The following is a 56253-nucleotide window of genomic DNA, read 5'->3' as shown; positions in this document are numbered from 1 at the left end:
ACGCCGACACCGAATTCTCGCTGCATCCCGACGCGCTGCTCGACGAATTCGACCGCGCCATGGCGCGCGATATCGAATTGCGTCCGGTGGTGCTCGGCCCGCTGTCGCTGCTGCTGCTGTCCAAGGCCGGTCACCTGCCGGGCCAGACGGAATTCGACACACTCACGCTGCTCGACCGGCTGCTCCCGGTGTACGAGCAACTGTTCGAGATCCTTGCCAAACGCGGCGCGACCTGTGTGCAGTTGGACGAGCCGGCCTTCACCAGCGAGCGCAGCCCCGCCGAACTGGCCGCGTTCGAGGCCGCCTACCAGCGACTATCCAAAGCCCCGCTGCGCCCGCGCATCCTGGTGACGGGTCAGTACGGCGATTTCGGTGAGGCGCTGACGATCCTGGCCCGTACCAACGTCGAGGCCATCGGCCTGGACCTGGCGGGCCACCGGATCAGCCCGGACGATCTCGCCGAGATCCCCGGAATCCGGCGCAAACGCCTGTACGCGGGCGTGATCAACGGTCGCAATGTGTGGCGCGCGGATCGTTACGTGACGCTGGAATACCTGAACGCGCTCGCGAAGGTGTGCCCGGATCTCGTGGTGTCCACCGGAACCACACTGCTGCACGTGCCCTACGACGTGCTCGCCGAATACGATATCGACGGAAATGTCGCCGACCGCCTCGCCTTCGCGAAACAAAAGGTGGGCGAAGTGGTTTCGCTCGCCAAGGCGTTGACCGACGGGCCGTCGGACACCTGGCGCAAACGGCCGACCGAAGTGCATTTCAAGCAGAAGCACGCGGTGCGGCAGCGGGTGTACGCGGTCACGCGGGAGATGCGCGAACGCGAACCGTACGAGGTCCGCAGGGCGGCGCAACAGGAACGGCTGAATCTGCCGCTGGTGCCCACGACGACACTCGGCTCCTTCCCGCAGACCGGCCGCAGCCGCCAGGCACGCCACGAACTCGGCGAAGGGCGACTGTCCTACGACGACTACCGCAAGCAGATCGAGGCCGAGATCGAGGCCACCATCCGGTTGCAGGAAGACATCGGCCTCGACGTGCTCGTCCACGGCGAACACGAGCGCAACGACATGATCCAGTACTTCGCCGAACTGCTCGACGGATTCGCGACCACACGTTTCGGCTGGGTCCAGGTCTACGGATCCCGTTGTGTGCGACCGCCGATCATCTACGGCGACGTCTCGCGTCCCGCGCCGATGTCGGTGGAATGGAGCACCTACGCCCAGTCGCTGACCGACAAGCCGGTCAAGGGCATGGTCACCGGTCCGGTCACCATGATCGCGCGGTCCTTCGTGCGACAGGACCTGCCGTTGCACGAGACCGCCGACCAGGTGGCGCTGGCGATTCGCGACGAGGTCGTCGATCTGGAGAAGGCGGGAATCGCCATCATCCAGGTCGACGAACCCGCCATCCGCGAACTGCTGCCCGCCCGTCCACTCGGACGTGCCGAATATCTGCGCTGGGCGGTCGACGCCTTCCGGCTGGCGACCTCCGGAGTCGGCCCGGCCACCCAGATCCACACCCACATCGGCTATTCCGGCCGTGCCGAGGTCGTGGGGGCGATCGAGGAACTCGACGCCGACGTCACCGCGATCGTGGCGACCAGGTCCATCGAATGGGTGCTCAAAGCGCTGGCCGAGGACAACGCCTCCGGCCACGGACTCAGCCACGGCGTCGGCCCCGGCGTGTACGAGAGCCGCTCGGCACGGATACCCGATATCGACGAACTCGATGAATTGCTCACCGCGGCAGCCGAAGCCGAAACCCCGCAGCGGCTGTGGGCGAACCCGGACGGCGGACTCAAGACCCGCCACTACTGGCAGCTGGAACCGTCACTGCGCAACCTGGTCGCAGCGGCCCGCCGCCTGCGCAGAAGGTAATCAGCTGTGATTTTGGCGGCCGGGGCCGCGGGTTCGCGGCCCCCTTTGTCTCGCGTCCGAGCGGTCGAGACTCGCGCCTTCGGCGCATGCGCTTCGACCGCTCGGACGCGAGACGGGCCGCGAACAGGGCGCTCGTAAGACTCGCGCCTGTGGTGGGGGCGTTCGACTGGTCGGACGTGGGATGGGCTGTGGACGGGGCGTGTGTAAGACTCGCGCCTGTGGTGGGGGCGTTCGACTGATCGGACGCGAGGTGGGCTGTGGACGGGGCGTGTGTATGGCTCGCGTCTGTGGTGGGGGTGTGGGTCCATGATGGGGGGATGGGTATCGCGGATGACGGCTGGCCTGCCTCTTTGCCTGTCGTGCAGGTGCGGATCGCGCGGCCTACCGATCGGCTCGATGACGTCGTTCGGTTCTATGTGGATGGGGTCGGGTTGCGGGAGTTGTCGCGGTTCGAGAATCACGCGGGGTATGACGGGGTGATGATCGGGCTGCCAGGGAGCGGGTATCACCTGGAGTTCATTACGCATGTCGATGGCAGTCCCGGTGACGCGCCGAGCAACGAGAATCTGCTGGTGTTGTATTTCGATGGTGAGGCGGCCGTGGATGTCGTGGTCGCCCGGCTCGGCGAAATGGGTGTCGAGTCGGTGGTTCCGGAGAATCCGTTCTGGGAAGCCAACGGCGGCAAGGCTTTTCCCGATCCGGATGGGTGGATCGTGATGCTCGTGCCGCAGCCGGTCTTCTGATCCCAGCACTGCCCGCAGTGGCGCCGCTGGTGCGGGCGCCCGGCGACTCGACACTCCAGGTGCCCGTGGTTCTCGTGTGCTGGGAAACCGTGTACCGGGTCGATGTTTCGGGCGGGATGGGAGATCGTCGGAGACCGCGGCAGTCGGGCGCCCGATCAGTCGGTGGTGTCCGGGCGGGAGCCGGTGAGGCGCGTGGTCAGTCGGCGGGGCCAGTTTCCGCCGCGTTTCTTCGGCGGATCGGGGGTGGTGCTGTCGGGGTCCACCTCGTAGCGGCGGATGTACGCACCGGCGAAGGCTTGTACGGTCGCGGTGACGGGGATGGCGAGTATCGCTCCGGTCGCGCCGAGTAGGGCGGCGCCGGCGATGACGGCGCCGAAGGCCACGGCCGGATGCATGTCGAGGGTGGTCGCGGTGATGCGCGGTTGCAGGACGTAGTTCTCGAATTGCTGGTAGAGCACGATGAATCCGAGAATCCACAGTGCGGTCGCCGGGCTGTCGACCAAGGCGACGATCACCGGAAGCGCACCGGCCAGATAGGTGCCGACGGTGGGGATGAACTGGGACACCACGCCGACCCACAGCGCGAGCGCGAAGGCCGACGGCACATCGAGTACGCGCAGCGCGACGTAGTGCGCGACCGTCGAGCACAGTGCGAGCAGTCCGCGCGAGTAGATGTAGCCGCCGGTCTTCTCCACCGCGATATCCCACGCGCGCAACACATGCCGCTGTTTGGTCGGCGGTAGCAGCGAGCAGACGGCATTGCGGAACCGGGGTCCGTCGGCGGCGAAATAGTAGGTGAACAGCACTACGCCGAGCGCTTGGAACAGCGCGCCGATCGCGGCGGTGCCGATGCCCCAGGCGTTTTCGGCCAAGCCGACCAGATAGCCCTCGAGTTTGTCGCTCCACTCGGTGGCGTACTTCTGGATATCGGTTCCCGAAATATCCTGGTTGAAGGTCTGATTGAACCAGTCGACGACTTGATCGGCGTATTCCGGCGCGTTCTGCACCAGCGTGGTCACCTGGTTCACCAGCAGCGCGCCGAGCGTCCACGCGAACGCCACCATGATCAGCAACAGGCCGAGGAAGACCACGCCGGTGGCCAATCCGCGTTTGATGCCGCGCGCGGCCAGCCAGTTCACGGCGGGTTCGATCGCGAAGGCGAGGAACAGCGAGACCAGCAGGACGGTCAGCAGACCCTGTAACCGTTGCAGGATCCAGAAACCCGCGACGAGACCGGCGATCGTGGCCGCCGCGAGCAGGAACGCGCGCAGCAACCACGGGGGCGGACCCGACGTCAGGTCGGCGCCAGGGGATCGCCCCGAGGCGGATGGTGAGACAGCGGGCGGTGGGACGGCTTCTTCCGCGGGCACACGGCCAAACGTACCCACTCCCCGACCCGATCGCCCCGAGGCGTCGGTGCGGAACTCAGATCGTCGCGGCGTCGATGACGAAGCGGTACCTGACGTCGCTGGCGACGACCCGGTCGTAGGCGTTGTCGATCTCGTCGGCCGAGATCAATTCGATTTCCGCGCCGATCTCGTACTGGGCGCAGAAATCGAGCATCTCCTGGGTCTGGGCGATACCGCCGATCATCGAACCCGACAGCGAGCGCCGGTAACTCGCGAGCGTGTAGGGGCGGATGTCGATCGGTTTCTCGGGCATGCCGAGCACGACCAAGGTGCCGTCGAGATTCAGCAGGCGCATGTAGTTGTCGATCGGCAGATCGGCCGACACCGTATTGATGATCAGGTCGAAACGACCGCGCAGTTCGCGGAAGGTCTGCTTGTCGCCGGTCGCGAAATAGTGGTCGGCGCCGAAACGTCTGCCGTCCTCCTGTTTGCTCAGCGAATGGCTCAGGACGGTGACCTCCGCGCCCATCGCCGAGGCGATCTTCACCGCGACGTGCCCGAGTCCGCCCATGCCGATGATCGCGACCTTCTTGCCCGGCCCGGTGTTCCAGTGCCGCAGCGGGGAGAACACCGTGACGCCCGCGCACAGCAGCGGCGCGGCGATATCGAGCCCGATCGCGTCCGGGATCGACACCACGAAATTCTCGGTCACCACGATCTGCGTCGAATAGCCGCCCATGGTGTGGCCCTCCGGCTGCGTCGACGCGTCGACCGCCGTGTTGTAGGTCATGACGGCGCCCTTGACGCAGTACTGCTCCTCGTCGGCCAGACATGGCGCGCACACGCCGCAGGAATCGACCATGCAGCCGACCCCGACCCGATCTCCCACCCGGTGCCGTGACACCGCGGCGCCGACGGCGGCGACATGTCCGGTGATCTCGTGCCCGGGCACGCACGGGTATTTCGTGCCACCCCATTCGTCACGGGCGGCGTGGATATCCGAATGGCAGATGCCCGCGTACGCGATGTCGATCAGCACGTCGCGCGGGCCGAGCTCCCTGCGTTCGATGGTGACCTTCTCGAAGGCGCCATCGGGTGCGGATACGGCGTACGCGGCGGCATTACTCATGGGTAATGCCTACCTGCGCACGAGCGGGTTTGCCAATCGGCCCGCCCGAGCCCGACCGAAATGATCGAGCTCCGGCCACAATGGGAAGGGCAGGCCAGTCGACGGCGGGAGTGCGATGGACGACGAACGGCGCGAAGCGACCCGCCACGTTCCCCCCGGCGACCCCGGCGGCGGCGGACGCGTACTGGCCCTGATCGTGGCCGCGGTCCTGGTGGCGGCGGGTTTCTTCGGTTATCGCGGCGAATTGCCCGGCTGGTCGACCTTCGCGGGACAGGACGACGCCGTCGTCTCGATGACGCGGGAACGGCTGCCGCTGGATCCGGCCGCCGTCGCGGGGGCGGTCCAGCCCGCACTGGTGAATATCAGCACGTCCTCGCGGCCGATGGGGGTCGGCGCGGCGGGATCGGGCATCGTGCTGAGCGCGGAAGGTCAGGTGCTGACCAGCCACCACGTGGTGAAGGGCGCGGATACGGTGACGGTCACCGATGTGGGCAACGGCAAGGTGTACAACGCCACGGTCCTCGGTTACGACTCGAACGCCGATATCGCGCTGCTTGCGCTGGAAGGCGCCGCGGGTCTCGCGGTGGCGCGGATCGGGAGTTCCGCCGCGGTGCGCATTCGTGACGAGGTGATGGCCATCGGCAACGCGGGCGGTATCGGCGGCACGCCGACCGCCATCGCGGGGGCCGTCACCGACGTCGACAGCACCATCGTCGCTCTCAACGCGGCGGATATGTCACGCAAATCGCTGACCGGCATGCTCGAGGTGGCCGCCGCGGTGAGTTCGGGGCAGTCCGGCGGCGCGGTGGCGGATCGGTGGGGTGCGGTGATCGGTGTGGTCACCGCGGCGTCGGGCGAATCGAGGCCGGGCGAGGACACCCAGCCCAACGGTTACGCGGTGCCCATCGATACCGCGATGCGGGTGGTCGAGCAGATCCGGTCGGGGACGCCGACCGACTCGGTGCACATCGGGCCGACGGCGACCCTCGGCGTGCTGATCTCGGATGCGAAACCGAGCGGTGCGCGCGTCGACATGGCGATCTACGGCCTGCCCGCCCGGGCCGTCGGGCTGACCGAGGGCGAGGTCATCACCTCGATCGACGGCAGCGCCATCACCACGGCGAGGGATCTGCGGGCCGCGATCAATCTGCGCAGACCCGACGATACGGTGCGTCTCGGAGTGGTCGGCGTCGGCGGGGAACCGCGCACGGTCGACGTGACGCTGACGCTCGGTACACCGAATTAGCGCCGAGTCGCCACGAGATCAGAACAGCGACAGCCAGTAGTCCTGGAACCGCAGGAACACCAGCAGCAACACCACGGCGTAGAACACCGCGACGATGGTCCAGCGCCATTCCGCCAGAATGCCGAGCGGCCCGCCCCGGCCACCCCACAGCTGTTCGGTGCATACCGCGAGCAGCGGTGTGATGATGGCCCAGACCACCATGCAGTACGGGCACAGCGCGTCGATCCGGTACAGGCTCTGGAAGACCAGCCAGCAGATGAACACGGTGCCCAGCAGCGTGCCCAGCCAGAGGCCGCCCCAGATCCAGCGTGGGAACTGCACCCCGGCGACACCGAGCACGCCAACGGTGACGACCACCGAGAAGCCGACGACGCCGATGAGCGGATTGGGGAATCCGAAGACCGCGGCCTGATCGGTCACCATCACCGACCCGCAGGACAGGATCGGGTTGATACTGCACGAGGGCCGGTAGCCGGGGTCGGTGAACAGTTTGAAGCGCTCGACGGTCAGCGCCACCGACGCCAGCCAGCCTGCCAGACCGGTGAGTAGTACCAGCCAGGCCGAACGCGGGGGTGTGGGGATCATTGCGCGGCGGCGGCGATCGCCTGGGCCAGACCGCTCGGGTTGACCTGCTGACCGTTGACGAAGACCGACGGCGTCGACTGGATGCCGCCGTCGAAGGCTTCCTGGGTCTTGGCCTTCACGAATTTGTCGTAGGTGCGGTCCCTGATGCATCCGGACACGTCATCGGTGTAACCGACCGACTTCGCGATCTCGATCAGCTGATCGTCGGTCAGTCCGGAGGTGCCCTCGGCGGGCTGCTGTTCGTACATGGTCGACAGCCACGTCTGATATTTGGCGGGATCGGCCTGGGCGACGCAGTAGGAGGCGTTCGCGGCGCGGCTCGAGTATTCGGCGCCGCCGGAGGCGCGATCGAGGAAGGAGATGATGTTGTACTCGACCGCGGCGGTTCCGCTGTTCACCGCGTCCTCGAGCACCTGGCCGTTGGCGGCCTCGAAGGCCTTGCAGGCCGGGCACTGGAGGTCGGCGACGACGCGCACGGTGACCTTGGCGTCGGGTTTGCCGATGCGGATCGAGCCGTTGTCGGTGATGCTTCCGGTGATGTCGTTCGGGGCTGCGGCGGCCGCGATACTCGGCGTCGGACCCTGATCCGCGGCCGCCTCGTCCTTGTCGGACTTCTTCACCGCGATGCCGATACCGATGGCGGCGATGAGCCCGATCAGGACCACTGCCACGACCGCCTGGATGAGGATGTTGCGGTTGCGGTCGGTGCGCTTGGCCTGGGCCAGCGCACTCGAGGTCTTCCGTCCAGCCGGGTTCTTGCTCACCGTGCGTTCACCACGCCTTTCGTTCGCCTGCCGGTTTCCCCTACCGCCCCGATCGTAGTTCCGGACCTCCCGGGCACGGTCGGGCACGACCCACATCATCCTGGGTGAACCTGAGAGATTCCGTAACGCCCGCGGTCACGGCCCGGTCATGGTGTCGAGGCGGGGTCGATGGGTGACGTTTCGCCGATCCCGTGCACGGGTGGTGGTGACGTCGTCGTCGAGTTCACGCCGTGGATCTGCTCCGCCGGTCACGGCCGCGCGGGTCGCCGAAGTGCTGTCGTGTGGCCCGTACCTGCCGTGCGTTCACCGGCGTCGGCCGGGTACGCCGACGACCTCGGGCAACACACGGACTCGGCGTCGCGGGAATTCACGAATCCGATCGATCGGGGCCGGGTGGCGGCTGCGCGCCGAGTTCGACCATCGCGCGCAGGATCGACGGGGCCATGGCGAGTTCGAATTCGACTCCGCCGCTTTCGAATATGTAGGTGAGGTAGTCCTCTCGGCGCAGCGGGGCGCGCCGGACCGAGCAGTGCTCGCCGATGATCACCCAGCTTCCGAGTGTCAAATGGTCGAATCCCGCATGATCGAACACCGCGCCTCCCACCCTCCGGCCTGCGTCATCCCCGATGAAGTGGACTATGCCACTTGGCGTGAATGCTGTCAATGGAGACCCGCGCGTCCGAGTCGGCGCGGACGGGTCAGGAACCGAGCGAGTACTCCTGCTGAAATGTCCAGTGCCCCGGGGGATATACGAGTTCGTCGAATTGCAGGGGGCTGTTGTCGGCCGCGTGCAGCGTGAGGTGGTAGACGAGTACCGCCGCGGGACGCGGCACGTCGAGTAGTCGCCGTTCCTGTGTCGAGGCCAGTCGCGCGCTGACCCGGTCGCGCGCGTACGCGACCTCGAATCCGGTCGTTCGCGCGACATACTCGGCGACGCCGCCGGGGATCGGTTCGGTGTGTAGCAGGAGTTCGGCGGCGGTCGCGAATTCGCCGGGAAACCAGGATGTCGCGATCCGCGCGGCCCCGGACTCGGTGGTGACCAGACGTTTTCGCTCGATCACCGACGTGCCGCCCGGCAGTTCGAGCGCGGCGATGACTTCCTCGGGTCCGCTGACGATCTCCGCCGACACGATGGTCGCCGATTCGTGTTCGGCGTAGCGCGTCCCGTACCTCGGCGGCTCGCGCAATCGGGCGGACGCGCTCGTGTCGGTGACATAGGTGCCCGAACCTCGGCGTGATTGCACCAAACCCTGCTGTCGCAACGTATTCAACGCCTTGGCCGCGGTCGGCCTGGCGACTTTCCAGCTCGCCGCCAATTCTCGTTCCGACGGCACCTCCGCGCCCGGCGCCAGTTCGCCGCGGTGGATGAGGTCGCGGATGTAGCCCGATATCTGCAGGTATTTCGGTAGTACCTCTTCGATTTCGGGCACCGAGGGCCTTCCGTTCGCGCGACCGCCATAGACCACTGGCCAGTGTAGCAATCGGCCCGCATTCAGAAACCCGCGCTGTTCGGCGGGATCCGAACCTCTTTGCGCGAGTTTGCGAATCCAATCGTGCGCCACATCACAGCGATGTGCGGAGGTGAAGCAGGACCGAATCGACATTACTTACCGGTAGAGTGCCGTCCAGTATGGCGGCGGGCGGACCGAGCAGAGGGGATGTCCCAGATGGCGGTACCCGATACCGGGCAGGGGATGGCTCGCGGTCTGTACGCGGCGGCCACCGGGACGGGCGATACGCGGTTCGAACTCGCCGAGGACGTCGCGCGAAAACTCGCCGCGGCCTGTGATCGGCTGGTCGCGGATCTGCAAAAGGCCGTCGCCGCTGGATATCTCGTCACCGACGTGTCCGGTTTCCCCGCACTGCCGTCGGGGCAGGGGCTCGCGGAGGGTTTCACCGCGAAGGGGCAGCAGTATCTCGACACCCTGACGGCATTCCAGGAGACCGCGCTGCTGTTCAAAGCGGCGTATCTGGCAGCGGGCCAGCGGCTTTCGGACGCCGAGGCGGCCAATCACGCGGCGCTGCGGCTGATCGCGGACTATCTGGAGCCTCGATGAGCGTCCCCGGCGATTCCCGGCGGTGACGACGATGGATTTCCCGCACGGCACCGACGACACCCTCCCCTGCTCGACCGCCTCGACCGGCGGGAGCGACGCACGGTGAGATGGGTTTTCACCCCCGACGAGTTCACGCATGTCTGGGAGAGCGAGACGAGCCTGGACCGACGGCCGTATCCGATCAATATGGCGCCCGCCGCGACCGCGCGCACCGAAACCGAGTACGCGGCACTGCGTCTGCCGCAGCGTTTCGCCAAACAGGCCGATCCCGACCTGTCCGCCGCGCTCATGCTCTGCGCCCGGGGCGACGCCACCACCATCACGATCTCCGGCGAGCGGGCCAAGCCGGAAGGGACGCCCCCCGGTGCGAAGGAGGATCGGATCCTCGCGTTCGCGGCCGTGGTGCACCATCACGCGGGCATCCTCGTCGCCACCGCCGACCGGGTGGTCGTGCAGATGTGTCACGCCCGTGGAGTGGGTCAGCGGCTGGTCCAGATCATCGGACCCGGCAGGCCGGGCACGCTGGGCGCGATGCGCGAACCCCACACCCAGGTGTTGACTCCGGATACCGACGCCGCCTCCGCCAACGGACAGCTCGGTGCGACCCGCTTCCGGAACACGCTGCGCAAGCCGGTCGACTGCCGGGGTTTCATCACCGTCACGGTGGAACCGGACAACCCGATGTCCCCGCCGACCAGGCATCGGACCTGGCTGGATTTCACCGGCGACGGCCGCTACCTGCTCACCACCTCGCACGACCTGATCCTCACCCCGATCTCCGACGACGAATTCGCCGCCCAGTTGCTCCGCCTCGCCCAGATCCGCTGAAAACCGTGGTAGGCATGGGTATGGCGAAGCACTGGTCCCTCCCGGCGGTCGATGCTCTGAGATCCGACGGTCTGCGGATCGCCGATCTCGACACCTCGGGCACCCCCGGATTCGACGGAGCCAAGGCCGAGGGCCTCACCTGCCTGGCCGAACGCGCCACCGTGCTCTCGGGGCTCCAGGAAAAGCTGTACGCCAACGGGCGATCCGGTGACAAACGCAGCGTGCTGCTGGTGTTGCAGGGAATGGACACCGCGGGCAAGGGCGGCATCGTCCGGCATGTGATCGGCTCGGTCGACCCGCAGGGCGTCGACCACGCGGCCTTCGGCGTGCCGACCGAGAAGGAGAAGCACCACCACTTCCTGTGGCGTATCCGCAAGGAATTGCCCGGCGGCGGCCAGCTCGGCGTCTTCGATCGCTCCCACTACGAGGACGTACTGGTGGTGCGGGTGCACGATCTCGTTCCCCCCGAGGTGTGGCAACCGCGCTACGACGAGATCAACGCCTTCGAGAAGGAACTGGTCGACGAGGGCACGACCCTGGTGAAGGTCGCGATGTTCGTCTCGCTCGACGAGCAGAAGAAACGGCTCAGCGAACGTCTGGAACGGCCGGACAAGTACTGGAAATTCAATCCCTCCGATATCGACGAGCGCGCGTTCTGGCCCGCCTACCAGCAGGCGTACCAGGTCATGCTGGATCGCACCTCCACCGAATACGCGCCGTGGCACGTGATTCCGGCCGACCGCAAATGGTTCGCGCGACTGGCGGTCACCGAATTGCTCATCGCCGCGCTGGAGACACTCGAACTGGACTGGCCCGCGGCGAAATTCGATATCGAGGAGCAGAAGCGCAGACTGGCCGAGGTCTGAGTCCCCTCACGCGGGCCTGGCGGCGCTGACGTATTGCAGGACGCGGTGCACCCGCTGGTCGATGTCGACCAGCCCCAATTCGGTGAACAGCGCGGGGAAGGTGTCGTTGTCGAAAACCCGCAGGCCACTCCAGCCGCCGACGATACGACTGGCGTGACCGAACGGGGTGTCACCGCGATGACTGGTGGTGATGGCGATCCGCCCGCCCGGCGCGAGCACGCGCACCATCTCCCTGGTGGCGGCGAGCGGATCGGGAATCAGGTAGAGCGCGCCGAAACAGCACACGGCGTCGAAGGTTCCGTCGGCGAAAGGCAGGCGCCTCGCGTCGCCACGGACATAGCCCACGCGCGGGCCCGCGTTGTCGACCACCGCGCGGGCCAGCATCGGCTCGGAATAGTCCACCCCGACCACGCGGCCCGAACCGGTGAGCCGGTCACTCAGGTATCGCGTGAAATTGCCCGGCCCGCAGGCGATGTCGAGTACCTTCTGCTCACCGCCGAGCCGTAGCGCGGTGACCGCGTCGCGGCGGTCGGTCGAGGTGGTGCGTCCGCTGGCGAGGTAGAACAGCGTCGGGCGCCAGGCCCGTTCGTACACCGCGGCGAGTGCGGGGGCGTTCATGGTGCGTCGAGCCAGATTCACGGGTGACCTCAGCCTCGTTCGACGCCGATGGTCATGCCCGCCGCGCGCAGGCGGGCGGTGAGCGCGTCGCCCATGGCCGAGGCGGGGGTGAGGATGCCCGCGAGTTCGGGCTGTTCGGCGGTGTCGAAGGCCAGCGAGAGCCCGCTCTCGCCGAGCAGTACCGCCGTGGCCTGGTAGCCGGGATCACCCTGGGCGGCGAAGGTCGCGACATATTTCGCGCCGGAAGTCGTACTCGCGTAAGTCTTCATGGTGAACCACCCGCTTTCCCTTGCCTCCTCGCTGGGGCCGGTGCCGGGTTTGGGCAGCACCCGGTCGAGCAGTTTGCGTCCGGCCGAGACCCGCGACAGCAGCGCGCCCGTGGCCATCGCGGCCACCACGCCGCCCGCGATCCCCGCGGCGACCAGTGGCGCGGCGGCGGATCTGCCCGCGTTCATGACCTCGCGGTAGCGGAAGTTCTTGCCGTAGACCCAGCCGAGCAGGCCGTTGGTGCGGCGCACGATCTTGGTGTTGTGCGAGGCCATCACGAAGGTGCTCACCCAGCCGTTCAGGCTCGGGTCGATATCGCTCGCCCGCTGCCACGCCTGATCGGATTGGCGGCCCACATCGGGATCCATCGATTTGTCCGGGCTCAGCGAATACGGGTGTGCCAGCACCTTGCCCTTGGACGAGTCGGCCGCGACCGCCTCCATCATGGCCCGCCCGGAATCGATCGTGCCGCCGCTGACCCCGCCCTTGAACGCCGCGATCAACGTGGTGTCGGTGAGTTCGCCGGTGTTGTCCTCGACCGAGCGGCGGTACAGCTGGTAGACGCTCAGATCGGACGGAACCGAGTCGAAACCGCAGGAATTCACGATCTTCGCACCGGTTTCCACCGCGCGGTCGTGATAGCCGTCGATGGCTTCACGGATGAACAGCGGCTCACCGGTGAGGTCGGCGTAGTGGGTGCCCGCCTCGGCGCACGCCGCGACGAGGGGCAGTCCGTAGCGCAGGTACGGGCCGACCGTGGTGACGACGACCTTCGTCCGCGCCGCCAATTCGTTCAACGCTCCCTGATCGGTCGAATCTGCCACCACCAGTGCCCAATTCGCGGCGACGGGGCCGAGTTCGGTACGGACCGAAGTCAATTTGTCGACCGAACGCCCGGCCAGGGCGATGCGGGCGTCGGCGGGCGCGGCACCGAGCAGGTACCGCGCGGTGAGTGTGCCGACGAATCCGGTCGCGCCGAATAGAATGAGGTCGAATTCTCGATCGTCTGCCATCAGATATCTTCCGTTCGTCGAATTGGGCTCGCCGCGTTCAGGATTCGATGGGAACGCCGCGCGTGCCGTCCCGTTGTTCGGCGAGCCATCGGTGATGGGTGGTGCCGAGTTCGGTCACCGGCGGTTCGTCGTAGATCCATTCGCGCGCGATGCGGTGCCAGTTCGCGGTGACGTCGAGCTGGCCGAGCATGCCGAAGGTGAGGAAATCGGCCCGTCGCGAGAACAGGTGCTCGGGCGGCAGATTCTGCTGTTTCATCCCCGCGAATTCACTCGCCCTCGGATCGACCGCGAGCAGGAAAGCGCCGCTGGCCAGTTCGGGGGTGATGGTCAGTTCCTCGTCGATCAGACACCATTCCGAGGCGGACAGCACGTATTCGAGACATTCCTCCGCGCCGATCTCCTCGGGTGAGTCGATGACCCCGCGCTGGATCATCAACTCCCGCAGATCTTCCGCGCGATCCTCCGCCGCCGCGCGCAGGCAGATCTTCTCGAAACGCACGTGATCGGCGTCCATCCGGTTGAACAGGCCGAAATCGAGGAAGCCGACCCGGCCGTCCTCGGCCAGCAGCACGTTGCCCGGATGCGGATCACCGCAGAACTCGTGAAAGGTGAACAGCGACCCGACATAGAACCGGTAGATGATCTCGCCGACCCGATCGCGTTCGGCCCGTGGCAACTGCCGGATCTCCTCGAAACCCTTGCCCGGCAGGTACTCGCTCACCAGCACCCTGGTCGTCGACAGATCGGGCAGCGAGCGCGGCACCGCGATGAACGGATGTCCCGCGTAGAGTTCGGCGATCTGCAACTGGGTGGCGGCCTCGGCGTGGTAATCGAGTTCGCTCTCCATGTTCAGCCGTAGTTCGTCGAGTACGGCCGGTGTCACCCAGGGCATCGCCGACTGGAGGACCTTGCGAAACATGTTGAGGTTCTTGAGATCCGCGCGCACGGCCGCGTCGATGCCGGGATATTGGACCTTCACCGCGACGACCCGGCCGTCGTGCAGCCGGGCCCGGTAGACCTGCCCGATCGACGCCGCGGCGATCGGCTCGGGTTCGAATTCGGCGAAGATCTCGTCGAGGGGTTTGTCGAAATCCTCCTCGATCACCCGGCGCATGGATTCGAACGACACCGTCGGCGCGGCATTGCGCAGCACGGCCAGTCGCTTCTGGAAACGTTCGCGATGGGATTCGGGCACCAGATCCAGATCGAGCACCGACATCATCTGGCCCAGTTTCATGGCGACGCCCTTCATGGTGCCGAGCACCATGACCACCTGTTCGGTGGTGCGGAGCATGGATTCCTCCGCCATCCGCGCGCGCACCGCCTCCGACCTGCCACGCATGGTCAGCCTGGTGCGTTGGGTCCGGAGCACCGAACCGGCGGCGACGACGCCCAGTTTGGTGCCACGAGCAAGCCGAGACGTCGGAACCTGCTTCGCCATCGGGGTACCTCCATTGGTGCCGCGTCGGTGCGACGGGTCCGGCGCGTGCGTGCGAGACCACGTTGCGGGCGGTACCGACCCACCGGGCGGCACCGCACGGTTTCAGACTAACAACGCCACCGAGGCGTCGAGTCGGCCGTCACATTCGCGCGCCGATGCCGCGCACCACGGGAGAGCGGGACGCCTCAGGCGAGGGTTCCGTCGGCGTTCAGATCGGGAAGCACGTGGGTCTGGGCGTTGAAGATCTCCCGGGAGCCGCCCGCGCGCATCATGCCCTCGATGGCGCTCCAGGCCATCATGGTCAGGTAGTCGATGACTTCCTCGCGCGACATCGTCTTGTCCGTTGTCCACCAGTGGGTGGCCAGCTGGATACCGCCGACCAGCACGTAGGACCAGAGCATCGCGCCCTCGGTCTTCGCGCCGCGTTCGCGTCCCTTGTCGACGATCACGGTGGAGACGACCTCGGCGAACAGCTTCTCGAATTCGGCCAGCGAGGACTGCCCTGACCCGTTGCCCATGATGAAGCGGTAGACCTCGGGATCCTCGTCGACGGTGCCGACGTAGGCCGCCATGGCCGAGCGGACCAGCTGGTATTCGGCGGCGTCGAGGCTGATCGCCTCGTACACCCTCGGCATCAGCGTGAGCTCGATGAAGCGCTGCATGGTCGCGCGGATCAGGTCGTTCTTATCGGAGAAGTACCGGTACAGGACGGTTTTGGAGACGCCGATCTCGGCGGCGATCTCGTCCATGCCCGCGTTGGAGCCGCGCTTGCGAATCGCGGCGAGGGTGCCGTCGACGAGTTCCTCGCGACGATCGATCTTGTGCTGACGCCACCGCCGTTTGCGGCCGTCGGTTCGGCCGCCGCGGACCGCCGCCGGTCGTTCGTCGACGTCGACGGTGTTCGCGACGCGGTGCTCGCGGGGTTCCAGCTGGTCACGCTCCGCTACCGCCTCCGGGCCGATTCGTGCCGCAAGGTCTTCGGTGGACAGCGTGGGCTCCCTCGTTAGTGGACGGGTGATGTCCTTCCAGCTTAAGTGCAGCCCACCTCGCGCTGTCGCGTTTGGGTCGCCGATGCGGTAGGAACCACATTCGCGCGGCCCGGCGACGAGCACGCGATCCGGGCATATCCTCGCGGCACAGCAGAATGGACAGCATGGAGAAAGCTCCCGGCAACACAGCGGCGCCGGCGACGGGGCAGCACCCGACGTCCCGGCGCGAACTCGGCAGGGGCGCACGGCCCGCGGCCGCGTCGCTCGCCGCGCCCACCCCCGCAGGCCCGAACGGTTTCTTCGTCGACGAGGAGAGCAAGCGGCGGGATCTGTTCCGGATGAAGGCGCTGGCCACCGGACTGTTGGTTTTCGCGAGTCTGGTCTATCTGTTCTGCCGTTGGCTCGAATCGCGAGGTCAGGGCGGCGACTGGGTCGGCTATCTGCGCGCGGCCTCCGAGGCGGGCATGGTCGGCGCACTCGCGGACTGGTTCGCGGTGACGGCGCTGTTCCGGCATCCGCTCGGCCTGCCGATCCCGCACACCGCGATCATCCGTAAGAAGAAGGATCAGCTCGGCGCGAGCCTGGGCAGTTTCGTTGGGACCAACTTCCTGGCGCCCGACGTGGTGTCGGCCAAGGTCGCCTCGGCGCAGGTCTCGCTACGGGTCGGCCGCTGGATGGCGGATCCGGGGCATGCCGCCAGGGTGGCCGAGGAGAGTTCGACGCTGTTGCGCGCGGTCGTCGGGGTGCTGCGTGACGAGGACGTCGAGCAGATCATCGACAACACCATCGTCAAGCGGATCGCCGAACCGCTGTGGGGTCCGCCGATCGGCCGGGTGCTAGCAGAGCTGCTAGCAGACAATCGCCAGCTGGCGCTGCTGGATATGCTCGCCGAACGAGCGCACCAGTGGGCGCTCGGCAGCCAGGAGACACTCGACCGGATCGTGCTGCGTGACGCGCCGCAATGGGCGCCGAAATTCGCGAATATCCTGCTTTCGGAAAAGATCTATCGCGAACTCGTGGAGTTCACCTGGAAGGTGCGGTCGAATCCGGAGCACGAGGTGCGGCTGGCGGCGAACCGTTTCCTGGAGGAATTCGCCCACGATCTGCAATACGACGACGCCATGATCAAGAAGGCCGAGCGGATCAAAGCCCAGGTGATGGGCCGCGAGGAGATCACCGGTATGGCCGAGGCCACATGGCGGGCGGCCAAGCGGCTGATTCTCGAGTCGGCCGACGATCCGAACAGTACGCTGCGCCGCAAGGTGGCAGAGAACGTGCGCCAACTCGGTGAACGGCTTCGCGACGACGACGATATGCGGACCAAGGTCGACGACTGGATCGACCGTGGCGCACGGTATCTCGTGGGGAACTACGCTGCGGAGATCACCACCCTGGTCACCGATACGGTGGCCAAGTGGGATGCCGAGGAGGCGAGTAAGAAGATCGAATTGCAGGTCGGGCGTGATCTGCAATTCATTCGTATCAACGGAACGGTGGTCGGTTCGCTCGCCGGGCTGGCGATCTATTCGGTTTCGCAGTTGCTGTTCCACGGCTGAATAACTCGACAATGGTGTCCGGTTTAGCGACCGGTCATCGTTTCCCCACGTAGTGGTATTTATGTCGGCCCCTGACATAGAACGCTACATGTTTGCTGAAAGAGTGCTAGCAAGCTGCTTGCAACAGCTAGCACCCTGCCCTAGTATTGAACCCGTACAACCGCCAGAAGGTGAGTGATGGCTGACCAGCCCGAGGTTTCCGCCGAGTACACCGACAATCGCCAAGGATATTCGGACGAAGTCGGAGAACGAGGGGGGCGTGTTGCCAGCGCGGCGCACGATATCGGTGGTTTCATCAGGTCACAGCGAGAAGCCGCGCAAGTCTCGCTGCGTCAGCTCGCCGCATTGGCGGGGGTGAGCAATCCGTATCTCAGCCAGATCGAGCGCGGATTGCGCAATCCCTCCGCCGAAGTGCTCGCGCAGATCGCCAAGGCGTTGCGGGTGTCCTCGGAGGTGTTGTACGTCAAGGCCGGCTATTTGGAGCAGCGGCCGCACAGCCCGGTCCGGGATGCCCTGCTCGCCGATACGTCGGTCAGCGAACGGCAGAAGCAAGTACTGCTGGAGATATACGAGTCGTTTCGCCGCGAAAACGGAGGGAACGAGCCCGGGGGGGAGTGGGACAGCGACGTTCCGCGCACGACAACCGACACTCCGCCACGCCAGGAGAACGAAGAATGACCGAAAAGAACGCCACCGTCACCAAGCCCCTGTTCGCCGCGGTCGGCGCCGGGGACGCCGTCTACGCTCGCGCGCTCGATGTCGTCACCCAGGTGCGCGAACGCGCGACCACGACCGATGTCAGCGGCCGGGTGGAGGAGGCGCGCGAGCGCTTCGCCAATGTGCCCGCCGATGTCCAGGCCCAGTTCGAGACGCTGCGCGAGCGGCTGTCCGGGCTGCCCTCCGAACTGCCCGAGGATCTCGCCGAACTGCGTGAGAAGTTCACCCCCGAGGAACTGCGCACCCTCGCCGAGAAGTACTACCGCCAGGTGCTCGACGTCTACGCCGATCTCGCCGTCCGCGGTGAGGAAACCGTCGACCGGTTGCGTGCCAACCACCTCGTCGAGGATCAGATCGAGCGCGTCGAAGGTCTCTACAAGGACGCGGCCGTGCGTGCCGAGGACGTCCTCGACCGGGTGAACGGCCTGCTCGGCCGTCCGGCCAAGGATGATGCCGAGGTCGCCGAGCCCGCGGTCGCGCCGGTTCCCGAGCCGGTCGCGGACGCGGTCGTCGAGGCCGAGATCGTCGCCATCTCCACCGAGGCCGAGCCGGCCGAGGAACTCTTCCCGGCCGAGCCCGCGCCGCCGAAGAAGGCTCCGGCGAAGAAGGCCGCCTCCAAGAAGGCCGCCGCGCCGAAGACCGTCTGAGCTTTCGTCCAGCCGGGCGCGGCCCCCGTACACCTCGGTGTGCGGGGGCCGCGCTCGTATGATGGGTGATGTGAACACCGTGAACGGGTTGACCGGACTCATCATGCTCGTGCTCTGGCTCGCGGCGCTGGGGGCGACGATCTTCGCGTTGATTCACGCCGTGCGCCAACGGCCGGACGCGTTCACCGCCGTGGACAAGCAGACCAAGACGATCTGGCTCGCGATCCTCGGCGTGGCGCTGCTGCTCCTGCTGCTCTTCCCCGCCGGATTGGGTCTGCTGTCGTTCATCGCGATCATCGCGACGGGCGTCTATCTGGCCGATGTCCGGCCGAAGGTGGACGAGATCCAGCGCGGTCCCCGCTGGTAGGAAGCCGATAAAGCCCCCGCGCGGGGCGATATGTGAACACAGGCCGAGTTCCGGGAACACCCGGACTCGGCCTTTGTCGTATCCGGAGGGTTTCCGTGCCGGTGGGGCGGTGGCGGCGCGTGATCCGGGGGCGCGGACTGGCGGGCAGGCGTGAATCGGGGTTACTGTATCGGGCAGTAACACAAAGGAGTGTCCGATGCGCGCCTTGCCGCTCGAGAAGGTGGACCTGCCGGGGAAAGTCCGGGGGCTGCTCGACGTACACCGTGCCGACCTGAGGTCGCGCACCTATGCGATTGCCGCCGTCAACCCGCCGACCGCGCCGCGTGACGTCCACACCGTGACCGCCGTCGACGGCGCGCGACTGCGCGTCCACGTCTACGGACCAGCCGACGCGCCCGCGATCGTGCTCGTGCACGGCTGGACCTGCGCGATCGAATACTGGAACGCCCAGATCAACGCCTTCGCCGACGAATACCGCGTCATCGCCTACGACCAGCGCGGACACGGCGAGAGCGAGCTCGGCACCGCGGACCTGACCATGGATCTGCTCGCCGACGACCTGGTCGCGGTCCTGGACGCCACCCTCGCCCGGGGTGAACGCGCCGTACTCGTCGGCCACAGCCTCGGCGGCATGACCCTCCAGGCCTGGGCGGGCCGCTATCCGGAACAGGTGGCCCAGCGCGCCGGTGCGGTGCTGCTGACGAATACCGCGCCGGGATTACTGGTCGGGGAAACCTTCGTCGTCCCGTTCTTCAACCGCCCGCGGGTACGTCTTCGCCGGAAAATCGCGCTGCCGCTGCTCCTGGGCAGGTACGGGTTGGGCATGCCGATCGTCTTCCCGCCGCTGCCCCCGGTGAAATGGCTTTTCGCCCGCCAGATCATGAGCCTGGCGGCACGTCGCGACCTGATCGACTACAGCATGGCCATCGTCCGCTCGTGCCGGGCCTCGGTGCGGGCGCGCTTCGGATTGCTGCTCGCGGAGATGGATCTCGGCGAGTCGGCGAGGAATCTGGTGGTCCCCACCACCATCCTGTCCGGATCCGACGATTTCATGACCCCGCCGGTCCACGCCGAGCGCATCGCCGCGATGCTGACCGAGGTCGGCAGCTTCGTGCGTCACGAGGTGCTCGCCACCGGCCACCTCGGCAATGTCGAGATGTTCGAACGGTTCAACGAAGAACTGGCTCGGGTCCTCGACGCCGTCGCGTCCGACGAGGAGTCCGTGGAAGCCGCGGGCTGAAAACCGGGCCTACCGGTTTCTCAGGAGAACACCACGGTCCGGCGGCCGTGTACGAGCACGCGGCCCTCCAGATGCCAGCGCAGGCCGCGTGCCAGCACCACCCGTTCGATGTCGCGGCCCTGACGGACCATGTCGCGCACATCGTCGGCGTGATCGATGCGGCTGACGTCCTGTTCGATGATCGGTCCCGCGTCCAGTTCGGCCGTCACGTAGTGGCAGGTCGCGCCGATGAGCTTCACGCCGCGCACGAAGGCCTGGTGGTACGGGCGCGCGCCGACGAACGACGGCAGGAAGCTGTGGTGGATATTGATCGCCCGGCCCGCCCAGTGTTCACACAGATCCGCCGGCAGCACCTGCATGAACCGCGCCAGCACCACCGCGTGCGGGTCGTGCGCGTCGACCAGTGCCTTGACCTCGTCGAACGCGGGACCACGCGCGGCCGGATCCTTGGGGAACGGCACGTAGTGGAATTTCACCCCGTGCGCCTCGGTCATGGTGGCCAGATCGGGATGGTTGCCGATCACCGCCTCGATCGTCGCCGGGAGTTCACCGCTGGCCGCTCGGCCGAGCAGATCGTGCAGGCAATGCCCGTCCCGGCTGACCAGCAGCACCGCGCGCCCGCGTGCCCCCGAATCGTGCACCCGCCACTCCGTCTCCGGCCCCAGATCCGCCGCGACCCCGGAGAAACGGTCGCGCAATTCGTCCAATTCGAACGGCACCGTCGACGCCGCGATCGCCTGGCGGGTGAAGAACCAGCCCGTCTCCGCATCGGAGTGATACCCCGCCTCGACGATGGACCCGCCGAACTCGGCGATGAACGACGTGATCCGGGCGATGATGCCGGGACGGTCCGGACAGCCCAGAGTCAGCACGTAGCGGCGGTCGTACGGAGCGGAACTCATGAGCTGATGCTATGTACACGGCACTTCTATCGGTCTGGCGGGTCGGCTGGGACTTGCGACGCCGCAGGCCGAGAAAACCCACCTCGCGGTTTGGATCGAACCCGGTGCGTGAACCCCGTCGATGTGCCCGTGACCGGCCACCACGCATGCCATAGTTGGCCTATGCGGTCGACTTGCTCGCTCTACATCGACACCGGGTATCTTCTCGCTTCCGCCGCGACACGCGTAACCGGCACATCGCTACGCAGCGGTATCTACGTCGATTACGCCATGCTGATCCGATCGCTGGTAGATGCCGCTGAAGCCTGGTCGAATCTCCCGGTGCTGCGTGTGCACTGGTACGACTCCGCCCGCAACGGAGTGCCTGACGCGCAGCAGGAGCGCATCGGCGAGCTCCCCAAGGTCAAACTTCGGCTCGGCCGGTTCGGCGTCAACGGCGAGCAGAAAGGTGTCGATCTTCGTATCGGGCTCGACCTCGTTGCCCATGCGCGCAACGGGGCGTCCGATGTGTTCTTTCTCGTATCGGGCGACGACGACCTCACCGAGGCGGTCGAAGAGGCCCAGGTTCATGGAGTGCAGGTCGTCCTGCTCGCTGTGCCCGCTGTCAGCGGCAAATCGCACGGTGTCGCCAGACACCTGATCCGGGCCGCCGATGAACTCGACAATATCGACGGCGCGGCGGTGGACGCGGCGGTCATGAATCGCAAACCGGAGGCGGAACCCGCCGCTTCGGAACCCGTCGCTCCCAAACCGACGGCCGTGACGACTCGACCTCTGCCCACACCCGCGACGGCACGGTCGGCCGTACGTACCCCGCTCGACGTTGCGGGCTGTGCGCAGGGCCCGGCTCCTCGGCCCCCGTCGAGTGTGCTGGCCTACAGCAGTTCGTCCGGGTTGCCATCCCGGGTCCTCACCGGGTACGGAGACGACGAGCGTACCGATGAAGAGCAGATCGACGAGGTCGTGAAGAGAGTTCTCGCGTCATTTCGGAAAAGCGCTACCGCAGCCGACAAACTGGCGCTCCGAAGTGCCCGGCCGCAGATACCCCGCGAGATCGACGTCGCCCTGCTGCTCGACGCTTCCGACGCGTTGCAGCAGTACGACCTGGACGAGGGAACCCGATACCGCTTGCGTTCTCGATTCTGGGAGATCTACGACGAGAACTGAGACGTCTCGTAGAACGGTTCGGCGTAACGGAATTCGCCGGTGATGCGGGGTTCGTAGGCGGTGAGGGGGCGGACCTGGAAGTGGGTGGTCCACGACGGGTCGTCGGGGTGGATGCCGACGCGGCCGCCGGGGACGAAGCCGAAGCGGGGGTAGTAGTCGAGGCTGCCGAGCAGGGCTACCAGGGGTTCGTCCAGCGCGTCGGCCGCGCCGAGGGCAGCGTGCATGAGGGCGGAGCCGACGCCGGAGCCCTGGTGGTCGGCGAGAACGCCGATCGGGCCGAGGCCGAGGGCGGGGTACGGGCCGACCGAGGCGCGGGTCAGGCAGACGTGGCCGATGACGACGTCGAATTCCACCGCGACGAGGGACAGGGTCGGGATCCAGCCCGCGTCGCCGCGTAGCCGTTCGACCAGGTCGACTTCGGGTGGGTCGGGATCGTCGGCCGGTGCATCGATGGTGGCGGTATCGGCGGTTGCGCGGCGCGGGGCGAACGCGCTGCGGTGCACCGCGGCGATGGCGGTGGTGTCGTCGGAGCGTTCGCGACGGATCAGCACGATGTCTCCTCCCGAACGACTGCGAACCATCCGCGTACACCATCCGGCGAGGTCGGGCCCTTCGATGCCCGTCGCGCGCCGACGTCTACGAGTGTGCGGGAAGTGATGGAGGCACGCAATGGAATTCGCTCCCGATGTGCCAGACTCACCCTCATGTCAGACTCCGTGCCACTGACCAGAGCCGACGTGGCGGACCTCATCGATCACACGCTACTCGCCCCCGAGGCGACGGCCGCCGACGTCGAAGCGCTGGTCGCGGAGGCGCGCGCCCTCGGGGTGTACGCGATCTGCGTCTCACCGTCCATGCTGCCGGTGCGCGCGCCCGGTGTGGTGATCGCCACTGTCGCCGGTTTCCCTTCCGGGAAACATCATTCGCTGGTGAAGGGGGCCGAGGCCCGGCTCGCGGTGGATCAGGGCGCGGCCGAGGTCGACATGGTGATCGACGTCGGCGCGGCCGTCGCCGGGGACTACTCCGCGGTGCTGTCCGATATCGTGACCGTCCGCGAGGCGGTCGCCGATCGCGCTGTGCTCAAGGTGATCATCGAATCGGCGGCGCTGACCGACGAGGCGATCGTGCAGGTCTGCCGGGCGGCCGAGCGCGCGGGCGCCGATTTCGTCAAGACTTCCACCGGTTTCCACCCGGCGGGCGGCGCGAGCGCGCACGCGGTCCGGCTCATGGCGGAGACGGTCGGCGGACGGCTCGGGGTCAAGGCCAGCGGTGGTATCCGCACCGCCGAGGCGGCCGCGGAGTTGATCGCCGCGGGCGCCACCCGGCTCGGGCTGTCGAAATCGCGCGCGGTGCTCGACGGTTTTCCCGAAGTTTGACCGGGCCGCCCGTGACCGGGGTTTCCGCCGTCAGGCGTCGGCGTCGGCGGTGACCCATTCCGCCATCACATCGGCCAGTGCGAGGGCTCCCGCGCGGCAGTCGTCCGGCAGTGCGAATTCGGCTGGGGAATGGGAGACGCCGGTCGGGTTGCGGACGAAAAGCATCGCGGTGGGCACCACGGCCGACAGGATTCCGGCGTCGTGACCCGCGGCGGTCGGGAGGACCGGGATGTCGCCGAGATGGCCGAGCGCGCGGGCGATGCGGTCCCGGGGTCCGGGCGGGAATTCCACTATCGGGGCGATGGATTCGGCTTCGATCCGCAGTTCTACCCCGTCACAGGCCGCATGCTCGAGCGCTTCGCCGCTGATCCGTTCGACGAGTCCGGTCAGGGTGTCCTCGTCGGCGGCGCGGGCGTCGAGCCAGGCGAGTACCTCGGAGGGAATCGCGTTGGCCCCGTTGGGGAGTACCCGGATCTTGCCGAAAGTGGCTACCGCTTCGTGTAATTCGGCTGCCTGACGGGCGGTGTGCACCGACGAGGCGTAGGCGAGCATCGGATCGCGGCGGTCGACCAGCCGGGTCGCCCCGGCGTGGTTGGCCTCACCGGTGAAGGTGAACAGCCAGCGGCCGTGCGGCCAGATGGACGAGGCGACGGCCAGCGGCTTGTCGACGAGGTCCAGGGCCCGGCCCTGTTCGACGTGCAGTTCGACGTAGACGCCGACGCGGTCGGTCAGCGTGGGATCGATGCCGAGATGCCGGGGATCGCGTCCGGCCTTCTCCAGCGCTTCGCCGAGTGGGATACCGTCCGCGTCCCGTAGTGCCAGCGCGCGTTCGGGTTTCAGTGCGCCGGTGCTGAGTTGCGATCCGACACAGGCGACTCCGAAACGCGCCCCCTCCTCGTCGGAGAAGGCCGCGACCGCGACCGGTCGATTCGGGACGATGCCGCGCGCCCGCACCTCGTCGACCGCGGCGAACGCGGACACCACCCCGAGCGGCCCGTCGTAGGCGCCGCCGTCGGGCACCGAATCCAGGTGCGACCCGGTGACGAAGGCGTCCTTCGGATCTCCCGACCAGCCCGGCGGCAGCCACCAGGCCCACAGGTTGCCGTTGCGGTCCTCCTCGACGGACATGCCGCGCTGTTCGGCGCAACCGGTGAACCATTCGCGCAGTGTCAGATCGGCGTCGTTCCAGGCGAATCGGCGGTAGCCGCCGGTGCTGGGCTCGCGGCCGACGTCGAGGATCGAATCCCACAGGGCGTCGAAGGTCATGCGGTGTCCTGACTGGTGTGAAGGTGCGGGCGGTTCAGTAGCGTCCGGGGATCCAGTTCGTTCCGGCCAGCGGCACCCTGGCCATGGCCGACGCCTCGACCGTGAGCGCGACCAGATCCTCCGGTTCGAGATTGCGCAGATGCGATTTCCCGCAGGCGCGGGCCAGGGTCTGGGCTTCCATGGTGAGCACCCGCAGGTAGTTCGCCAGCCGCCGTCCGGCCGCGACCGGATCCAGGTTGCGCGCCAGTTCCGGGTCCTGGGTGGTGATACCGGCCGGGTCGCGGCCTTCCTGGAAATCGTCGTAGAACCCGGCGGCCGAACCGAGCGCCGCGTACTGCTCGGCGTAGCGGGGGCTGTTGTCGCCGAGCGCGATCAGGGCGGCGGTGCCGATGGCGACCGCGTCCGCGCCGAGCGCCATGGCCTTGGCCACGTCGGCGCCGCTGCGGATACCGCCGGAGACGATCAGTTGCACCTTGCGGTGCACGCCGAGTTCCTGCAAGGCCTGCACGGCCTGCGGGATGGCGGCCAGGGTGGGGATGCCGACGTGTTCGATGAAGACGTCCTGCGTCGCCGCCGTCCCGCCCTGCATACCGTCGACGACCACGACGTCGGCGCCCGCCTTGACGGCCAGTTTGACGTCGTAGTAGGTGCGGGTCGCGCCGACCTTGATGTAGATCGGCTTCTCCCAGTCGGTGATCTCGCGCAGTTCGATGATCTTGATCGCGAGATCGTCCGGCCCGGTCCAGTCCGGATGCCTGCACGCCGAGCGCTGGTCGACGCCCTGCGGCAGGGTGCGCATCCGCGCCACCCGCTCGGTGATCTTCTGTCCGAGCAGCATGCCGCCGCCGCCGGGTTTCGCGCCCTGCCCGAGCACGATCTCGATCGCGTCGGCCTTGCGCAGGTCGTCCGGATTCATGCCGTAACGCGACGGAAGATATTGGTAGACAAGATGTTTGGACTGACCGCGCTCCTCGGTGGTCATCCCGCCGTCACCGGTGGTCGTCGAGGTGCCGACCTCGCTCGCGCCACGTCCGAGCGCCTCCTTGGCCTGCCCGGACAGCGCGCCGAAACTCATTCCGGCGATGGTGATCGGGATATCGAGGCGCAGCGGGAATTTCGCGTGCCGATCGCCGAGAACCACGTCGGTGTCGCAACGTTCCCGGTAACCCTCCAGGGGATACCGCGACATCGACGCGCCGAGGAAGAGCAGATCGTCGAAATGCGGGAGCGCGCGTTTGGCGCCCCAGCCGCGGATGTCGTAGATACCTGTCTCGGCGGCGCGCTGGATCTCGGCGATGACACCGCGCGGGAAGGTCGCCGATTCGCGGAGCACGGGATCGGTGGTGTGCACGGTGGCCTCCTAGTAGGCGCCGACGTTGTCGACGTGGAAGTTGTAGAGTTCGCGGGCCGAGCCGTAGCGGGTGAAATCGGCGGGGTCGGCGTCGAATCCGGCATCGGACAGCAGTTGGGCGAGTTCGGCGAGATGTTCGGCCAGCATGGGTTTGGCGACGCAGTCCGCGCCGAGGGAGGCGACGGTGCCGCGCACGTAGATCCGCGCCTCGTAGAGCGAATCGCCCAGCGCCTCACCGGCATCGCCGCAGACCACCAGTCGACCCGCCTGTCCCATGAAGGCGCTCATATGCCCGATATCGCCCCCGACGACGATATCGACGCCCTTCATCGAAATACCGCAGCGCGCCGCGGCATTGCCTTCCACGACCAGCAGTCCGCCGTGCGCGGTGGCACCGGCCGACTGCGAGGCATCCCCTGTGATGCGCACCGTGCCCGACATCATGTTCTCCGCGACGCCGACCCCGGCATTACCCCGCACGGTCACCTCGGCGCGCTGGTTCATGCCCGCGCAGTAGTAGCCGACGTGCCCTTCGATGACGACCTCGAGGTCGTCATCGAGGCCGCAGGCGAGCGCGTGCGCGCCGCGCGGCTCGGTGAGCGTCACCCGCCGAGGCGCGTCGGGGGCGTGCAGCAGCGCGTTGACCTCGCGGACACTGTGTTCGCGCAGATCGAGAAGGACGGTTTCCACGGTGGTCACTGCCGGTGCCATACGTACACCTCTTCCGGTTCGGGTTCGAAGATTCGGGCGTCGGCCACACCGGGCAGATTCGCCAGCGCGCGGTATTCCGAGGCCATCGCGACCCAGCGCGGGGTTTCGGCGATGACGGCGGGTTTGCACGCGATCGGGTCGCGGACCACCGCGAAGGATTCCTTGTTGGCCACGAGCAGGGTGTAGAAGCCGTCGAACCGTTCGTTGAGCAGCAGCAGCGCTTTCTCCAGGTCGACGCCGTCGGCGAGTTGCCCGGCGATGAAACGCGCGCCGACCTCGGTGTCGTTCTCGCTGTCGAACACCACCCCGTGCCGCTCCAATTCGTGTTTGACGCTCATGTGGTTGGAGAACGACCCGTTGTGCACCAGGCATTGGTCCGGGCCCACCGAGAACGGGTGCGAACCGGCGGCGGTCACCGCGGATTCGGTCGCCATCCTGGTGTGCGCGACACCCTGCCAGCCCGAGGCGGCGGGCAGACCGAAACGATGGGCGAGTTCGGTCGGATTGCCGACGCCCTTGACCACGGTCAGTTCCTCGCCGAATCCGATGACGCGCGCGTTCGGCGCGTTGCGGCGCGCGGCGGCGACCAGATCGGCGGGGGCGACGGGTGCGTGCAGCACGGTGGTCGGTGCCAGGTCGATGACGGTCACCTCGACGGCGAGATCGGCGTCGAGCAGCGCGCCGAGTTCGTCGGTGGCGATATCGGCGTCGAGCAGCGAGACGGTCGACTCCCCGGCGGGCGACCAGATCGGGTCGCCGTAGACGGCCATGCCCGCCGAATCCGGTCCGCGGTCGCAGAGTTGGTCGAGCATAGCGGTGAGTAGGGCTCCGAGCTGCGGATACAGCGCGGCATCGCGCAGGTGCAGCCCGACTATTCCGCACATGGGAACTCCTTCGGGAAAGGGGAGGTGGTCAGAATGCCGTCAGGTACTGGTCGATCTCCCAGGAGGAGACCGTGTTGTGCCAGGCGAAGAACTCGTCGCGCTTGAGGCGGGTGAAGTACTCGCTGACGCCGGGGCCCGCGGTATCGAGCGCGCCGGTGAGAACCGGATCGGCTTCGAGGGCGTCCATCGCGTGCAGCAGCGTCATCGGGAGCATGTCGCCGCGCCGTTGCGCGCTGCCGGGCGCGCCGGGATCGAGGGCGCGTTCGATGCCGTCGAGTCCGGCGGCGACGGTGGCCGCGATGGCGAGATAGGGGTTGGCCGAGCCGTCACCGCCGCGCAATTCCACCCGGTGCTGATCGGGGACGCGCAGGTAGTGGGTGCGGTCGTTCCCGCCGTAGGTGGCGTAGCGCGGTGACCAGGTGGCGCCGCTGCTGGTCGATGTCGCGCCGATTCGCTTGTAGGAGTTGACCGTCGGCGCGATCACGGCTTGCAGGGCGCACGCGTGCTCGAGGATGCCCGCGATGAAGGAGTAGGCGGTGGGGGAGAGTCCGAGTCCTCGGGCGTCGCCCGGGTCGGGGAAGGCCGAGCCCGCGGAATTCCACAGCGACAGGTGCAGGTGCATTCCCGAACCGGTCCGGTCGGCGAAGGGTTTCGGCATGAAAGTCGCTCGCATACCGCGTTTCTCGGCGATCACCGAGAGCAGGTAGCGCGCGGTGATGACCCGGTCGGCGGTGGTCATGGCGTCGGCGTAGGCGAAGTTCTGTTCGAACTGGCCGTTGGCGTCTTCGTGATCGCTGGCGTAGTTGCCCCAGCCGAGGCTGTTCATGGCCGAGGAGATCTCGGTGAGGTGGTCGTACATCCTGGTGACGTCGCGGGCGTCGTAACAGGGCTGCCTGCTGGTGTCGGAGGCGTCCGCGGTGCGGATCGCACCGTCGGGATCGCGGTTGACCAGGAAGTATTCGATCTCCGCCCCGACATTGACGGTGAGCCCGGCGGCCGCCGATTTGCGCAGCATGCCCGCCAGGATGTTGCGCGGAGCGAACGGCCACGGTTTGCCCTCGACGTGCGGATCGCAGTGCACGAGCGCCAATCCGGGCCGGACGAACGGGATCGGGGTGAACGAGGTCGGATCGGGCACCGCGATCAAGTCCGGATCCTTGGGCTGCTGACCCATGGTGCCCGCCGCGTATCCGGCGAAACCGGCTCCGTCGGAGACCAATTGGTCGATCGCCTCGACGGGCACCAGTTTGGCGCACGGCTTTCCGGACAGGGTGACGAACAGCGCGAGGATGTATCGAGTTCCGGTGGCCTTCGCCATGGCGGCGAGATCATGCGGGGCGGTGGTGGTTTCGGGTACGGCGGTGTCGATGGCCATGGCGGGCTCCAGGGGTGGTCGAACGGCGGACGGAGTGGTCGGGGGTGTCATCGCATCTCGCCCGCGCCGAGATAGGGATGCAGGCTGACGAGGGGGTTGTTCTCGGCGAAACGCGAGTATCGGAAATCGTGCGGATCGACGTTCGGCAGTTCGGTTTTGCCGTCGGTGACCAGATCCGCCACGAGTTTGCCGACGGCCGGTGAGATCTTGAAGCCGTGGCCGGAGAATCCCGCCGCGAGGAAGAGTCCGTCGACGGGGGCCGGGCCGATCACCGGGTTGTAGTCGGGGGTGACGTCGTAGGCGCCGACGTAGGAACCGGTGATGCGGGGATCGGGCATCTCGGGTAGTCGGTGTCCGAGTTTGCGGATCGCGGTGTCGACGGTGCTCTCGTCGGCGCGGTTCACGTAGTCGTCGGGGTCGATGTACTGCGGTGCGCTGTGATCGGAATTGCCGAACAGCATTTCGCCGCTCGGTTCGCGGCAGAGATAGGACAGGCCGGCCAGATCCGACAGGACGGGGACGACCGGTGTCGGCTCACCCTGATCGACCAGGACCAATTGGGCGCGCTGGGCCTTGATGTCGAGATCGACGCCGACCCCGGCGGCCAGCGCGGGCGTCCACGGCCCCGCCGCGAGGATGACGGTTCCGGCGTGGATTTCCGACCCGTCGGCCAGCGCGACGCCGTAGACGTCGTCGGAGGATCGCCGCAGGAGCGCGCGCACCGGTGTCGACTGGCGGATCCGCACGCCCAGCGTCCGCGCCGAGGCGGCGAAGGCCATGCCCGCGAGGTAGGCCTCGCCGCGTCCGCCGAGCGGTTCGTAGGCGAAGGCGGCGAAATCGTCGAGGTGCATGCCCGGCCACAGCGAACCCATGGCGTCGTGGTCGATGAGCTGTACGTCGATATCGAGTTCGCGCATCATCGCGACATTGGCGTGCAGTGGTCCGAGGTTGTCCTCGCCCACCCCGACGACGTAACCGCACTGCTGGAAACCCATGTCATCGCCGAAGATCTCGGTGGCCCGCGTGAAGATGTCGACGCCGTACCAGGCCATCGCCGCCAGCGAGGGCGATCCGTAGTGGCAGCGCACGACGCCGCTGGATTTGCCGGTCATGCCGGAGCAGAGGGTGCCGCGTTCCAGGACGACGATATCGGTTTCGCCCCGGTCGGCCAGGGACCAGGCGATGGCCAGCCCTTCCAGTCCGCCGCCGACGATCACGTAGTTGTGGGTCTCGATCACTTCCGGTCCTCACTGCGGTGTTTCATGAGGTGATTCAAAGTCATTTCTCATGAAACACGCGCGATGTGACGGCGCTGTTACGTCGCTGTCAGCGCTCGATGACGCGGACAGCGTGTTCTTGGTCGGGTGACCGGCGGCGGGACCCCTGCTTCCGGTCTCGGATCGGCGGCGGATTAATGCGCGCGTAACCCACAAAAGTGTTTCCTCTAGTTACTCTCTGTTTCATCACAAGTACGATTCTTGGAGTGATCGCATGACCGCACCCGATTCCGCCGCGCCGAGCGAGGTAGCCCCGTTCCTGGTGACCTCGGACTTCTGGAAATCCCTGCCGCAGATGCCGGTCGAGGAATATCCGGGCACCAGGGGATTCATCGACGACGTGTACGCCAACCCGGGCGGTTCGGAGATGTCGTCGGGGTATTTCGAACTGGAACACACCGACGCGCCGCTGGACTACCTCTACGCCTACGACGAGATGAAGGTGGTGCTCGAGGGCGAGTTCCGGCTGGAGAACCTGGACACCGGCCAGGTCGAGATCGCGGGTCCGAAGGACGCGATCTTCTTCCCCAAGGGTTCGCGCATCCGCTTCACCACGCCGTCGCGCGCGTTGGCCTTCTTCGTCGGCCATCGTTCGTTCGCGCCCTGACCATGAGCACCTCCGAAGTGGTGTTACCGGTCGGCGCGAACGTTCCGCGATCGACGGCGCGGACCGCGGCAGACCTTCCGATCGACACGAACGCGGCGCTCTACGTCGTGGTCACGACCGACGGCGAGTCCGGCACTGCCGCCGCCGAATTCGCCGACCGGCTCGCGCCGATCCCGATGATCGCGCTCGACGCGAGCGCCGGGGCCGAGGCATTGATCGAAGTGCTGACATCGGCGCGGGTCGGATGGCGGTTCGCGCTGCTCGGTGGTGACCCCGGGCTGTCGCGGTGCCGGGCCGCGCTGCGGGCGGCGGGGGTGATCGATACCGAGATCGTCACGGCGGGTCCGGGCGGCCGCGCCGACGGGCCGCGCGAGCTGTTCTGCGCGCACTGCCGGTCGGTCTCGGTCACCGACGCGCCGATCGGCGGTGAAACCCCTTGTGGCGGTTGTGGTCAGCCGCTCGTCGTCTACTACCACTTCTCCCGCCGCATGCACGCCTATCTCGGCTATCGCCCGGATGCGGAGGAGTTGCGATGAGCGGCGTCGTGGGGGTCGTGAGTGGTGACAGCACACGGTCGCGTGGCGTCGGGAGCCCTGGCCTCGTACGGTGCGGCGGCCCCGCCGTGTACTGCGGCGCACCGTGTGACAGCGGAGTTCGGTACCGCGGCACCGTCGATGGACTCGAGGGTGCCGCCGAAATCGGTGGTGGTCGAGATGCTCGATGAACTGGAACTCGTCGTCGCCCGGACCCGGATGCTGTGCGCCGACGTGCGCGAGATCGTCCTGTCCGATCCTTCCGGCGCGACCCTGCCCTCCTTCCCCGCGGGCAGCCATATCGCGGTCGAGTGGTCTCCGGGACAACGGAATTCGTACTCGTTGACCGGGCCGTCGGTCGAACCCGAGTGGTATTCGATCTCGGTGCGGCTCGATCCCGCCGGCCGGGGCGGTTCGCGCTGGGCGCACGAGTTGAGGGTGGGCGACACGGTCCGCGTATCGCCGCCGCGCAGTGAATTCGCACCGGTGGCGACCGCGCGGCACCACCTGCTGCTGGCGGGCGGTATCGGTGTGACGCCGATTCTGTCGCATGTGCGCGCCGCCGTTCTGTGGGGGCGTTCCTTCGAGGTCGTGTACGCCCACCGGCCCGGCGCGGCACCGCATCTGGACGAGATGAGCGCGCTGTGCGGCGATCGGCTGACCGTCGCGGAATCCCGGGAACGGTTCTGGGAGAACGTGACTCCGGCGCTGGCGCGGAGTCCGCTCGGCACCCACCTCTACGTCTGCGGGCCCGCCTCGATGGTCGACGCCGTGACGGCGGCGGCAACGGGGGCGGGCTGGCCCTCGGGGCGCGTCCACTCCGAACCGTTCGCCGCCGGGGCCGTCACCGGCGGCACGGCGTTCACGGCCCGGCTCGCCCGCAGCGGGGCCGAACTCGCGGTGGCCTCGGATATCAGCCTGCTCGACGCCTTGCGCGAGCACGGCGCGCAGGTGCCGAGCCTGTGCAGGCGCGGCGTCTGCGGCGAATGCAGGCTCACCGTGCGCGGCGGCCCCGTCGACCACCGCGACAGCTATCTCACCGACGACGAACGCGATCTCGGCGACAGCATCATGGCGTGCGTGTCCCGGGCCGCCGCGACCCACCTGGAGTTGGACCTGTGAGCACACCCACGAGGATCGAGACGACCGCCGAGGATATCGCGCGCTATCCGTTCCCCCTGCCCAAGCGGCAGTACCGATACAGCACCAATGTCGAACCCGCACGCGGCCCGGTGGAGACCGCGGCGGGCGCCTGGGGACAACTGTGCATAGATATCGACAGGCATTTCGCCGCCGAAACCGCCGAGCGCGCCGCGATTCTGGCCGCCGACCCCACCAGGCACGCCTGCCTGCCGCATATGACCGCGGCCGCGTGGGACGCGATGCTGTTCATCCTGCGGGAATTGGCCGAGGGGTATCCCGACCGGATGAGTCTGACGCGCGACGGACAGGTCTACCACTGGCGCAATGCCGACCTCGGGATGGACCGGAGTTTCGTCTTCGGCGACGCCGCGTCGCTGCCCACCGATCCGCTGAGTTTCGTCTGCGCGCAGATCCAGGAGGATGTCGTCCTGCTCGATCAACGCGACGGCACCCTGTTCGCCGACGCGGGGGTGGTGACCTTCGCCGCGGACTGGTCCTTCGGCTTCGACGTCGGCATGAGTTTCCTCGAGATACACGGCCCGGTCCCGCGTATTCACGAGGAGCGCGTCATCACCCGCGCCCACGACTTCCTGATGCGGCTGGCGCCGGGGGAGAGTTACCGGCGCACCAACTGGACGCTGACCGTCGACGGGAAACTCGATACCTCCACCGAGGTCTATCCCGAATGGGGCCGTGACCGGCGCACGCTGGCCGAGGGGCCGCTGGCCGAGGTCGGTGACCGGCTCTACCTCCGTACCGAGGTGCAGCACCTGATCCGGCTGCCGAATTCGGGCGCGATCATGTTCCTGATCCGCACCTATCTGCTCCCGTTCCACGCCGTCGCCACCGTGCCCGAATGGGGGGAACGGCTGCACGCCGTACTGGCCGAATTGCCCGACGACATGGCCGATTACAAGGGATTGACGCGCACGCGCGGTCCCGGCCTGCGGTGGCTGTCCGAATTCGGTGGTTTCGGGACGGCGGGAACAGCGGGGCCTTAACAGAAATGTCACCGGTTGACCGCTATCGGCAACTTGGGGCGTTCTTTACTTGTATTCAGCCGTTCACTATCAAGAGACAACGATTCGCGACGGCAGACACAAACGATGAGGGAAGCTATGACAGAAGCGATCGCCGCGGCGAATACCGCGTGGATATTGGCGGCATTCGCCGCCGTGAGCCTGATGGTGCCGGGCCTCGCCATGTTCTATGGCGGCATGGTCAGCATCAAGAACACCCTGAACATGGCGATGATGACCTTCGGCGCCTTCGCCGTGGTCGGCGTCCTGTGGATCATCTTCGGATACTCGGCCGTACTCGGCAACTCGCTGGGCGGCATCGGCCTGCTCGGTGATCCGCTCGAATTCTTCGGATCGAGCCAGTTGCTGACCGCGCCCGCCGAGCCGGCTCTGCCGCCCGCGCTCGTCTCCGGATTCCAGTTGCTGTTCGCGTGTATCACCGTGGCGCTCATCTCCGGCGCCGTCGCGGACCGGATGAAATTCGGCGCGTGGATGCTCTTCGCCGGTGTCTGGGGCACGTTGGTGTACTTCCCGGTGGCGCACTGGGTCTTCGCCTTCGACTCCGCCGACGGATCGGTCGTCGGCGGTTGGATCGCCAACAACCTCAAGGCGATCGACTTCGCGGGCGGCACGGCGGTGCACATCAACGCCGGTATCGCCGCGCTGGCCCTGGTGCTGATCCTCGGCAAGCGCTCGACCTTCCCGAATGTGCCTCGCCCGCACAACCTTCCGCTCACCGTGCTCGGCTCGGGCATCCTGCTGTTCGGCTGGTTCGGGTTCAACGGCGGTTCCGCGCTCGCGGCCAACAACAGCGCCTCGGTCGTCATCCTCAACACCGTCGCCGCGGCATGTGCCGGCATCTGCGGCTGGCTGGTCGTCGAGAAACTCCGCGAGGGTCACGCGACCTCGCTCGGCGCGAGTTCGGGCCTGATCGCGGCGCTGGTCGGCATCACCCCCGCCTGTGGCGCGGTCTCGCCGATCGGCGCGCTGATCATCGGCGTCGTGTGCGGCGCGGTGTGCTGCTTCGCGGTCTCGCTGAAATACCGCTTCGGCGTCGATGATTCGCTCGACGTGGTCGGCATCCACCTGGTCGGCGGCATCCTCGGCACCCTGATGATCGGCCTGCTCGCCGATCCCGCCGCCCCCAACGCCGTGGAGGGACTGTTCTACGGCGGCGGAGTCGACGTGCTGTGGCGTCAGGCGGTCGCGGTGCTGGCCGTGCTGACCTACACCTTCGTGCTGACACTGGTGATCGCGAAGATCATCGACAAGACCATGGGCCTGCGGGTCACCGAGGATCACGAGTCGACCGGCCTGGACGCCGCGACCCACGGTGAGACCGCCTACGTCATGGAGACCATCACGGTGGCGGGCCCGCCCGCCGTCGTCGCGGAGGCCGTCGAGGCCGCAGAGACCATCACCGCAGACGCGGCGCGTGCCGGAGTCGCCGACTGACGCTGCGGGACCGATGGAAAGAGCCGGTCGACCGGGACGCCACCCCCGGTCGGCCGGCTTCTCCGTGTGCCCGCCTCAGTGCTCCTCGTGATTGTCCGGATAGGCGGTGACCGCGAGGAATCGGATGGGCAGCCGGACCAGTTCGTTCGGGCCGTGGATGCCCTCGCCGTCCAGCAGCAGCGAATCACCCGGTCGCAGTGTGTATTCCGCGTCCCCGTGCCCGTAGACCATGACGCCTTCGAGCATGTACAGCAATTCGGTGCCCGCGTGCTGGAACCTCGGGAAGATCTCGCTGGCGTTGGTCAACGTGACCAGTACCGGTTCGAGCCGTTTGTGTTGTCCGCGTAGTGAGCCGAGCAATTCGTAGTGGTGTCCGACCCTGGTGCCGCGCCCCACGATGATCGCGCCGTTGCCCGCGGGCACGTACACGGCCTCGCGCGCGCTGTCGGCGCCGCGGAACAGCGAGGTCACCGGAACGTCGAGTCCCGCGGCGAGTCTGGCCAGGGTGGACAGGCTGCACGAGGTCTGCGCGTTCTCGATCTTGGACAGCATCGCCTTGGAAATGCCGACCCTGGTTGCCATTTCGCCGACCGAGAGCCCACTGGCGCGGCGCAGTGTGCGCACCTGGCGCGCGATGGCGGCCTCGAGATCACCCGCGGTCGGGGGTTCGCCGATGACCTCGCGTTGCACCGGAGCGGGATCGCCGGTGTCGCGATGGATCTGCGGGGCGGTCACTCCGGGAGAAACGGGAGCAGAATCGGGCATTGCCCGATTCTACCCGGTGTTTCCTGTCAGTAGACGACTTGCGGTGTGTCAGCAGCTCATCTCACTGTTGCCCTGATTCGCGGGCAATTCGGTGCGCCCGCCCGCGAGTTCGACGTCGATCCCGTTGTCGGTCACCTTGATCTCGGTCGGCTTCAGGCCCATGGGGTAGCTCTGGAGACTCTGGGAGAAGAGTTCGACGATGCCCTGGACCAGATCGGTGGGCATACCGATACCGAGCAGACGAGCGGATTTGGTCTCGATCTCGACCGCGCCGTTGCGGACCACCGGCTGCACCTGCAACTGAGCAAGGCCGCCGAGCACGTCCAGGGTCAGCATGTTGGTCGCCGACGAGGAACGCACACCGGTCACCAGGTCACCGAGGGTCTGCTTGATGCCGTCGTTGCTCCAGGTGACATCGGCCGACGAACTGCCGACCGTGCCGCCGCCGTTGTCCGCGAATTCGAGATCATCGAATTTCGCGTGCACGACCATGCCGACGGCGGGACCGAATTTGTCCCCTTCGCTGTCGACGCTCACGGAGGAGATCTTGCCGTCGACCAGGCTGATGAGCAGGGGTTTGAACCCGAACCCGACATCGATGGTCGAACCCATCTCCTGCTCGAACTGGTCACTGATGCATCCGGCGAGCCGATGTCGCGCGTACGCCTCGCCGCCGACCACCAGGGTGGCGAGCAGGGTCACGACCACGGTGATCGCGATCACGAGGGTGCGGCGGCTGACGCTCGCGAATGCGGAAGGCTTCCTACTCATGCGGTCGATTCTTCCCGACATTTCTGTGCCCGCTATGTGGGCTCGGTGAGGGCATCGTTTGTGATATGAGCCACATGGATCGGGCGTAGCCTGATATCCATGGCTGGCGATGCGGCGGGCCGCGCACCCGAATCCGTTGACCAAGGTTGGCGCGTGCTGCGGCGTCTGGCGGGCAGGCACGCCGGATTCTTCACCACCAGGCAGGTGCTGCGCACCGGGTGTGAGGTGCGGGTACGCCACGCGCTCGGCGACGGCACGGTGACCAGGGCCGGTGTCGGCCTGCTCCGACTATCCGAGTGGCCCGCCGGACCGCTCGACGAATACGCCATGTGGGCGGCCTGGTTCGACGGGGCCGCCGCCGTCTCCCATCAGAGCGCCGCCGAATTGCACGGCGTCGGCAGACTGTGCCCGCGTTTCCTGCACCTGTCCGTCGGACGAGGGCGACCGCCGGTGACACCCCGGCTCGTCGTCCTGCGCAGGCCGCTCGCGGATATCGAGGTGGAATCCGCGGGCCCCTTCCTGGTGACGACACCGGTCAGAACCGTCCTCGACCTCGCCGAAGCAGATATCGGCCAATCCGCGCTGGACGAGGTCGTCGGCGACGCGATGGCCATCCACCGCTGTGACCACGACGAAATCCGTTCCGCCAGCGCGCGATTATCGCCCCGAGCCGCCGCTCGGGTACGGCGCGCGTTGACCGGCGTCTAGATCGCCCGGCTGTTCCGCCGTACGCGCGGCGGTGACCATCACGGCGGTGACCATCACGGCGCGGGCCACGCGTTCGGTGCGACACTCGTCCACGGCACCGACAGCACACAATCGCGCATCCGCCTGCGATAGACCCGGAGCGGATAACCCTGCCCGCGTAGATATTCCGCCGCGGCACGCCACCGAACCCGCGGCCCGAACGGCGCGAGCGGCGCGGCCCGCGCCCACGCCCCATCCGCCGCGGCCAACAACGCGTGGATCGGCTCGCCCGCGATATTGCGATGGATCAACACCTTGGGAAGACGCTCCGCGATATCCGACGGGCGCTCGACCGTGAACGGATCCCACGCCAGCGTCAGCGACAACGGGCCCGTACGGTCCAGCAGCACCCAGGCGCATCGACGGCCCAACTCGTCGCAGGTGCCGTCGACCAGCAGACCGTCCGGGGCCAGACCGGAACGAATCGTCGCCCACGCCTCGGCCACCGCGGATTCCGGATACTGCCGCAGAACATTGAAGGCACGCACGAGAACCGGGCGCAGACCGGCCAATTCGAAACCGCCGCGCGCGAACGTCACACCGTCGCGGCCGGGCACCACACGCTGCGGATCGATCTCCAAACCCGTGACGCGCACATCGGGGCGCACGGTACGCAGCCGCGCCGCCAACTCGAAGGTGGTCCAAGGGCTCGCCCCGTAACCGAGATCGACGACCAGCGGATCGGGAGCGTCACGCAGCCGGGTGCGCACCAGATCGTCGTTCATCAGCCACCGATCGCTGCGGCGCAGCCGATTGACCCCGGTGGTCCCGCGAGTGATCGTGCCGACGGGCCTGCTCAGCTGGTCGGGTTTCGGGCTTCCAGCCACTTCACCGTCTCCGCCGCCTCCTCGCGGAACAGATCGACCAGATTCACCAGCATCAACTGCTCCAGACGCGGGCCGACCATCGGGATGTACACCTTCGCCTCGGACGAGAAACGCATGGTCGCGCCGGTCTCGGTGGGAAACAGCCGGATCGTGCCGCCGAGACTGCCTGGACCGGCCGGAATCGACGCGGAGAACTTGCCGACGGTCTCCTCCTCCTCGAACGGACCCCAGCTCTCCTTGCGGGTGATGATCATGTCCTTGCGCATCACCGTCTGCGCGATCTCGGGCAGCATGTCCCTGGGCAGGGTGTGATGCAGCAGCACCTCGATGCCCGATTCGTCGACATCGAGGCTGACCACTTCGTTACCCGGGGTGTACTTGCGCATTTCGGCGACCCGCGCCTCCCAATACTCCGGAGTCGACAACGCCTCGTACAGCTCCTTGGTGGTGTGGAGCGGATAACGGGCTGAATAGTCCAGTCGGCGCATGCTGTGACATTTTGCCGCGCCTGCGGCGCGGCGTGGTTCGCGGCCCCTATGTCTCGCGTTCGAGCGGTCGAGACTGGCGACTGCGTCGCGGGCGCTTCGACCGCTCGAACGCGAGACGGCCGCGAACCGGGGCGCTCGTATGACTCGCGCCTGTGGCTGGTGACGTGGCGGTGGGGGGCGCTCGTATGACTCGCGCCTGTGGCTGGTGACGTGGAGGTGGGGGGCGCTCGTATGACTCGCGCCTGCGGGTGGTGATGAGGGGCGAACCGGGGGTGCGTGTAAGGCTCGCACCCACGGTGCGTGACTGGAGGCGAGTGGGCGGGCTCGTCAGACCGGGGGTCAGCTGGTCTTGGTGGCGAGCCAGGTGTTGGAGAATTCCTCTTCGGATTGGAGCAGTTCGGTCAGGCGTTCCTGGATGGCGGCTTCGATCTTTCCGCCGAACAGGGGGATCTTGACCTCGATGGTGCCCTGCACGGTGGCGGTCGCGGAGGTGTCGTCGCCGGTCAGCTCGACGGTGCCGCGGACTTCGGCGGGGGCGCCGTCGACGCGGGCCTCGAAGGTGGCGGTGTTGCCGGTCCAGATCTCGGTGCGGGGGATGATCAGGTCGCCGGGGCGGACCGAGGTGATCGCGGCGGGGAGCAGTTCGGCGGCGATGGCCTGCACCATCTCGATACGGATCGTATCGCCGTCGACGGTGAGTGCGTCCAGACGTGCGTTGGGCCCGCCGACCTCGGCGATGCGGGCCTTCCAGTACTGCTCGTCGGCGATAGCCGCGCGCACCGCAGTGACCGGATAGGGGTAGCGGGCCGTGTACGCCAAGGGTGTAGCCATGTTCGGACACGCTACCGTCTTCAGCGTGCGAACTTCCCGGGTGGTGTCGTCGGACATCCTGCGCGAACTGCTGGTCGATACCGGTGCGCGGGTGCGTGCCTCGGTGCCGTTGTCCGAGCTGACCACCTTGCGGGTCGGCGGTCCGGCGACGGTCGCCGAATGCGCGTCGACCGAGGCTCTGGTGGCGACCGTGCGAGCCCTCGACGTGGCGGGTGTTCCCGTGCTGCTCCTCGCGGGCGGTTCCAACCTGTTGATCGGCGACGACGGGTTCGACGGCGTGGTGGTCCGCGTGGCCAACGACGGTGTCGACCTCGGCGCGGACGCCGTGGTGGCCGAGGCGGGCGCCTCGTGGGACGCGGTGGTCGCGGCGACGGTCGCGGCCGGGCTGGGCGGGCTGGAATGCCTGTCCGGCATTCCGGGATCGGCGGGCGCGACGCCGGTGCAGAACGTCGGCGCGTACGGCGTGGAGGTGGCGAGCCTGCTGCGCCGGGTGCGACTGCTCGATCGCGCGAGCGGTGACATCCGCTGGGTCGGCCCGGCCGAACTCGGCTTCGGCTACCGGACCAGCGTGCTCAAACATCGGGACGACGCGGTGGTGCTCGCGGTCGAATTCGCGCTCGATCCGTCGGGGCGCAGCGCCCCGTTGCGCTTCGGCGAACTCGCGAAGGTCTTCGGCGCCGCCGAAGGAGAGACGCGACCGGTCGACGAGGTGCGCGCCGCGGTCCTACGACTGCGCGCGGGCAAGGGCATGGTGCTCGACCCGGCCGACCACGACACCTGGAGCGCCGGCTCGTTCTTCACCAATCCGGTCGTCGCGGCGGACCGTGTGGCCGAGATCCGGGCCGCGATCACCGCGCATGTGGGTGATGTCACGGTGCCCACCTATCCCGCGCCGGACGGGGTCAAGTTCTCCGCGGGCTGGCTCATCGAGCGCGCGGGTTTCGCGAAGGGTTTCCCCGGTCCGGACGCGGCGACCCGGTTGTCGACGAAACACACGTTGGCACTGACGAACCGGGGTTCGGCGACGGCCGCCGACCTCGTGGCCCTCGCCCGTACCGTGCGCGACGGTGTGGCCGAGCGTTTCGGCATCGTGTTGGAGCCGGAACCGGTGACCGTCGGCGTCACCCTCTAGCCGAATTCCTTACTGATCCGGACGAATAGGACGACACGGTCTTCTCTGATCGCGAGACCGTTTCCGCGCCGCGTAGATTCGAAGAAGTGAGCAGTCGCCCAGTGATTCGGAGACCGGCCGCCGTCGTCTCAGTCCTCGCGCTCGTCGTGGTCGCCCTGGTGGCCGGGTGCACCATAAACGGCGGAAGCGACGAGAAGACAGCGGAATCGAAGCCCGTCGCCGAGGTGACCGTGACGCCGGAGGACGGCGCCGAGGACATCGGTCCGGTCGCCCCGGTCTCGGTCACCGTCGACGACGGCACCGTCGACCAGATCGCCCTGACCAATGCCAACGGCAAACAGGTCGCGGGTGAACTGAGCCAGGACCGCCGCACCTACCGGATCACCGAACCGCTCGGCTACGACGCCTCCTACACCTGGTCCGGCACCGCCGTCGGCACCGACGGCAAACCGGTTCCGATCGACGGCACCTTCACCACACTCACCCCGAAGTCGACCGCCCCCGCGACGCTGAATATCGGCGACGGCCAGGAAGTCGGCATCGCCGCGCCGATCATCGTGCAATTCAAGGGATCGGTGTCGAACAAGGACGCGGTCGAGAAGGCGCTGACCGTCACCACCGAGCCGCCCACCGCGGGCGGATGGGCCTGGTTCCCCGACGACAACGGTGGATCACGACTGCACTGGCGGCCCGAGCAGTACTGGGTACCCGGCACCTCGGTCCACGTCTCGGCCAAGCTCTACGGCCTGGATTTCGGTAAGGGCGTCTACGGAGATTCCGATCTCACCTCGGATTTCCGCATCGGCCGCAGCCAGATCGTGAAAGCCGACGCGCCGAGCCATCGAATGCAGGTGGTCCGCGACGGCCAGACGATATTCGACTTCGCCGTCAGCTACGGCGAGGGCAACGAGGCGCGCAATGTGACGCGGTCCGGAGTGCACGTCGTCACCGAGAAGTACGAGGACTTCATGATGTCGAATCCGCCGTTCTACGAGAACGTGCGGGAACGCTGGGCCGTACGCATCTCCAACAACGGCGAATTCATCCACGCCAACCCGGAATCGCTGTCGGCACAGGGATCGGCCAACGTCACGAACGGCTGCATCAACCTCTCGCCCTCGGACGCCCAGGCCTATTTCCCGACCGCGCTCTACGGCGATCCGGTCGAGGTGACGGGAACCACGATCGCGCTCTCGGCCGCCGACGGCGATCTCTACGACTGGAGTATCGACTGGCCTACCTGGCAGTCGATGTCGGCCGTCGACGGTTCCTCCGCGCCGATCGTCTCAGCGACCCCCGTGGCCCCGAAGGCCCCCGGCGGTCGCTGAGATCGCTCAGCCGCGCGCGGGCGAATTCACGGTGCGCGAATCCCTGGCGCCCGCGTCCCGGCTCGCGGGCACTCGACCGTCGGACGCGCTGTTGCGCGAAACCCCCTCGCGGGAGTCCCCTTCGGCGGTGTCGGGATCCGCGTCCAGCGGAGACGGGGTCGTGCCGTCGTCGGGATTGTGCGGATCGGCGGCATTCTGCTCACGCAGCAGATTCCGGATCTCGATCAACAGTTCGACCTCCGACGGCTCCTTCGTCTTCGGCTGCCCGAAGCGATTGGTCAGCGTCTTCATCGGCAGGATCAGCACGAAATACAGCACCGCCGCGATCAATACGAAGTTGATGAGCGCGGTGACAAGCGGCCCCACCTCGACGAACGTCGCCGGTTTACTCGACACGAGCCGGAAACCAAGACCCAGCTCACTGCTGGTGCCGAAGACCGCGAGCAAGGGGTTGACGATGCCTTTGGTCACCGAGGTGACCACCGCGGTGAACGCGGTGCCGATGACCACCGCGACAGCGAGGTCGATGACATTGCCCCGCATCAGAAAATCTTTGAACCCCTTGAACATGCCTCTCCTGTGATGTTGGCGGCCCGGGGGCCGCGGGTTCGCGGCCCTTTTTGTCTCGCGTCCGAGCGGTCGATACTCGCGACTGCGTCGCATTGTCTCGACCGCTCGGACGCGAGACGGCCGCGAACGGTCGCTCGTAAGACTCGCTCCGTGGGGGGCGAGACGGTTGTGAACGGTTGCTCGTAAGACTCGCTCCGTGGGGGGCGAGACGGTTGTGAACGGTTGCTTGTGTGACTCGCGCTTGTGGTGGGTGTGTTTGGGGGTGGCCCGTTGGTTGAAATTACCGGTTTCTCGGGACTTATGCCCTTCGGGCGAAGCGGGCGGGGGCGGCCTGGTCGCGGGGTTTGACGATGATCTGGTCGAGGTTGACGTGTGGGGGGCGGGAGGCGACGAAGCCTACGATTTCGGCGATGTCGGCGGCGACCAGTGGGTCGATTCCGTCGTAGACCTTCGCGGCGCGGTCGGCGTCGCCGTCGAAGCGGACCAGGGAGAATTCGGTTTCGACCGCGCCGGGTGCGATTTCGGTGAGGCGGACGGGCTGTCCGAGTAGTTCGCCGCGCAGTGTCCGGTGCAGGACGGCCTGCGCGTGTTTGGCGGAGGTGTAGCCGGAGCCGTTGTCGTAGGCGTGGAAGGCGGCGACCGAGGTGATGGTGACGATGAGGCCGTCGCCGGAGGCGATCAGTTTCGGGAGCAGTGCCTTGGTGACGCGCAGGGTGCCCAGGACGTTGGTCTCCCACATCCAGCGCCAGTCGTCCAGGTCGGCGTCGGCGACGGTCGACATGCCTTTGGCGCCGCCCGCGTTGTTGACCAGCACGTCCGCCGATTCGATCGCGTCGGCGAAGCGCGTGACCGATTCGTCGGAGGTGACGTCGAGTTCCAGTGCGGTGCCGCCGATCTCGTCGGCCAGGTCCTTCAGGCGGTCGAGCCTGCGCGCGCCGACGTAGACGTGACAGCCCTGTGCGGCGAGTGTGCGTGCGGTGGCTGCTCCGATGCCCGAACTGGCTCCCGTGACGACGGCGATACGACTGGTCATGGTTGCGATCCTAGGTGCGGGTGGTTTGCGGGGGCGGGGGCTGTTGCCCGGATCACCGTTAACCTCGATGACATGGCAATTCGGGAAGCGATCAGCGCGGACGGCACCGCGATCGTCTATCGATCGGCGGGTCCGGACGCGGCCAGACCGCTGGTTCTGGTGCACGGCTGGGCCGCCGACCTGCGGTGTTGGGGCGGAGCGGCCGACGATCTGGCCGAGCGTCACCGGGTGATCGCGATCGACCTGCGCGGGCACGGTTATTCCGGCGCACCCGCGTCCGGCTACGACGACCCGAAGAACTGGGCCGCCGATATCGCCGCGGTGCTCGCGGCCGAGGGCATCGAATCCGGCGCGGTGCTGCTCGGCTGGTCCTACGGGGGCATCGTGATCTCGGACTATCTCGCCGCTTACGGCACCGGCGTCGTCGCGGGCGTCGTCTATTCCGGGTCGATGGCCAATATCGGCCGGGGTGTTCCCGGCGCGGAGACCGGGCCTGCGCTGCTGGCCGCCATGCCGGGGGTGTTCGAGGAGAGCGCGGGCCGCGCGGTTCGCGCCTTCGGCGGGTTCGGCGACGCCAACACCGGTTCCGGCGGCAGCGGAGTCGACGCACAGCGGTTGTTCGGCGCGAGTCTGGCGACGCCGCCCGCGGTGCGCAAGGCGCTGTTCTACCGTTCGGTCGACAACACCGAGATGTTGCGCGCGCTCGACATCCCGGTGCTCGTCCTGCACGGGACCGCCGACCCGGTCGTTCCGGTCGCCGACGGTCGCTATATCGCGGAGACGGCGGCGAATGCCCGCTCTTCCTTCTGGGAGGGCGCCAAGCACGGCCTGTTCCTCGAGGACCGCGACCGTTTCGTCACCGAGGTGTCCACGTTCGTCGCGGGACTGTAATCCCTGGTCGAACATGCTTTCGACCAGGACGGCCCACGGGCGTGAGCGTCGTCACCGATACCTTGTGATGGCTGTCACTCGGCCGGTCAGGGTTGCGGGCGCCGGGGATGCACCGTGCACTATGGATATGTGAGTCAACGCCCGGATTTACGGCCCGATCGGATAGCCGTGCTATCGGTGCACACCTCACCGCTCGCCCAACCCGGCACCGGCGATGCGGGCGGCATGAACGTGTATGTGCTGCAAACCGCCGTTCAGCTGGCCCGCCGCGGCATCGAAGTCGAGATCTTCACCCGAGCGACCTCCTCCGATCTGCCGCCCGTCGAGGAGGCGGCGCCGGGGGTGCTCGTGCGCAATGTGGTCGCTGGTCCGTTCGAGGGGCTGGACAAGCAGGATCTTCCGACCCAGCTGTGCCCGTTCACCGCCGAAGTACTCCGTCAGGAGGCGCGGCATCAGCCGGGTCACTACGACCTCGTGCATTCGCACTACTGGCTGTCCGGCCAGGTCGGCTGGCTGGCCAGGGATCGTTGGCGGGTGCCGCTGGTCCATACCGCCCATACGCTGGCCGCGGTGAAGAACGCCGCGTTGGCCGACGGCGACAGCCCGGAGCCGATGACGCGCGAGATCGGCGAGAAGCAGGTCATCGCCGAGGCCGATCGGATGGTCGCCAATACCGCGGAGGAAGCGCGTCAGCTCGTGGAGTTGTACGGCGCGCCCGCCGACCGCATCGATGTGGTGCCGCCCGGCGCCGATCTCACCCGTTACCGTCCCGGTGACAAGGCCGCGGCGCGCGCCGAACTCGGTCTGGCTCCCGATGAGCGGATCGTCGCGTTCGTCGGTCGTATCCAGCCGCTCAAGGCCCCCGATGTCCTGGTGCGCGCCGCCGCGGAACTGCTGCGTGATCGCGACGCGAGCGGCGCGGGCAAGTTGCGGGTGCTGATCGTCGGCGGCCCGTCCGGCACCGGATTGCAGCGGCCGGACGCGCTGATCGAACTGGCCGCCGAACTCGGTATCGGCGATTCGGTCACCTTCCTGCCTCCGCAGCCGCCGGACCGGCTGGTCCAGGTGTATCGCGCGGCGGATCTGGTCGCCGTGCCCAGTTACAACGAGTCGTTCGGTCTGGTCGCCATCGAAGCGCAGGCCAGCGGCACCCCGGTCCTCGCCGCCGATGTCGGCGGACTCGGCACCGCCGTGCGGCACGGCGAAACCGGTTTGCTCGTTCCCGGGCACCGCATCGACGACTGGGCGGGTGCGCTCGGCGCGCTGCTCGACGATCGGCCGCGCCTGGCGCGGATGAGTGTGAACGCCGTCCAGCACGCGGCCAATTTCTCGTGGGCGCACACCGCGGACGGCCTGCTCACCAGCTACTGCGCCGCCCTGGCGGATTTCCGTTCCGACACGGCGGGTTTCGCTTTCGGCGCGGACGACGCCGTTGTGCTCGACGGCCCGTACGGTGTGCTGCGTGAGGACCCGCGCGAGTGGGTATCCGGTGAACGCGGCGGCCCGGTCGGCCAGCCCGGACCTCGGGCGCTGCGACGGCGCCGGATGGGAGTGCCCCGATGACACAGCCAGAGCACACGGTCGCCGAGACCGCGCGGCTCATCGATGAGACGTTGCGCGAGCGCGAGATCGAGTACACCCATCCCAGCGAGGACGTGTTCGTCGTCATCCTGCCGGGTGAGCGGAAACTCAAGACGACGCTGATGCTGACCGTCGGCAAACACGGCGTGCGGGTCGAATCCTTCGTCTGCCGTAAGCCGGACGAGAATTTCGAGGGTGTCTACAAATTCCTGTTGCGCCGCAACCGCCGTCTCTACGGCGTGGCCTACACCCTGGACCGGGTCGGCGACATCTATCTGATCGGCCGGGTGGCGACGCACGCCGTCACCGCCGACGAACTCGACCGGATCTTCGGCCAGGTGCTGGAGGCGGTCGACGCCGATTTCAACACCCTGCTCGAACTCGGTTTCGCGGAATCCATTCGCAAGGAGTGGAAGTGGCGCGTCTCGCGCGGTGAGTCGCTGAAGAATCTGCGCGCCTTCGAACATCTCGTCGACGCGTCGGATCAGCAGTCCTGAACCTGGCCGATACCCGCGCGTCCGAATCGCGGGTCGTGGCGGGAACCCCTGCCGAAATCCGTCACGGTGGCGGCACGTAGCGTTCTGTCGTTATGGAAGGCTGCCATCCGTGGGCGCCGCAAGCCATGTGGGCCCGGATGATCCGACGTGGGGGGTTGATATGACGGCGCTCGCGCTCGATATCGGGGCGACGAAGATCGCGGTGGGGCTGGTCGGTCCCGACGGCACGACCCATGAGGTCGGCCGGATCCAGGTTCCGGTCACGGGGGTGTGGGAAGCCTGCCGTGGATTGCTGCTCGCGGCCGCGAACGGTGCGGAGGTGCACGTCATCGGGATCGGTGCGTGCGGTCCGGTCGACGCGACGGTCGGTCTGATGCAGCCGCTCAATATTCCGGAGTGGGCCGACGGCTTTCCGATCGTGTCCGCGGTCAAGGAGGTATTTCCCGGCGCCTCGGTGCGTTTCGCGATCGACGGTGTCTGTCTGGCGCTGGCCGAGCGCCATTTCGGCGCCGCCCGCGAGACCCCGGACGCCCTCGCGATGACGGTCTCCTCCGGTATCGGCGGCGGCGTCATCGTCGGCGGCATGGTCGCGGTGGGGCACAGCGGAAACGCGGGTCATATCGGTCACGTGGTCGTGCCCGGTTCGACCGATCCGTGCGCCTGCGGCGGCGTCGGCTGTGTGGAAGCCGTTGCCAGCGGCCCGGCCTCGGTGCGTTGGGCGCTGGAACGCGGCTGGGTCGGCGAAACCGGTAAGGACCTGGCCGAATCCGCCCACGAGGGCGACCGGATCGCCAAAGCGGCGCTGCGACGGGCCGGAATCGCGCTGGGACAGGCGATCTCATCGGCGGCGGCCTTGCTCGACGTCGATCTGGTCGTCGTCGGCGGCGGTTTCGCCCAGGCCGGTGAACCGCTGTGGCGGCCGATGCAGGAATCGCTGGGCGCGCACGCCAGGATCGGATTCCTGCGCGATCTCCAGGTCGTGCCGTCGGAGTTGGGTGATCGGGCGACGCTGGCCGGCGCGGGTTTGCTCACCGCCCTGACCGCGCCCGCCTGAGCGGGGTCGGTCGAGCCCACGGCAGGGCGGCGCGCCGGGAACATGCCAGAATGGCCGCATGACGTACACCCTCGTGCTGCTGCGCCACGGCGAGAGCGAATGGAACGCCCTCAATCTGTTCACCGGCTGGGTCGATGTCCACCTGACGGACAAGGGCATCGCCGAGGGCAAGCGGGCGGGCGAACTGCTTGCCGAGCAGGGCATCCTGCCGGATGTCGTCTACACCTCGCTGCTGCGTCGCGCGATCAGCACCGCGAATATCGCGTTGGACGCCGCCGATCGGCACTGGATTCCGGTGATCCGCGACTGGCGTCTCAACGAACGCCACTACGGCGCGTTGCAGGGCAAGAACAAGGCTCAGGTGCGCGACCAATACGGCGACGAGCAGTTCATGCTGTGGCGGCGCAGCTACGACACCCCACCGCCGCCCATCGATTCGGCCGACGAGTACAGCCAGGACGGCGACGCGCGATACGCCGGTATCGAGGTGCCGCAGACCGAATGCCTGCTCGACGTGGTCAATCGGATGATCCCGTACTGGGAGTCGACGATCTCCAAGGAGTTGCTGACCGGCAAGACGGTTCTCGTCGCCGCGCACGGTAACTCGTTGCGCGCGCTCGTCAAACACCTCGACCGGATCTCCGACGACGATATCGCGGGTCTGAACATCCCGACCGGCATCCCGTTGCGCTACGAGCTCGACGAGAACCTGCGTCCGGTGCGTCCGGCCGAATATCTCGATCCCGAGGCCGCTGCCGCCGGTGCCGCCGCCGTCGCGAACCAGGGCGGTAAATAACCCTTCACGCTGTATCCGATGCGCCGTGGTCGACCGATCGACTGCGGCGCATCGTCGTTTCCGGAATGCCGCTCATCGTATGTGAATGTGTATTCGTTCGGGTTTCTCTGTGACCGCGAGTACTTACCAACCGGTAAGTTCTGTACACTTCCGATTCGTTCGATCAGTCCGGAGAGGTGGATCACGTCCGATGAAGTACGCGTTTCGGGTCACGGCGGCTGCGATAGCCACCGCGGTACTCGTCCCCTTCCTCAGTTCGGGCGCCGCGGCCGCGCCCGACTCGACCGGTCCGGACGGCGGCGTCGCCGGTGCGGCCTGGACGGCTACCGAGGACGGCCCCCAGCAGTATCCGAACGTGTTCATCGAATGGGATGTGCCCATCACGATGGACGACGGGACCGTACTGAAGGGCAATGTCTACCGGCCAGCCGACGCCTCGGGGCGTCCGATCGACACCCCGACCCCGACGGTGGTCAACCTCACGCCTTACACCAAACTGGTCTCCAATCTCGCCGATCACGCGCAGTCGATCCCCGGCCTGTCCGACGCGCTGCTGAACCTGTTCCGTCAGATCGATTTCAGCGGGACCGCGCTGTCGGGCGTCACCGATCTCACCAAGGCGTTCGGCGGCGGCGAACTCCGCAATTTCACCGTCGACCGGCAGTTGATCAAGAGCGGCTACACCCAGGTGGTCGTCGACGTGCGCGGCACCGGCTTCTCCCAGGGCGAATGGGACATGCTGCGCGGGCGCGAACAGCGCGACACCCTCGAAGTGATCGATTGGGCCGCGCGGCAACCGTGGTCCGACGGCCGGATCGGGATGAACGGCATCTCCTACTCGGGGATCAACCAGGTGCAGGCCGCCGCCGCGCGACCGCCCGCGCTGAAGGCGATCTTCCCGGTGGTGCCCGGCAGTGACCTGGTCAACGACGTCCTCGCGCCCGGTGGTGGGTTCGGCTTCAATTTCATTCCGCTGTGGCTCACCGCGATCAACACCCTCAAATGGGTGCCCGACGTCCAGTCGATCGTCGATGGGCAGTTCGACTACCGGTGGCTCGCCGACCGCGGCGCCTCACCGCTGACCTTCATGGACGTTTTTCTCAACGCCTACACCTCGACCCGTTTCCAGGACGCCGACCCCAGGCTGACCGAACTGCTGACCGACACCTCGCCCTCGCGCCGGGAATATCTCAGTGATCCGAGCCGGATCGAGGTGCCCACCTTCGTCGTCGGCGGCTGGCACGATCTGTTCACCTACTCCGAATCCAAGATCTACAACGAGATTCCGCTCCCGCCGGGACAGAAGCAGTTGCTGATGGGCAACACCTATCACGTGAATTCCGGCAATGAATACGGCAAGCCGGGGCTGCCGCCGCGTCTGGATGTGCTCCAGCGCGCCTGGTTCGACAAGTGGCTCAAGGGCATCGACAACGGCATCGACGGTTTCGGCCCGGTCACCCTGCGCGAACAGGGCGGCGGATGGATCACCGCCAACGGTTTCGGCGACTCCGCGACCGGGGTCGACGAGGCCACCCATCGCCGGATGTACCTGTCGTCCGCGCCGAGCGGCACCTCGTCCGGTCTGTACGACGGTTCGCTCACGGTCGCACCGGATCCGGATGACGCGCGGTTGACCGTCGCGCCCGGTCTGTCCACCCTGTGCTCGAACGACGCGGCGCAGGGCAGCGCGGGCGTGCTGTCGATCATCGTCGGCTGTGCCGAGGATTCCAGGATCGCCGAGTCGAACGCGCTCACCTTCACCAGCGAGCCGGTGACCGCGGCGACCTCGGTGTCCGGACCGATCGCGGTTCGGCTGGAAACCGTCCACGACGCCGAGGACGGCTATTGGACCGTCACCGTGAACGACGTCGCCCCCGACGGCAGGTCGACGGTGCTGTCCTCCGGTCAGCTGATGGCCTCGTTGCGCGAGATCGACGAGGCGAACAGCGCCAGATCCGCCAACGGCGACTACACCGATCCCCGGCCGTTCACCTCACTCGACCGGAGACAGCCGACGGTTCCCGGCGAGGTGACCACACTCGACATCACGCTGGCCGCCACCGAGGCGGTGCTGCGACCCGGCCACCGGCTGCGCGTCGACGTCTTCGCGGGCAATTTCCCCAAGGGGCTGCCGGTGCTGCCGATGCTGATCGACACGGGTCTGAAACCCCAGCATCTGCAACTGGATCCGAGCCGTCTCAGTTTCGTCAACATCCCGCTGCGGGGGAATCCGGGCTGGTGATCGGCCCGGTCGCGAGGCCGGAATCCGCACCTCCCACTCGCCTCGCACCGGGGTTCGTACCCGGTGCGAGGGCCATTGACAAACAACACGTAAACACGCGGCAAACGGTCCTGGAAGGGGTTGTGACCTGCGCGAAACTTCGTGTACCCGGCGTCGGGTGGGCTGTCGGCGACCGTACGATTCAGAGGTGAGTGTTCCGCAGGCGGTGCTGTTGGCAGTCCTCGCGGCTGTCGTCGGACTGGCAGTCGGCGGGCTACTGATCCCCTACGTGAACGCCCGTCAGGCCCAGCGCAGACAGGCGGATTCCGGACTCACCATGTCGCAGGTGCTGGACTTGATCGTGCTCGCCTCGGAGAGCGGAATCGCGGTCGTCGACGAATATCGCGACGTCGTGCTGGTCAATCCGCGCGCCGAGGAACTCGGACTGGTCCGCAACCGGCTGCTCGACGAGCGAGCCTGGGCCGCCGTGGAGAAAGTGCTCGCCAGCGGCGAGTCGTCGGAATTCGATCTGACCGCCAAGAATCCGCTGCCCGGCCGCAGCCGGATCGCGGTGCGCGGCGTCGCGCGGCCGCTCTCGCCCGAGGAGACCAGCTTCACCGTCCTGTTCGCCGACGACGATTCCGAGCAGGCGAGGATGGAAGCGACCAGGCGCGATTTCGTCGCCAATGTCAGCCACGAACTCAAGACCCCGGTCGGTGCGATGAGTCTGCTGGCCGAAGCGCTGCTGGAATCGGTCGACGATCCCGAGGCGGTGCGACATTTCGGCAACCGCGTCCTGGGGGAGTCGCGACGGCTCGGCAAGATGGTGACCGAACTCATCGCGCTGTCCCGGTTACAGGGTGCGGAGAAACTGCCGGAACTCGAGGTGGTCGACGTCGATACCGTCGTGATGCAGGCCGTCGATCGCTCGCGCACCGCCGCCGAGGCCGCCGGAATCACGGTCAGCACCGATCGGCCGAGCGGCCTCGAGGTACTCGGCGACGAGACGCTGCTGGTCACCGCCCTGTCCAATCTGGTGGAGAACGCGATCGCGTACTCGTCGGCGGGCTCGCACGTCTCGGTCAGCCGCTCGCTGCGCGGCGATCACGTGGCGATGGCGGTGACCGACCGCGGCATCGGCATCCCCAAGGAAGACCAGGAGCGCGTTTTCGAGCGTTTCTTCCGTTCGGACAAGGCGCGCTCGCGTTCCACCGGCGGTACCGGCCTCGGGCTGGCTATCGTCAAACATGTCGCGGCCAACCACAACGGTGAGATCACCCTGTGGAGCAAGCTCGGCACCGGATCGACGTTCACCCTGCGAATACCCGCACACTCCGAGTCCGAGGGAGAAGAATTCTCCGACGGGCCCGTGGTGAGTACGAGAGAAACCGCCCCGCGAACTTCGAGCGTGGGTAGACCCAATGGTGTGGAGGCACGCAGATGACCAGTGTTCTGATCGTCGAGGATGAGGAGTCGCTGGCCGATCCGCTCGCGTTCCTGCTGCGCAAGGAGGGGTTCGAGGTCACCGTGGTCGGTGACGGCCCGTCCGCGCTCGCCGAATTCGATCGCTCCGGCGCCGATATCGTGCTGCTCGATCTCATGCTGCCCGGCATGAGCGGCACCGATGTCTGTAAGCAGTTGCGCACCCGATCGGGTGTGCCGGTGATCATGGTGACCGCGCGCGACAGCGAGATCGACAAGGTCGTCGGCCTGGAACTGGGCGCCGACGACTACGTCACCAAACCGTATTCGGCGCGTGAGCTGATCGCCCGCATCCGCGCGGTGCTGCGCCGCGGCGCGGGTGACGAGATCGACGGATCCAGTGAGAGCGGAGTGCTCGAAGCCGGTCCGGTGCGGATGGATGTCGACCGGCACACGGTGCTGGTCAACGGCAAATCGGTGACCCTGCCGCTGAAGGAATTCGATCTGCTCGAATACCTGCTTCGGAATTCGGGGCGCGTGCTCACCCGCGGCCAGTTGATCGACCGGGTCTGGGGCGCGGACTACGTGGGCGACACCAAAACCCTCGACGTGCACGTCAAGCGGTTGCGTTCCAAGATCGAGGCCGATCCGGCCAAGCCGGAACATCTCGTCACCGTGCGCGGGCTCGGGTACAAACTCGAGGCGTGACGCCCGGGAGGGCGGGGGCGGGCCGATCGGGCCCGCCCCCTTTTTTCGTGTGGGGAGTTCTTACGGGAAGTAGGTCCAGGTCGGGCCGATGCCGGGGAAGTCGGTCAGGCGAAGGGTGATCCAGCCGAGGTCGTCTTCCTGCATGCAGTCGTAGATCGGCACATCGGCGCCGTTACCGCGGCACGCGATGGTGTGCGACGTGCCGTAGGGGCTCATGATCACGTACTTGCCCTGGTCCTTGGCATTGAGCGCGCCCGGATCGAGGGCGGAGACGAAGTTCGCGGTGAAGTCTGCGTACTTGGCCGGATCGCCGTTCGGTTCGGCGTGCGCGGCGCCCGCCAAGGCGAGGGTGGAGCCGAGAGCAACTGCTACGAGGGTCAACGCTTTCTTCATGACAAGCCATCCAACCCGAAAAGGGTGAAGCGCGCATGGCGGGCAGATGACCGGACGGCTGCCCGCAGCTCACCGTTCGCGCAACCTTCGCGCGAACGGTCGATCAGACGGGTGTGATCGGCAGCGAGTACTCCGCGTTGCGCAGCGCGTGCACGGTCGCCGGATGCACGGCGACCAGGCCGAGGCCCGTACGGCGCTCGCAATGGCGCGCCAACTCCTCGTAGGCGGGTTCGCCGAGCAGTTCCTTCAATTCGGGAGCGTAGGACTGCCAGACCGGCTTGGCGCCGACGTGGGCGTCCGGTGAGCCCGAGCAGTACCAGTCCAGATCGAGTCCGCCCGGCCCCCAGCCGCGCCGGTCGTATTCGGTGATGACGGTCTTGAGGATCTGGACGCCGTCGGGCCGGTCCACCCAGTCCTGGGTGCGCCGGATCGGCAGCTGCCAGCACACGTCCGGTTTCACCGTGTGCGGTTCCAGACCGCGACGCAGCGCCATGGTGTGCAGGGAGCAGCCGACGCCGCCCGCGAAACCCGGACGGTTGAGGAAGATGCACGCGCCGTCGTAGCGGCGAGTGCGCAGCGCGGGCTCGTCCTCCAGTTCGTCGAGTTCCAGATAGCCCTTGCGCGTCACCTTGCCGTTCGACGCGGTGGCCTCGCCCATCAGCTGCCAGTCGTCCGGTGTGAGCAGTTTCACAGCGGCCTTGAGGCGGTCCCGATCGTCGTCGTCGGAGAGGAAAGCGCCGTGCGAACAGCAGCCGTCGTCGGGCCGGTCCGACAGGATGCCCTGGCAGGCCGGAGTCCCGAAAACGCAGGTCCAGTTCGACAGTAACCAGGTGAGATCCGCGGCTATCAGGTGCTCGTCATTTGCTGGGTCGACGAACTCGATCCACTCGCGCGCGAAATCCAGATCGACCTCGGGGCTGGGATCGATCTTCCCCGCTGGTCGGGGTGGGGCCGGGCTCCCGGCATCGCCGCGTTCCGTCACGCTCGCAGACGCTAACAGTTCGGTCGCCTCGGCTGAAGTGCCGGTCGACCCAGTACCGTGTTCATGTGCGCCTTGGGGTCCTCGACGTCGGAAGCAATACCGTCCACCTACTCGTGGTGGACGCGCACCGTGGTGGGCATCCGATGCCGATGAGCTCGACGAAGGCCGCGTTGCGGCTGTCGGAGAACATGGACGACGAGGGTGCGATCACCGTCGATGGCGCCGAACGGCTCATCGCGACGGTGGCCGAATTCGCCAGCATCGCCGAGACGTCGAGATGCGTCGAACTCATGCCGTTCGCGACGTCCGCGCTGCGTGAGGCCACCAATTCCGAGCACGTCCTGGGCCGGGTCCGGGCCGAGACCGGCGTCGATCTGCAAGTGCTTTCCGGTGTGGACGAGGCCAGACTCACATTTCTCGCGGTCCGCCGGTGGTACGGCTGGAGCGCGGGCCGCATCCTGAATCTCGACATCGGCGGCGGCTCGCTCGAGATGACCAACGGCGGCGACGAGGAACCCGATGTCTCGCTCTCGCTGCAACTCGGCGCGGGCCGCCTGACCAGGGATTGGCTGCGCGAGGATCCGCCGGGTAAACGCCGCATCGCCGTGCTGCGCGACTGGCTCGACGCCGAACTCGTCGTCCCGGCGCGGGAATTGATCGAGGTCGGACGGCCCGATCTGGCCGTTGGCACGTCCAAGACATTTCGGTCGCTGGCCCGATTGACCGGAGCCGCACCCTCTGCCGCCGGACCCAGGGTTCGTCGTACACTCACCAGTTCCGGCCTGCGCCAGCTGATCGCGTTCATCTCGCGGATGACTGCCTCGGACCGGGCGGAATTGGAAGGTGTGAGTTCGGATCGGTCACAGCAGTTGGTGGCTGGCGCATTGATCGCGGAGGCGAGTATGCGGGCACTATCGCTGGAATCCCTCGAGATTTGTCCGTGGGCGCTGCGCGAAGGGCTCATTCTGCGCAAACTGGATACCGATATGAACGGCGGACCCAGGGCGACGCAACTACCGGGACCGGCGGCCGACAGCGGCCCGCCGAGCTCCGGTGACGGGTCAGCGCTATCCGGCCCGATCGAAACGGTGTCGTCATGAGTAGTGAAGATTCGAAGCAACTGTCTGTCGCGGAACTGCTCGCGCGCAACGGCGCGCAGGGCGCGTCCTCCGGCGGTGGCAGGCGCAGACGCGGCAATCGCGGGATCTCGGTCGCGGAGCTGACCGGCGATCTGCCGGTGATCAAGGACGGCGGCAGCCATTCCGCCCACGCCGCACCGGAAGCCGACACTCCGGAACCGCCCGGCTACGAGCCGCAGTCCTACGGGCCGCAGTCCTACGAGCAGCCCGCCTACGAGCCACCCGCGTACGAGGCGCCTTCCTACGAGACGCCGCGTTTCGACTCGTCGCAGTTCGGATCGGCCGCGCCGGAACCGGTTTCGTACCCTCCGCCGGAGCCGGAACCGAGCTATTCGCCGATGTCGGGACCGATCACCCGCTACGACCCGCTCTCGCCCTACGCTCCGCCCGAACCCCCGCAGCGGGCGACCGACCCGCTGATGCCGCGTTCCGGCCGGGTCATGCCGGGGCGCGAGATGCCAGGCCCCAGTTCGCGACACAGCACAGAACCCGACGCGGCCGCCGCCGGGCACTACGGCGCGCCCGCGCCCACCTATCCGCCCGCGCCGCCGCCCGTCGCCGAGCCTCCCGCGCCGCCGCGTCGCAGCGGCCGCAGGCGCCAGCACGAACCGGACGAGTCGGCCACCCAGGTCTATCGACTGCCCGGGGTCGCCCCCGGTGACCGCGCCCGCCCGGATCTCGGTGGGCACAACGGGAA

At 67.3% G+C, this 56253-nt stretch carries 57 protein-coding genes and 1 pseudogene (1 of these 58 only partly in view); 31 read left to right on the top strand and 27 right to left on the bottom strand.

The annotated features are described in order from the left end of the window. Positions 1–1892: the 3' portion of a 5-methyltetrahydropteroyltriglutamate--homocysteine S-methyltransferase gene (metE, locus tag JZ792_RS21335; protein WP_216912605.1), read on the top strand. The gene continues 397 nt to the left of window position 1, outside the view; only the last 1892 of its 2289 coding nucleotides appear in the window; its start codon lies off the left edge, out of view; the stop codon is at positions 1890–1892. A gap of 317 nt (positions 1893–2209) precedes the next feature. Further along, positions 2210–2635, top strand: a complete 426-nt coding sequence (locus JZ792_RS21330; protein ID WP_216912621.1) for a VOC family protein — start codon at positions 2210–2212, stop codon at positions 2633–2635. Between the two features lie 155 nt (positions 2636–2790). Here the strand turns inward: JZ792_RS21330 and JZ792_RS21325 are convergent, their stop codons facing one another. Together JZ792_RS21325 and JZ792_RS21320 are read right to left on the bottom strand one after the other, a co-directional pair. Next, the gene (locus JZ792_RS21325; protein ID WP_216912603.1) at positions 2791–4005 is read right to left on the bottom strand and encodes an AI-2E family transporter; all 1215 of its coding nucleotides are present in this window, start codon (positions 4003–4005) and stop codon (positions 2791–2793) included. A gap of 55 nt (positions 4006–4060) precedes the next feature. After that, on the bottom strand, positions 4061–5113 hold the full coding sequence (locus JZ792_RS21320) for an NAD(P)-dependent alcohol dehydrogenase (protein WP_216912601.1): 1053 nt from the start codon (positions 5111–5113) through the stop codon (positions 4061–4063). Positions 5114–5228: 115 nt separating this feature from the next. Here JZ792_RS21320 and JZ792_RS21315 point away from each other — a divergent pair, with 115 nt between their 5' ends. Then, positions 5229–6359: a S1C family serine protease gene (locus JZ792_RS21315; protein WP_216912599.1), complete on the top strand. Its 1131-nt coding sequence runs from the start codon at positions 5229–5231 to the stop codon at positions 6357–6359. An 18-nt stretch (positions 6360–6377) separates the two neighbouring features. Here JZ792_RS21315 and JZ792_RS21310 read toward each other — a convergent pair whose 3' ends face one another. The 4 genes from JZ792_RS21310 to JZ792_RS21295 all read right to left on the bottom strand — a co-directional run bounded on the left by JZ792_RS21310 (position 6378) and on the right by JZ792_RS21295 (position 9138). Further along, complete coding sequence (locus tag JZ792_RS21310) at positions 6378–6944, bottom strand: vitamin K epoxide reductase family protein (RefSeq protein WP_216912597.1); 567 nt, start codon at positions 6942–6944, stop codon at positions 6378–6380. After that, positions 6941–7708 carry a DsbA family protein gene (locus JZ792_RS21305; RefSeq protein ID WP_308165385.1) on the bottom strand — a complete coding sequence of 256 codons (768 nt, stop codon included), beginning with the start codon at positions 7706–7708 and terminating at the stop codon, positions 6941–6943. Before JZ792_RS21305 ends, JZ792_RS21310 begins: the two co-directional genes overlap by 4 nt. 367 nt (positions 7709–8075) lie before the next feature. After that, entirely contained in the window at positions 8076–8300 is a 225-nt protein-coding gene (locus tag JZ792_RS21300; RefSeq protein WP_216912595.1) for a hypothetical protein, read from the bottom strand. 106 nt (positions 8301–8406) lie between these two features. Continuing rightward, entirely contained in the window at positions 8407–9138 is a 732-nt protein-coding gene (locus JZ792_RS21295; protein WP_216912593.1) for a GntR family transcriptional regulator, read from the bottom strand. A gap of 237 nt (positions 9139–9375) precedes the next feature. Between JZ792_RS21295 and JZ792_RS21290 the strand changes: the two genes are divergently transcribed. The 3 genes from JZ792_RS21290 to JZ792_RS21280 all read left to right on the top strand — a co-directional run bounded on the left by JZ792_RS21290 (position 9376) and on the right by JZ792_RS21280 (position 11459). Continuing rightward, the gene (locus JZ792_RS21290) at positions 9376–9765 is read left to right on the top strand and encodes a hypothetical protein (protein WP_216912591.1); all 390 of its coding nucleotides are present in this window, start codon (positions 9376–9378) and stop codon (positions 9763–9765) included. A 102-nt stretch (positions 9766–9867) separates the two neighbouring features. After that, a complete protein-coding gene (locus tag JZ792_RS21285; RefSeq protein WP_216912589.1) occupies positions 9868–10593 on the top strand; it encodes an ESX secretion-associated protein EspG in 726 nt (241 codons plus the stop codon). Between the two features lie 14 nt (positions 10594–10607). Beyond that, positions 10608–11459 (top strand): polyphosphate kinase 2 family protein, encoded by an 852-nt coding sequence (locus JZ792_RS21280; RefSeq protein ID WP_438804360.1) that lies wholly within the window; start codon positions 10608–10610, stop codon positions 11457–11459. 6 nt (positions 11460–11465) lie between these two features. Here the strand turns inward: JZ792_RS21280 and JZ792_RS21275 are convergent, their stop codons facing one another. The 4 genes from JZ792_RS21275 to JZ792_RS21260 form a co-directional block, all read right to left on the bottom strand. Further along, on the bottom strand, positions 11466–12098 hold the full coding sequence (locus tag JZ792_RS21275; RefSeq protein ID WP_216912587.1) for a class I SAM-dependent methyltransferase: 633 nt from the start codon (positions 12096–12098) through the stop codon (positions 11466–11468). 8 nt (positions 12099–12106) lie between these two features. Beyond that, complete coding sequence (locus JZ792_RS21270; protein WP_308165384.1) at positions 12107–13357, bottom strand: saccharopine dehydrogenase family protein; 1251 nt, start codon at positions 13355–13357, stop codon at positions 12107–12109. Between the two features lie 37 nt (positions 13358–13394). Next, positions 13395–14798: an ABC1 kinase family protein gene (locus JZ792_RS21265; RefSeq protein ID WP_216912585.1), complete on the bottom strand. Its 1404-nt coding sequence runs from the start codon at positions 14796–14798 to the stop codon at positions 13395–13397. 185 nt (positions 14799–14983) lie between these two features. Continuing rightward, entirely contained in the window at positions 14984–15616 is a 633-nt protein-coding gene (locus tag JZ792_RS21260) for a TetR/AcrR family transcriptional regulator (protein WP_405183430.1), read from the bottom strand. Between the two features lie 509 nt (positions 15617–16125). Between JZ792_RS21260 and JZ792_RS21255 the strand changes: the two genes are divergently transcribed. From JZ792_RS21255 to JZ792_RS21235, 5 genes are all read left to right on the top strand, one after another. Next, complete coding sequence (locus tag JZ792_RS21255) at positions 16126–17343, top strand: DUF445 domain-containing protein (protein WP_216912613.1); 1218 nt, start codon at positions 16126–16128, stop codon at positions 17341–17343. Positions 17344–17520: 177 nt separating this feature from the next. After that, complete coding sequence (locus JZ792_RS21250) at positions 17521–18021, top strand: helix-turn-helix domain-containing protein (protein ID WP_109528913.1); 501 nt, start codon at positions 17521–17523, stop codon at positions 18019–18021. After that, positions 18018–18707, top strand: coding sequence for a heparin-binding hemagglutinin (locus JZ792_RS21245; protein ID WP_216912583.1), 690 nt, complete (start codon positions 18018–18020; stop codon positions 18705–18707). The genes JZ792_RS21250 and JZ792_RS21245 overlap by 4 nt, the downstream gene beginning before the upstream one ends. Before the next feature lie 61 nt (positions 18708–18768). After that, the gene (locus JZ792_RS21240; protein ID WP_109528911.1) at positions 18769–19074 is read left to right on the top strand and encodes a DUF2516 family protein; all 306 of its coding nucleotides are present in this window, start codon (positions 18769–18771) and stop codon (positions 19072–19074) included. Between the two features lie 196 nt (positions 19075–19270). Continuing rightward, positions 19271–20314 carry an alpha/beta fold hydrolase gene (locus tag JZ792_RS21235; RefSeq protein WP_216912581.1) on the top strand — a complete coding sequence of 348 codons (1044 nt, stop codon included), beginning with the start codon at positions 19271–19273 and terminating at the stop codon, positions 20312–20314. Positions 20315–20334: 20 nt separating this feature from the next. On the opposite strand, the gene purU is transcribed toward JZ792_RS21235, so the two are convergent. Continuing rightward, positions 20335–21216 carry a formyltetrahydrofolate deformylase gene (gene purU, locus JZ792_RS21230; RefSeq protein WP_216912579.1) on the bottom strand — a complete coding sequence of 294 codons (882 nt, stop codon included), beginning with the start codon at positions 21214–21216 and terminating at the stop codon, positions 20335–20337. A gap of 162 nt (positions 21217–21378) precedes the next feature. Between purU and JZ792_RS21225 the strand changes: the two genes are divergently transcribed. Beyond that, the gene (locus JZ792_RS21225; RefSeq protein WP_216912577.1) at positions 21379–22383 is read left to right on the top strand and encodes an NYN domain-containing protein; all 1005 of its coding nucleotides are present in this window, start codon (positions 21379–21381) and stop codon (positions 22381–22383) included. On the opposite strand, the gene JZ792_RS21220 is transcribed toward JZ792_RS21225, so the two are convergent. After that, positions 22368–22934, bottom strand: a complete 567-nt coding sequence (locus tag JZ792_RS21220) for a GNAT family N-acetyltransferase (protein ID WP_216912575.1) — start codon at positions 22932–22934, stop codon at positions 22368–22370. The two genes, JZ792_RS21225 and JZ792_RS21220, sit on opposite strands and share 16 nt — an antisense overlap. A 153-nt stretch (positions 22935–23087) precedes the next feature. On the opposite strand from JZ792_RS21220, the gene deoC reads away from it, so the two are divergent. Then, the gene (gene deoC, locus JZ792_RS21215; RefSeq protein WP_216912573.1) at positions 23088–23759 is read left to right on the top strand and encodes a deoxyribose-phosphate aldolase; all 672 of its coding nucleotides are present in this window, start codon (positions 23088–23090) and stop codon (positions 23757–23759) included. A 30-nt stretch (positions 23760–23789) separates the two neighbouring features. Here the strand turns inward: deoC and JZ792_RS21210 are convergent, their stop codons facing one another. The 6 genes from JZ792_RS21210 to JZ792_RS21185 are packed head-to-tail and all read right to left on the bottom strand — an operon-like array spanning position 23790 to position 30584. After that, positions 23790–25025: an allantoate amidohydrolase gene (locus JZ792_RS21210; protein ID WP_216912571.1), complete on the bottom strand. Its 1236-nt coding sequence runs from the start codon at positions 25023–25025 to the stop codon at positions 23790–23792. A gap of 34 nt (positions 25026–25059) precedes the next feature. Beyond that, the gene (locus tag JZ792_RS21205) at positions 25060–26376 is read right to left on the bottom strand and encodes an FMN-binding glutamate synthase family protein (RefSeq protein ID WP_216912569.1); all 1317 of its coding nucleotides are present in this window, start codon (positions 26374–26376) and stop codon (positions 25060–25062) included. Positions 26377–26385: 9 nt separating this feature from the next. After that, entirely contained in the window at positions 26386–27087 is a 702-nt protein-coding gene (locus JZ792_RS21200) for a GltB/FmdC/FwdC-like GXGXG domain-containing protein (protein WP_216912567.1), read from the bottom strand. Beyond that, on the bottom strand, positions 27072–27971 hold the full coding sequence (locus JZ792_RS21195; RefSeq protein WP_216912565.1) for a class II glutamine amidotransferase: 900 nt from the start codon (positions 27969–27971) through the stop codon (positions 27072–27074). Before JZ792_RS21195 ends, JZ792_RS21200 begins: the two co-directional genes overlap by 16 nt. 28 nt (positions 27972–27999) lie before the next feature. Continuing rightward, positions 28000–29346: a type III glutamate--ammonia ligase gene (glnT, locus tag JZ792_RS21190; protein ID WP_216912563.1), complete on the bottom strand. Its 1347-nt coding sequence runs from the start codon at positions 29344–29346 to the stop codon at positions 28000–28002. A gap of 47 nt (positions 29347–29393) precedes the next feature. After that, positions 29394–30584 carry an NAD(P)/FAD-dependent oxidoreductase gene (locus JZ792_RS21185; protein WP_216912561.1) on the bottom strand — a complete coding sequence of 397 codons (1191 nt, stop codon included), beginning with the start codon at positions 30582–30584 and terminating at the stop codon, positions 29394–29396. A 253-nt stretch (positions 30585–30837) separates the two neighbouring features. Between JZ792_RS21185 and JZ792_RS21180 the strand changes: the two genes are divergently transcribed. The 5 genes from JZ792_RS21180 (at position 30838) to JZ792_RS21165 (ending at position 35380) form a co-directional block, all read left to right on the top strand. After that, on the top strand, positions 30838–31230 hold the full coding sequence (locus JZ792_RS21180; protein ID WP_216912559.1) for a cupin domain-containing protein: 393 nt from the start codon (positions 30838–30840) through the stop codon (positions 31228–31230). A 2-nt stretch (positions 31231–31232) separates the two neighbouring features. Further along, positions 31233–31766, top strand: a complete 534-nt coding sequence (locus tag JZ792_RS21175) for a dimethylamine monooxygenase subunit DmmA family protein (RefSeq protein WP_216912557.1) — start codon at positions 31233–31235, stop codon at positions 31764–31766. A 177-nt stretch (positions 31767–31943) separates the two neighbouring features. Next, positions 31944–32885, top strand: coding sequence for a PDR/VanB family oxidoreductase (locus JZ792_RS42115; protein WP_254190132.1), 942 nt, complete (start codon positions 31944–31946; stop codon positions 32883–32885). After that, the gene (locus JZ792_RS21170) at positions 32882–33907 is read left to right on the top strand and encodes a heme-dependent oxidative N-demethylase family protein (protein WP_308165382.1); all 1026 of its coding nucleotides are present in this window, start codon (positions 32882–32884) and stop codon (positions 33905–33907) included. Before JZ792_RS42115 ends, JZ792_RS21170 begins: the two co-directional genes overlap by 4 nt. A gap of 117 nt (positions 33908–34024) precedes the next feature. Next, entirely contained in the window at positions 34025–35380 is a 1356-nt protein-coding gene (locus JZ792_RS21165) for an ammonium transporter (protein ID WP_216912553.1), read from the top strand. A 75-nt stretch (positions 35381–35455) separates the two neighbouring features. Here the strand turns inward: JZ792_RS21165 and JZ792_RS21160 are convergent, their stop codons facing one another. Next, positions 35456–36145, bottom strand: a complete 690-nt coding sequence (locus JZ792_RS21160; RefSeq protein WP_198654562.1) for a helix-turn-helix domain-containing protein — start codon at positions 36143–36145, stop codon at positions 35456–35458. Between the two features lie 48 nt (positions 36146–36193). Beyond that, positions 36194–36916 carry an LmeA family phospholipid-binding protein gene (locus tag JZ792_RS21155; RefSeq protein ID WP_216912551.1) on the bottom strand — a complete coding sequence of 241 codons (723 nt, stop codon included), beginning with the start codon at positions 36914–36916 and terminating at the stop codon, positions 36194–36196. 99 nt (positions 36917–37015) lie between these two features. Between JZ792_RS21155 and JZ792_RS21150 the strand changes: the two genes are divergently transcribed. Next, complete coding sequence (locus JZ792_RS21150) at positions 37016–37624, top strand: type IV toxin-antitoxin system AbiEi family antitoxin (RefSeq protein WP_109528899.1); 609 nt, start codon at positions 37016–37018, stop codon at positions 37622–37624. A gap of 53 nt (positions 37625–37677) precedes the next feature. On the opposite strand, the gene JZ792_RS21145 is transcribed toward JZ792_RS21150, so the two are convergent. The 3 genes from JZ792_RS21145 to JZ792_RS21135 all read right to left on the bottom strand — a co-directional run bounded on the left by JZ792_RS21145 (position 37678) and on the right by JZ792_RS21135 (position 39809). Further along, positions 37678–38490 (bottom strand): class I SAM-dependent methyltransferase, encoded by an 813-nt coding sequence (locus JZ792_RS21145; RefSeq protein WP_216912549.1) that lies wholly within the window; start codon positions 38488–38490, stop codon positions 37678–37680. After that, positions 38460–38978 (bottom strand): DUF2505 domain-containing protein, encoded by a 519-nt coding sequence (locus JZ792_RS21140; protein WP_216912547.1) that lies wholly within the window; start codon positions 38976–38978, stop codon positions 38460–38462. The genes JZ792_RS21145 and JZ792_RS21140 overlap by 31 nt, the downstream gene beginning before the upstream one ends. Positions 38979–39317: 339 nt before the next feature. Then, positions 39318–39809 (bottom strand): DUF2505 domain-containing protein, encoded by a 492-nt coding sequence (locus JZ792_RS21135; RefSeq protein WP_216912546.1) that lies wholly within the window; start codon positions 39807–39809, stop codon positions 39318–39320. On the opposite strand from JZ792_RS21135, the gene JZ792_RS21130 reads away from it, so the two are divergent. Both JZ792_RS21130 and JZ792_RS21125 read left to right on the top strand, forming a co-directional pair. Next, positions 39808–40941, top strand: coding sequence for a UDP-N-acetylmuramate dehydrogenase (locus tag JZ792_RS21130; protein WP_216912544.1), 1134 nt, complete (start codon positions 39808–39810; stop codon positions 40939–40941). The genes JZ792_RS21135 and JZ792_RS21130 overlap by 2 nt on opposite strands. A gap of 86 nt (positions 40942–41027) precedes the next feature. Continuing rightward, entirely contained in the window at positions 41028–42269 is a 1242-nt protein-coding gene (locus JZ792_RS21125) for a L,D-transpeptidase (RefSeq protein WP_216912542.1), read from the top strand. A 6-nt stretch (positions 42270–42275) separates the two neighbouring features. Here JZ792_RS21125 and mscL read toward each other — a convergent pair whose 3' ends face one another. Next, positions 42276–42839, bottom strand: a complete 564-nt coding sequence (gene mscL / locus JZ792_RS42995; protein WP_216912540.1) for a large conductance mechanosensitive channel protein MscL — start codon at positions 42837–42839, stop codon at positions 42276–42278. A gap of 298 nt (positions 42840–43137) precedes the next feature. Continuing rightward, entirely contained in the window at positions 43138–43872 is a 735-nt protein-coding gene (locus tag JZ792_RS21115) for an SDR family oxidoreductase (RefSeq protein ID WP_216912538.1), read from the bottom strand. A gap of 72 nt (positions 43873–43944) precedes the next feature. On the opposite strand from JZ792_RS21115, the gene JZ792_RS21110 reads away from it, so the two are divergent. From JZ792_RS21110 to JZ792_RS21075, 8 genes are all read left to right on the top strand, one after another. Beyond that, positions 43945–44763: an alpha/beta fold hydrolase gene (locus JZ792_RS21110; RefSeq protein ID WP_216912536.1), complete on the top strand. Its 819-nt coding sequence runs from the start codon at positions 43945–43947 to the stop codon at positions 44761–44763. Between the two features lie 129 nt (positions 44764–44892). Beyond that, complete coding sequence (gene mshA / locus JZ792_RS21105) at positions 44893–46326, top strand: D-inositol-3-phosphate glycosyltransferase (RefSeq protein ID WP_216912534.1); 1434 nt, start codon at positions 44893–44895, stop codon at positions 46324–46326. Beyond that, positions 46323–46841 (top strand): type III secretion system chaperone family protein, encoded by a 519-nt coding sequence (locus JZ792_RS21100; RefSeq protein WP_216912532.1) that lies wholly within the window; start codon positions 46323–46325, stop codon positions 46839–46841. The genes mshA and JZ792_RS21100 overlap by 4 nt, the downstream gene beginning before the upstream one ends. Before the next feature lie 160 nt (positions 46842–47001). Further along, positions 47002–47895 (top strand): ROK family protein, encoded by an 894-nt coding sequence (locus JZ792_RS21095; RefSeq protein WP_216912523.1) that lies wholly within the window; start codon positions 47002–47004, stop codon positions 47893–47895. A gap of 58 nt (positions 47896–47953) precedes the next feature. Continuing rightward, positions 47954–48691 (top strand): phosphoglyceromutase, encoded by a 738-nt coding sequence (locus JZ792_RS21090; protein ID WP_109528889.1) that lies wholly within the window; start codon positions 47954–47956, stop codon positions 48689–48691. 190 nt (positions 48692–48881) lie between these two features. Beyond that, a complete protein-coding gene (locus JZ792_RS21085) occupies positions 48882–50933 on the top strand; it encodes a CocE/NonD family hydrolase (protein WP_216912521.1) in 2052 nt (683 codons plus the stop codon). Positions 50934–51120: 187 nt separating this feature from the next. Continuing rightward, the gene (locus tag JZ792_RS21080) at positions 51121–52356 is read left to right on the top strand and encodes a sensor histidine kinase (protein ID WP_216912519.1); all 1236 of its coding nucleotides are present in this window, start codon (positions 51121–51123) and stop codon (positions 52354–52356) included. Beyond that, the gene (locus tag JZ792_RS21075; protein ID WP_109528886.1) at positions 52353–53042 is read left to right on the top strand and encodes a winged helix-turn-helix domain-containing protein; all 690 of its coding nucleotides are present in this window, start codon (positions 52353–52355) and stop codon (positions 53040–53042) included. The genes JZ792_RS21080 and JZ792_RS21075 overlap by 4 nt, the downstream gene beginning before the upstream one ends. 60 nt (positions 53043–53102) lie before the next feature. Here the strand turns inward: JZ792_RS21075 and JZ792_RS21070 are convergent, their stop codons facing one another. Together JZ792_RS21070 and JZ792_RS21065 are read right to left on the bottom strand one after the other, a co-directional pair. Continuing rightward, positions 53103–53435, bottom strand: coding sequence for a hypothetical protein (locus tag JZ792_RS21070; protein ID WP_109528885.1), 333 nt, complete (start codon positions 53433–53435; stop codon positions 53103–53105). Between the two features lie 103 nt (positions 53436–53538). Then, positions 53539–54417, bottom strand: a complete 879-nt coding sequence (locus JZ792_RS21065) for a DUF3109 family protein (RefSeq protein WP_438804359.1) — start codon at positions 54415–54417, stop codon at positions 53539–53541. A gap of 65 nt (positions 54418–54482) precedes the next feature. Between JZ792_RS21065 and JZ792_RS21060 the strand changes: the two genes are divergently transcribed. Both JZ792_RS21060 and JZ792_RS21055 read left to right on the top strand, forming a co-directional pair. Further along, positions 54483–55517: a Ppx/GppA family phosphatase gene (locus JZ792_RS21060; protein WP_216912518.1), complete on the top strand. Its 1035-nt coding sequence runs from the start codon at positions 54483–54485 to the stop codon at positions 55515–55517. Beyond that, positions 55514–56253, top strand: a pseudogene (locus tag JZ792_RS21055) (hypothetical protein); the annotation flags it as partial. The gene JZ792_RS21060 and the pseudogene JZ792_RS21055, both read left to right, overlap by 4 nt.

It is taken from the genome of Nocardia noduli (genome assembly GCF_019038455.1).
GTDB lineage: Bacteria > Actinomycetota > Actinomycetes > Mycobacteriales > Mycobacteriaceae > Nocardia > Nocardia noduli.
Note: the sequence above shows the minus strand (reverse complement) of the source record. Positions and strands in the feature narration are given on the sequence as shown.

Bases quoted from the DNA above. Each gene is read 5' to 3' on its own strand.
- JZ792_RS21330 (WP_216912621.1), top strand. From the start codon at position 2,210: ATGGGTATCGCGGATGACGGCTGGCCTGCCTCTTTGCCTGTCGTGCAG.
- JZ792_RS21320 (WP_216912601.1), bottom strand. From the start codon at position 5,113: ATGAGTAATGCCGCCGCGTACGCCGTATCCGCACCCGATGGCGCCTTC.
- JZ792_RS21315 (WP_216912599.1), top strand. From the start codon at position 5,229: ATGGACGACGAACGGCGCGAAGCGACCCGCCACGTTCCCCCCGGCGAC.
- JZ792_RS21310 (WP_216912597.1), bottom strand. From the start codon at position 6,944: ATGATCCCCACACCCCCGCGTTCGGCCTGGCTGGTACTACTCACCGGT.
- JZ792_RS21290 (WP_216912591.1), top strand. From the start codon at position 9,376: ATGGCGGTACCCGATACCGGGCAGGGGATGGCTCGCGGTCTGTACGCG.
- JZ792_RS21280 (WP_438804360.1), top strand. From the start codon at position 10,608: ATGGGTATGGCGAAGCACTGGTCCCTCCCGGCGGTCGATGCTCTGAGA.
- JZ792_RS21270 (WP_308165384.1), bottom strand. From the start codon at position 13,357: ATGGCAGACGATCGAGAATTCGACCTCATTCTATTCGGCGCGACCGGA.
- JZ792_RS21265 (WP_216912585.1), bottom strand. From the start codon at position 14,798: ATGGCGAAGCAGGTTCCGACGTCTCGGCTTGCTCGTGGCACCAAACTG.
- JZ792_RS21255 (WP_216912613.1), top strand. From the start codon at position 16,126: ATGAAGGCGCTGGCCACCGGACTGTTGGTTTTCGCGAGTCTGGTCTAT.
- JZ792_RS21250 (WP_109528913.1), top strand. From the start codon at position 17,521: ATGGCTGACCAGCCCGAGGTTTCCGCCGAGTACACCGACAATCGCCAA.
- JZ792_RS21245 (WP_216912583.1), top strand. From the start codon at position 18,018: ATGACCGAAAAGAACGCCACCGTCACCAAGCCCCTGTTCGCCGCGGTC.
- JZ792_RS21240 (WP_109528911.1), top strand. From the start codon at position 18,769: ATGGGTGATGTGAACACCGTGAACGGGTTGACCGGACTCATCATGCTC.
- JZ792_RS21235 (WP_216912581.1), top strand. From the start codon at position 19,271: ATGCGCGCCTTGCCGCTCGAGAAGGTGGACCTGCCGGGGAAAGTCCGG.
- purU (WP_216912579.1), bottom strand. From the start codon at position 21,216: ATGAGTTCCGCTCCGTACGACCGCCGCTACGTGCTGACTCTGGGCTGT.
- JZ792_RS21225 (WP_216912577.1), top strand. From the start codon at position 21,379: ATGCGGTCGACTTGCTCGCTCTACATCGACACCGGGTATCTTCTCGCT.
- deoC (WP_216912573.1), top strand. From the start codon at position 23,088: ATGTCAGACTCCGTGCCACTGACCAGAGCCGACGTGGCGGACCTCATC.
- JZ792_RS21210 (WP_216912571.1), bottom strand. From the start codon at position 25,025: ATGACCTTCGACGCCCTGTGGGATTCGATCCTCGACGTCGGCCGCGAG.
- JZ792_RS21200 (WP_216912567.1), bottom strand. From the start codon at position 27,087: ATGGCACCGGCAGTGACCACCGTGGAAACCGTCCTTCTCGATCTGCGC.
- JZ792_RS21195 (WP_216912565.1), bottom strand. From the start codon at position 27,971: ATGTGCGGAATAGTCGGGCTGCACCTGCGCGATGCCGCGCTGTATCCG.
- glnT (WP_216912563.1), bottom strand. From the start codon at position 29,346: ATGGCCATCGACACCGCCGTACCCGAAACCACCACCGCCCCGCATGAT.
- JZ792_RS21180 (WP_216912559.1), top strand. From the start codon at position 30,838: ATGACCGCACCCGATTCCGCCGCGCCGAGCGAGGTAGCCCCGTTCCTG.
- JZ792_RS21175 (WP_216912557.1), top strand. From the start codon at position 31,233: ATGAGCACCTCCGAAGTGGTGTTACCGGTCGGCGCGAACGTTCCGCGA.
- JZ792_RS42115 (WP_254190132.1), top strand. From the start codon at position 31,944: ATGCTCGATGAACTGGAACTCGTCGTCGCCCGGACCCGGATGCTGTGC.
- JZ792_RS21165 (WP_216912553.1), top strand. From the start codon at position 34,025: ATGACAGAAGCGATCGCCGCGGCGAATACCGCGTGGATATTGGCGGCA.
- JZ792_RS21160 (WP_198654562.1), bottom strand. From the start codon at position 36,145: ATGCCCGATTCTGCTCCCGTTTCTCCCGGAGTGACCGCCCCGCAGATC.
- JZ792_RS21155 (WP_216912551.1), bottom strand. From the start codon at position 36,916: ATGAGTAGGAAGCCTTCCGCATTCGCGAGCGTCAGCCGCCGCACCCTC.
- JZ792_RS21150 (WP_109528899.1), top strand. From the start codon at position 37,016: ATGGCTGGCGATGCGGCGGGCCGCGCACCCGAATCCGTTGACCAAGGT.
- JZ792_RS21140 (WP_216912547.1), bottom strand. From the start codon at position 38,978: ATGCGCCGACTGGACTATTCAGCCCGTTATCCGCTCCACACCACCAAG.
- JZ792_RS21130 (WP_216912544.1), top strand. From the start codon at position 39,808: ATGTTCGGACACGCTACCGTCTTCAGCGTGCGAACTTCCCGGGTGGTG.
- JZ792_RS21135 (WP_216912546.1), bottom strand. From the start codon at position 39,809: ATGGCTACACCCTTGGCGTACACGGCCCGCTACCCCTATCCGGTCACT.
- mscL (WP_216912540.1), bottom strand. From the start codon at position 42,839: ATGTTCAAGGGGTTCAAAGATTTTCTGATGCGGGGCAATGTCATCGAC.
- JZ792_RS21115 (WP_216912538.1), bottom strand. From the start codon at position 43,872: ATGACCAGTCGTATCGCCGTCGTCACGGGAGCCAGTTCGGGCATCGGA.
- JZ792_RS21110 (WP_216912536.1), top strand. From the start codon at position 43,945: ATGGCAATTCGGGAAGCGATCAGCGCGGACGGCACCGCGATCGTCTAT.
- JZ792_RS21100 (WP_216912532.1), top strand. From the start codon at position 46,323: ATGACACAGCCAGAGCACACGGTCGCCGAGACCGCGCGGCTCATCGAT.
- JZ792_RS21095 (WP_216912523.1), top strand. From the start codon at position 47,002: ATGACGGCGCTCGCGCTCGATATCGGGGCGACGAAGATCGCGGTGGGG.
- JZ792_RS21090 (WP_109528889.1), top strand. From the start codon at position 47,954: ATGACGTACACCCTCGTGCTGCTGCGCCACGGCGAGAGCGAATGGAAC.
- JZ792_RS21085 (WP_216912521.1), top strand. From the start codon at position 48,882: ATGAAGTACGCGTTTCGGGTCACGGCGGCTGCGATAGCCACCGCGGTA.
- JZ792_RS21075 (WP_109528886.1), top strand. From the start codon at position 52,353: ATGACCAGTGTTCTGATCGTCGAGGATGAGGAGTCGCTGGCCGATCCG.
- JZ792_RS21070 (WP_109528885.1), bottom strand. From the start codon at position 53,435: ATGAAGAAAGCGTTGACCCTCGTAGCAGTTGCTCTCGGCTCCACCCTC.